The organism is Roseovarius salincola, from assembly GCF_026891095.1.
Lineage (GTDB): Bacteria > Pseudomonadota > Alphaproteobacteria > Rhodobacterales > Rhodobacteraceae > Roseovarius > Roseovarius salincola.
Genome location: NZ_JAPTNL010000002.1, coordinates 394997 through 451830 on the forward strand (window position 1 = coordinate 394997; position 56834 = coordinate 451830).

At 64.1% G+C, this 56834-nt stretch carries 53 protein-coding genes (2 of these 53 running past the window's edge); 33 read left to right on the forward strand and 20 right to left on the reverse strand.

What is annotated here, in order from left to right; genetic code table 11:
- The 6 genes from argB to N5A93_RS04505 form a co-directional block, all read right to left on the reverse strand.
- On the reverse strand, positions 1 to 481 hold the 5' portion of the coding sequence (gene argB / locus N5A93_RS04480; protein WP_268953858.1) for an acetylglutamate kinase. The gene continues 383 nt to the left of window position 1, outside the view; 481 of the gene's 864 nt are visible here — the first part of the coding sequence; the start codon lies at positions 479 to 481; the stop codon falls past the left edge of the window.
- An 83-nt stretch (positions 482 to 564) separates the two neighbouring features.
- Entirely contained in the window at positions 565 to 1215 is a 651-nt protein-coding gene (yihA, locus tag N5A93_RS04485) for a ribosome biogenesis GTP-binding protein YihA/YsxC (RefSeq protein WP_268953859.1), read from the reverse strand.
- Positions 1215 to 1961, reverse strand: a complete 747-nt coding sequence (locus N5A93_RS04490) for an MOSC domain-containing protein (RefSeq protein WP_268953860.1) — start codon at positions 1959 to 1961, stop codon at positions 1215 to 1217. The genes yihA and N5A93_RS04490 overlap by 1 nt, the downstream gene beginning before the upstream one ends.
- Positions 1958 to 3790, reverse strand: coding sequence for a membrane protein insertase YidC (yidC, locus tag N5A93_RS04495; protein WP_268953861.1), 1833 nt, complete (start codon positions 3788 to 3790; stop codon positions 1958 to 1960). Before yidC ends, N5A93_RS04490 begins: the two co-directional genes overlap by 4 nt.
- Before the next feature lie 120 nt (positions 3791 to 3910).
- Complete coding sequence (gene ttcA, locus N5A93_RS04500) at positions 3911 to 4780, reverse strand: tRNA 2-thiocytidine(32) synthetase TtcA (protein WP_268953862.1); 870 nt, start codon at positions 4778 to 4780, stop codon at positions 3911 to 3913.
- Between the two features lie 222 nt (positions 4781 to 5002).
- Positions 5003 to 5563 carry a TlpA family protein disulfide reductase gene (locus tag N5A93_RS04505; protein ID WP_268953863.1) on the reverse strand — a complete coding sequence of 187 codons (561 nt, stop codon included), beginning with the start codon at positions 5561 to 5563 and terminating at the stop codon, positions 5003 to 5005.
- Between the two features lie 22 nt (positions 5564 to 5585).
- On the opposite strand from N5A93_RS04505, the gene argH reads away from it, so the two are divergent.
- From argH to N5A93_RS04525, 4 genes are all read left to right on the forward strand, one after another.
- Positions 5586 to 6977 (forward strand): argininosuccinate lyase, encoded by a 1392-nt coding sequence (argH, locus tag N5A93_RS04510; RefSeq protein ID WP_268953864.1) that lies wholly within the window; start codon positions 5586 to 5588, stop codon positions 6975 to 6977.
- Positions 6974 to 7135: an argininosuccinate lyase gene (locus N5A93_RS04515; RefSeq protein WP_268953865.1), complete on the forward strand. Its 162-nt coding sequence runs from the start codon at positions 6974 to 6976 to the stop codon at positions 7133 to 7135. Before argH ends, N5A93_RS04515 begins: the two co-directional genes overlap by 4 nt.
- 125 nt (positions 7136 to 7260) lie before the next feature.
- Positions 7261 to 8526, forward strand: a complete 1266-nt coding sequence (lysA, locus tag N5A93_RS04520) for a diaminopimelate decarboxylase (protein ID WP_268953866.1) — start codon at positions 7261 to 7263, stop codon at positions 8524 to 8526.
- Between the two features lie 37 nt (positions 8527 to 8563).
- Positions 8564 to 11176, forward strand: coding sequence for a TIGR02302 family protein (locus N5A93_RS04525; RefSeq protein WP_268953867.1), 2613 nt, complete (start codon positions 8564 to 8566; stop codon positions 11174 to 11176).
- A 57-nt stretch (positions 11177 to 11233) separates the two neighbouring features.
- On the opposite strand, the gene N5A93_RS04530 is transcribed toward N5A93_RS04525, so the two are convergent.
- Positions 11234 to 12082 (reverse strand): zinc-ribbon domain-containing protein, encoded by an 849-nt coding sequence (locus tag N5A93_RS04530; RefSeq protein WP_268953868.1) that lies wholly within the window; start codon positions 12080 to 12082, stop codon positions 11234 to 11236.
- Between the two features lie 163 nt (positions 12083 to 12245).
- Between N5A93_RS04530 and N5A93_RS04535 the strand changes: the two genes are divergently transcribed.
- From N5A93_RS04535 to N5A93_RS04555, 5 genes are read left to right on the forward strand one after another with little or no spacing between them, the layout of a single operon-like run.
- On the forward strand, positions 12246 to 12923 hold the full coding sequence (locus N5A93_RS04535; RefSeq protein WP_268953869.1) for a cell division ATP-binding protein FtsE: 678 nt from the start codon (positions 12246 to 12248) through the stop codon (positions 12921 to 12923).
- A gap of 26 nt (positions 12924 to 12949) precedes the next feature.
- On the forward strand, positions 12950 to 13825 hold the full coding sequence (locus tag N5A93_RS04540) for a cell division protein FtsX (protein WP_268953870.1): 876 nt from the start codon (positions 12950 to 12952) through the stop codon (positions 13823 to 13825).
- A complete protein-coding gene (locus N5A93_RS04545; protein WP_268953871.1) occupies positions 13822 to 14556 on the forward strand; it encodes a lysophospholipid acyltransferase family protein in 735 nt (244 codons plus the stop codon). The genes N5A93_RS04540 and N5A93_RS04545 overlap by 4 nt, the downstream gene beginning before the upstream one ends.
- A complete protein-coding gene (locus tag N5A93_RS04550; RefSeq protein ID WP_372920973.1) occupies positions 14540 to 15154 on the forward strand; it encodes a pyridoxamine 5'-phosphate oxidase family protein in 615 nt (204 codons plus the stop codon). The genes N5A93_RS04545 and N5A93_RS04550 overlap by 17 nt, the downstream gene beginning before the upstream one ends.
- A gap of 54 nt (positions 15155 to 15208) precedes the next feature.
- Positions 15209 to 15682 (forward strand): GNAT family N-acetyltransferase, encoded by a 474-nt coding sequence (locus N5A93_RS04555; protein WP_268953872.1) that lies wholly within the window; start codon positions 15209 to 15211, stop codon positions 15680 to 15682.
- 53 nt (positions 15683 to 15735) lie between these two features.
- Here the strand turns inward: N5A93_RS04555 and lpdA are convergent, their stop codons facing one another.
- From lpdA to sucC, 6 genes are all read right to left on the reverse strand, one after another.
- Positions 15736 to 17124, reverse strand: coding sequence for a dihydrolipoyl dehydrogenase (gene lpdA / locus N5A93_RS04560; protein ID WP_268953873.1), 1389 nt, complete (start codon positions 17122 to 17124; stop codon positions 15736 to 15738).
- Positions 17125 to 17216: 92 nt separating this feature from the next.
- Entirely contained in the window at positions 17217 to 17612 is a 396-nt protein-coding gene (locus N5A93_RS04565; protein ID WP_268953874.1) for an MAPEG family protein, read from the reverse strand.
- Between the two features lie 84 nt (positions 17613 to 17696).
- Positions 17697 to 19247 (reverse strand): 2-oxoglutarate dehydrogenase complex dihydrolipoyllysine-residue succinyltransferase, encoded by a 1551-nt coding sequence (odhB, locus tag N5A93_RS04570; RefSeq protein ID WP_268953875.1) that lies wholly within the window; start codon positions 19245 to 19247, stop codon positions 17697 to 17699.
- A 3-nt stretch (positions 19248 to 19250) separates the two neighbouring features.
- A complete protein-coding gene (locus N5A93_RS04575) occupies positions 19251 to 22211 on the reverse strand; it encodes a 2-oxoglutarate dehydrogenase E1 component (RefSeq protein WP_268953876.1) in 2961 nt (986 codons plus the stop codon).
- Between the two features lie 256 nt (positions 22212 to 22467).
- Positions 22468 to 23352: a succinate--CoA ligase subunit alpha gene (gene sucD, locus N5A93_RS04580; protein ID WP_268953877.1), complete on the reverse strand. Its 885-nt coding sequence runs from the start codon at positions 23350 to 23352 to the stop codon at positions 22468 to 22470.
- A gap of 59 nt (positions 23353 to 23411) precedes the next feature.
- The gene (gene sucC, locus N5A93_RS04585) at positions 23412 to 24605 is read right to left on the reverse strand and encodes an ADP-forming succinate--CoA ligase subunit beta (protein WP_268953878.1); all 1194 of its coding nucleotides are present in this window, start codon (positions 24603 to 24605) and stop codon (positions 23412 to 23414) included.
- A gap of 42 nt (positions 24606 to 24647) precedes the next feature.
- On the opposite strand from sucC, the gene N5A93_RS04590 reads away from it, so the two are divergent.
- Positions 24648 to 24827 (forward strand): hypothetical protein, encoded by a 180-nt coding sequence (locus tag N5A93_RS04590; protein ID WP_268953879.1) that lies wholly within the window; start codon positions 24648 to 24650, stop codon positions 24825 to 24827.
- Between the two features lie 21 nt (positions 24828 to 24848).
- Here N5A93_RS04590 and mdh read toward each other — a convergent pair whose 3' ends face one another.
- The gene (mdh, locus tag N5A93_RS04595) at positions 24849 to 25811 is read right to left on the reverse strand and encodes a malate dehydrogenase (RefSeq protein WP_268953880.1); all 963 of its coding nucleotides are present in this window, start codon (positions 25809 to 25811) and stop codon (positions 24849 to 24851) included.
- Between the two features lie 162 nt (positions 25812 to 25973).
- On the opposite strand from mdh, the gene N5A93_RS04600 reads away from it, so the two are divergent.
- From N5A93_RS04600 to N5A93_RS04675, 16 genes are all read left to right on the forward strand, one after another.
- On the forward strand, positions 25974 to 26729 hold the full coding sequence (locus N5A93_RS04600; protein WP_268953881.1) for a sulfite exporter TauE/SafE family protein: 756 nt from the start codon (positions 25974 to 25976) through the stop codon (positions 26727 to 26729).
- A 124-nt stretch (positions 26730 to 26853) separates the two neighbouring features.
- Positions 26854 to 27717 (forward strand): HpcH/HpaI aldolase/citrate lyase family protein, encoded by an 864-nt coding sequence (locus N5A93_RS04605; protein WP_268953882.1) that lies wholly within the window; start codon positions 26854 to 26856, stop codon positions 27715 to 27717.
- 14 nt (positions 27718 to 27731) lie between these two features.
- Complete coding sequence (locus N5A93_RS04610) at positions 27732 to 28277, forward strand: NnrU family protein (protein ID WP_268953883.1); 546 nt, start codon at positions 27732 to 27734, stop codon at positions 28275 to 28277.
- Between the two features lie 4 nt (positions 28278 to 28281).
- Complete coding sequence (locus tag N5A93_RS04615) at positions 28282 to 28485, forward strand: DUF1737 domain-containing protein (protein WP_268953884.1); 204 nt, start codon at positions 28282 to 28284, stop codon at positions 28483 to 28485.
- A gap of 2 nt (positions 28486 to 28487) precedes the next feature.
- Positions 28488 to 29519, forward strand: a complete 1032-nt coding sequence (locus N5A93_RS04620; protein ID WP_268953885.1) for a MaoC family dehydratase — start codon at positions 28488 to 28490, stop codon at positions 29517 to 29519.
- 108 nt (positions 29520 to 29627) lie between these two features.
- Entirely contained in the window at positions 29628 to 30611 is a 984-nt protein-coding gene (locus N5A93_RS04625; protein WP_372920969.1) for an efflux RND transporter periplasmic adaptor subunit, read from the forward strand.
- Positions 30604 to 33804 carry an efflux RND transporter permease subunit gene (locus N5A93_RS04630; RefSeq protein WP_268953886.1) on the forward strand — a complete coding sequence of 1067 codons (3201 nt, stop codon included), beginning with the start codon at positions 30604 to 30606 and terminating at the stop codon, positions 33802 to 33804. Before N5A93_RS04625 ends, N5A93_RS04630 begins: the two co-directional genes overlap by 8 nt.
- Before the next feature lie 287 nt (positions 33805 to 34091).
- On the forward strand, positions 34092 to 34475 hold the full coding sequence (gene sdhC / locus N5A93_RS04635) for a succinate dehydrogenase, cytochrome b556 subunit (RefSeq protein ID WP_268953887.1): 384 nt from the start codon (positions 34092 to 34094) through the stop codon (positions 34473 to 34475).
- A 14-nt stretch (positions 34476 to 34489) separates the two neighbouring features.
- Positions 34490 to 34861 carry a succinate dehydrogenase, hydrophobic membrane anchor protein gene (gene sdhD, locus N5A93_RS04640; protein ID WP_268953888.1) on the forward strand — a complete coding sequence of 124 codons (372 nt, stop codon included), beginning with the start codon at positions 34490 to 34492 and terminating at the stop codon, positions 34859 to 34861.
- A gap of 19 nt (positions 34862 to 34880) precedes the next feature.
- Positions 34881 to 36686, forward strand: a complete 1806-nt coding sequence (gene sdhA / locus N5A93_RS04645; RefSeq protein ID WP_268953889.1) for a succinate dehydrogenase flavoprotein subunit — start codon at positions 34881 to 34883, stop codon at positions 36684 to 36686.
- A 96-nt stretch (positions 36687 to 36782) separates the two neighbouring features.
- On the forward strand, positions 36783 to 37562 hold the full coding sequence (locus N5A93_RS04650) for a succinate dehydrogenase iron-sulfur subunit (protein ID WP_085819095.1): 780 nt from the start codon (positions 36783 to 36785) through the stop codon (positions 37560 to 37562).
- A gap of 184 nt (positions 37563 to 37746) precedes the next feature.
- Entirely contained in the window at positions 37747 to 37899 is a 153-nt protein-coding gene (locus tag N5A93_RS04655; protein WP_268953890.1) for a hypothetical protein, read from the forward strand.
- Between the two features lie 64 nt (positions 37900 to 37963).
- Positions 37964 to 38152, forward strand: coding sequence for a hypothetical protein (locus N5A93_RS04660; RefSeq protein ID WP_268953891.1), 189 nt, complete (start codon positions 37964 to 37966; stop codon positions 38150 to 38152).
- Between the two features lie 71 nt (positions 38153 to 38223).
- Complete coding sequence (locus N5A93_RS04665; RefSeq protein WP_268953892.1) at positions 38224 to 39069, forward strand: urea carboxylase-associated family protein; 846 nt, start codon at positions 38224 to 38226, stop codon at positions 39067 to 39069.
- Positions 39070 to 39150: 81 nt separating this feature from the next.
- Positions 39151 to 39477 (forward strand): DUF3775 domain-containing protein, encoded by a 327-nt coding sequence (locus tag N5A93_RS04670; RefSeq protein ID WP_268953893.1) that lies wholly within the window; start codon positions 39151 to 39153, stop codon positions 39475 to 39477.
- 215 nt (positions 39478 to 39692) lie between these two features.
- The gene (locus N5A93_RS04675) at positions 39693 to 41012 is read left to right on the forward strand and encodes a glycine cleavage T C-terminal barrel domain-containing protein (RefSeq protein WP_268953894.1); all 1320 of its coding nucleotides are present in this window, start codon (positions 39693 to 39695) and stop codon (positions 41010 to 41012) included.
- A 55-nt stretch (positions 41013 to 41067) separates the two neighbouring features.
- Here N5A93_RS04675 and N5A93_RS04680 read toward each other — a convergent pair whose 3' ends face one another.
- The 4 genes from N5A93_RS04680 to N5A93_RS04695 are packed head-to-tail and all read right to left on the reverse strand — an operon-like array spanning position 41068 to position 44573.
- Positions 41068 to 42210, reverse strand: a complete 1143-nt coding sequence (locus tag N5A93_RS04680; RefSeq protein ID WP_268953895.1) for a saccharopine dehydrogenase family protein — start codon at positions 42208 to 42210, stop codon at positions 41068 to 41070.
- Between the two features lie 2 nt (positions 42211 to 42212).
- Positions 42213 to 43268, reverse strand: a complete 1056-nt coding sequence (locus N5A93_RS04685; RefSeq protein WP_268953896.1) for a saccharopine dehydrogenase — start codon at positions 43266 to 43268, stop codon at positions 42213 to 42215.
- 19 nt (positions 43269 to 43287) lie between these two features.
- Positions 43288 to 43905 (reverse strand): glutathione S-transferase family protein, encoded by a 618-nt coding sequence (locus tag N5A93_RS04690; RefSeq protein WP_268953973.1) that lies wholly within the window; start codon positions 43903 to 43905, stop codon positions 43288 to 43290.
- Between the two features lie 17 nt (positions 43906 to 43922).
- Positions 43923 to 44573, reverse strand: a complete 651-nt coding sequence (locus tag N5A93_RS04695) for a histidine phosphatase family protein (RefSeq protein WP_268953897.1) — start codon at positions 44571 to 44573, stop codon at positions 43923 to 43925.
- Positions 44574 to 44819: 246 nt separating this feature from the next.
- On the opposite strand from N5A93_RS04695, the gene fdhF reads away from it, so the two are divergent.
- Positions 44820 to 47600: a formate dehydrogenase subunit alpha gene (gene fdhF, locus N5A93_RS04700; protein WP_268953898.1), complete on the forward strand. Its 2781-nt coding sequence runs from the start codon at positions 44820 to 44822 to the stop codon at positions 47598 to 47600.
- Positions 47601 to 47761: 161 nt separating this feature from the next.
- On the opposite strand, the gene N5A93_RS04705 is transcribed toward fdhF, so the two are convergent.
- Both N5A93_RS04705 and N5A93_RS04710 read right to left on the reverse strand, forming a co-directional pair.
- Positions 47762 to 48463: a response regulator transcription factor gene (locus N5A93_RS04705; RefSeq protein ID WP_268953899.1), complete on the reverse strand. Its 702-nt coding sequence runs from the start codon at positions 48461 to 48463 to the stop codon at positions 47762 to 47764.
- On the reverse strand, positions 48460 to 50373 hold the full coding sequence (locus tag N5A93_RS04710) for a hybrid sensor histidine kinase/response regulator (protein ID WP_268953900.1): 1914 nt from the start codon (positions 50371 to 50373) through the stop codon (positions 48460 to 48462). Before N5A93_RS04710 ends, N5A93_RS04705 begins: the two co-directional genes overlap by 4 nt.
- A gap of 199 nt (positions 50374 to 50572) precedes the next feature.
- On the opposite strand from N5A93_RS04710, the gene N5A93_RS04715 reads away from it, so the two are divergent.
- The 6 genes from N5A93_RS04715 to N5A93_RS04740 all read left to right on the forward strand — a co-directional run.
- On the forward strand, positions 50573 to 52549 hold the full coding sequence (locus N5A93_RS04715) for an AMP-binding protein (RefSeq protein WP_268953901.1): 1977 nt from the start codon (positions 50573 to 50575) through the stop codon (positions 52547 to 52549).
- On the forward strand, positions 52546 to 53367 hold the full coding sequence (locus N5A93_RS04720; protein ID WP_268953902.1) for an ABC transporter ATP-binding protein: 822 nt from the start codon (positions 52546 to 52548) through the stop codon (positions 53365 to 53367). Before N5A93_RS04715 ends, N5A93_RS04720 begins: the two co-directional genes overlap by 4 nt.
- 47 nt (positions 53368 to 53414) lie before the next feature.
- A complete protein-coding gene (locus tag N5A93_RS04725) occupies positions 53415 to 54404 on the forward strand; it encodes a branched-chain amino acid ABC transporter permease (protein WP_268953903.1) in 990 nt (329 codons plus the stop codon).
- A gap of 5 nt (positions 54405 to 54409) precedes the next feature.
- Positions 54410 to 54664, forward strand: a complete 255-nt coding sequence (locus tag N5A93_RS04730; RefSeq protein WP_268953904.1) for a hypothetical protein — start codon at positions 54410 to 54412, stop codon at positions 54662 to 54664.
- Between the two features lies 1 nt (position 54665).
- Positions 54666 to 55742: a branched-chain amino acid ABC transporter permease gene (locus N5A93_RS04735; protein WP_268953905.1), complete on the forward strand. Its 1077-nt coding sequence runs from the start codon at positions 54666 to 54668 to the stop codon at positions 55740 to 55742.
- Positions 55743 to 55826: 84 nt separating this feature from the next.
- Positions 55827 to 56834, forward strand: the 5' portion of a protein-coding gene (locus tag N5A93_RS04740) for an ABC transporter substrate-binding protein (protein WP_268953906.1). The gene runs 276 nt beyond the window's last position; only the first 1008 of its 1284 coding nucleotides appear in the window; the start codon lies at positions 55827 to 55829; its stop codon lies beyond the right edge, outside the window.

A 56834-nucleotide genomic window follows, 5' to 3' on the forward strand; every position in this document is an offset into this window, starting at 1 on the left:
TGTGCAGGATCGAGGTGTCGATCTCGGAAGGATTGCCGACAAGCCCGAGCGCCGGATCGGCCGGATCGCAGGTGATCAGGCTCGCATCCTTCCCGGAAAGGCCGACGGCCTTGCCGCCCTGCGCGTTGATCGCCTGCACGATCCGCTTGTTTACAAGGCCCGAGAGGACCATTTCGACGACTTCGATGGTGGCCTCGTCGGTCACCCTTTTCCCGCCCACGAAATCCGATTTGATGTCGAGCTTGTCGAGCATCTGGTTGATCATCGGCCCGCCGCCATGAACGATCACCGGATTGACCCCGACCTGCTGCATCAGCACCACGTCGCGCGCGAAGGTATCCATCGCCTCGTCGCTGCCCATGGCGTTGCCGCCAAGCTTGATCACGACGACAGCGCCATCATAGCGTTGCAGATAAGGCAGCGCTTCGGAAAGGGTGCGGGCAGTGGCGATCCAGTCGCGGTTCATCTGACGTTTCTTCATCTTGCCGATCCTCAGGTCCAGCGGGTTATCCCCGTAAGCGCGCCCACCTTCAAGAGATTTTCCTGCCCGCGTTGGCGGATCGCCTATTCCAGCGTGGCGATCACCGCGCGCAGCGTGGCGATACCCTCGCCTTTCTCGCTGGAGGTCAGGATCAGTTCAGGGAAGGCGGCGGGGTGCGCGGCAAGCTTGCCGCGCACCTGATCGAGCACCTTGTCGCGCTCGGCGGTCTTGATCTTGTCGGCCTTGGTTAGCACGCATTGAAAGGTGACGGCGGCGCTGTCGAGGAGGCTCATGATCTCCTCGTCCACCGCCTTGATCCCGTGGCGCGCGTCGATCAGCACGAAGGCGCGGCGCAGGTTCTGGCGCCCCGAGAGATACCGCTTAAGCAGGGCCTGCCACGTCGCGACCTTGTCCAGCGGTGCGTTGGCATAGCCATAACCGGGCAGGTCGACGAGGTAGTGATCTTCGCCCAGGGTGAAATAGTTGATCTCTTGTGTGCGTCCCGGTGTGTTCGAGGCCCGCGCGATCGCCTTTCGCCCCGTCAGTGCATTGATAAGAGAGCTTTTTCCGACATTCGAGCGACCCGCGAAGCAGACCTCGATTCGGTCGCTTTCCGGAAGACCGGACATGGCGACGACCCCTTTCAGGAACTCGACCGGGCCGGCAAAGAGCTTGCGGCCACGCTCGGAGATGATCTCGTCTGGCGCGTCGGCAACAGGAAACGGAAGCGCCATCACAGCACCTCGACCGGATCGCCAAGCGCGATCTCGCCGGTTTTGACGACCTCGCCATAGACACCGAAATCCTGATGGCCAAAGCGGTTATTGAGCGTGCCGAGCGTGTCGGCATCGCGTTCGCCGGTGGCCGGATTGGCCGTGGTGGCGAGGCACCGGCGGATCGGTTCGCGTATGGCAAGCTCAACACCGCCGACGCGGATCGACCTCCTGACCCATTCGAATTCCTCCCAGGCGGCGAAGCCCGAGACATGAATATTGCAACGCCAGCGCAGGGCCGAGATATCCTGCTCCATGGTGTCATTCATGACATCGTTTGAGGCGGTGTTGATCAGGCTGATCGAGGGGTAATCCGTGTCGGTCATGCCCCGTCCCTCAACCCGCAGGATCCGCGTCGATTGCGCGCGGTTCTTTGGCATCAGCGGGCGCACCCAATCCAGGAACGCATACTGCTCGCGATCGGGATCGAAGGCGAGGTCGGGTAGCTCCGGATGGCTGAGCGTGACCATGCCTGTGGTCTCGTCGACGCGGGCGTCAATCGCCATCAGCGCACCGACCTTGGCCCCGCTCGAGAAATTGGCGCAAGGGGACCAAGCGCTGTTGTCCGCCTTGGACAGCTCGTGCGCGACGGCCCACCGGCGATCCCATGGCATGGTCCGGCCTTCGGTCATGGTGACCCGTTCAAGGGTCTCGCGCCCATGGCCCTTGATCGGGTGGCGCCAAAGGCCGGTGACCCGCCCCGTCATTTCTGATCCGGCTTCGGCTTGCGCTTCAGGCTGGACAGGATGTTTCCGAGGACATCGGGTTTGTAACCCTGGCTACGCATGATCAGGTATTGCTGCATGAAGGTGATCGTGTTGTTGGCGATCCAGTAGATCACCAGCCCGCTGGCAAAGCTGCCCAGCATGAACATGAACACCCAGGGCATCCAGGCAAAGATCATCTGCTGCGTCGGGTCGGTGGGTGCCGGATTCAGCTTCTGCTGAAGCCACATCGAGACCCCCAGAAGCAGTGGCAGGATACCGATGAAAATAAGCGCCATGATCGAACCGGGTTCAGGCGTGCCCCAGGGCAGGATACCCCAGAAGTTATATATCGAAGATGGGTCCGGCGCCGAAAGATCGCGAATCCAGCCGATCCATGGCGCGTGGCGCAGTTCGAGCGTGACGAAGATCACCTTGTAGAGCGAGAAGAAGATCGGGATTTGCAGAAGGATCGGCAAGCAGCCCGAGGCCGGGTTCACCTTTTCCTTCTTGTAAAGTTCCATCATCTCTTTCTGAAGCCTCTGGCGATCGTCGCCAGCGGATTCCTTGATCTTCTCCATCTGCGGCTGGAGCTCCTTCATCTTGGCCATCGAGACGTAGGATTTATACGCCAGCGGCATCAGCAGCGCCTTGATCAGCAGCGTCAGCGCGATGATCGCCCAGCCCATCGAGCCGACCAGCCCCATTCCGGCGAATGTGGCGTTCAGCCAATGCAGCACGGCGAAGATCGGCTTGGTCAGGAAGAAGAACCAGCCCCAGTCGATGGAGTCGAGAAAACGGTCGATCCCCTGCTCGTTCTGGTAATCGCGAATTGTGTCCCATTCCTTGGCCCCGGCGAAGAGGCGGGTGGAGACGGTGACGATCTCGCCCGGCGCAAGCGTTTTCGTGCTTTGCTTGGCCGTGGTCTGATAGATGTTGCGGCGGGTGTCTTCGAAGGTGGTGAATTGGGCGTTACCTTCGGCAGGTATCAGCGTCGTCATCCAGTAGTGATCGGTGAAGCCGGTCCAGCCGGTCTGGGCAACGGAAACGGGTGTATGCGTGGTGGCAGGCTCGAAATCGTCATAGTCGATCTCGGACAGTTCGCCATCGACCATGCTGATGCCGCCTTCGTGAAGGATGAAGAAGTTCTTCAAATCCACGGGTTCGCCATGACGGGCCAGAATACCGTAGGGCGCAAGCGTGGTATCGGCATTGCCGGTGTTCTCGACCGATTGGGTGATGTTGAACATGAACTTTTCGTCGACGCTGATTTCGCGTCTGAAAATAAGGCCTTCGCCATTGTCCCAGACCAGTGTGAGGGGCGAGTCGGGTGTCAGTTCATCGCCGGACTCAACCTCCCACATGGTGTTCGCGCCGGGGACGGTCTCGGGTGTGAGGCCCTGGCCGGGCGCCCAGCCGAACAGCGCATAATAAGGGTGGCTGCTGCCGACGGGGGAAAGCAGCGTGACGATGTCTGCGTCGGGTTCGAGCGTTTCACGGTAGTTGCGCAGGGCCAGGTCGTCGATGCGCCCGCCTTCAAGCGAGATCGCGCCTTTCAGGCTGGGGGTCGTGATCGGAATGCGCGGCGCGTCTGAGGCTTCGGACTCGGCAGCGGTGGCGGATGCCGCGGGTGCCTCGCCGGTTGCGGCGGGGGGCGCGGCGGTGGCCGGGGCGCTTGCCGTATCGGTCAACGGGCCTTCGCCCTGAACGGTTTCAGGGGCGGTCAAGTTGTCTTCCGAGGGCTCGGGCGGGGGGAACAGGACGAACCACACAAGGATGACGATGAAGCTCAGCGCGGTCGCGAGGATTAGGTTCTTGTTCTGATCATTCATCGAAGGGAGCCACCCGTATGTTTGCAGTCACCGCGGTTCAACAGAGTGAGCGGCCAAAGGTCAAGGGGATTCAGGGAAAACAGGGGCGCGAGTCGTCCCGGGATGAGCGATGAAGGCCATTCAGCGCAAGCGCGGCAAGGCGTCCGGATTGGCATCCTCGGGGGGGGCGCCGCGGGCCAGGCCCATGAAATCAAAGAGTTTCGGGTCGAGGAGATGGGAGGGGCGGGCGTTCATCAGGGCGCGGAACATGACCTGTCGGCGACCGGGAGAGTTGGCTTCCCAGCCGTCGAGAATCTGTTTGACCTGCTGGCGCTGCAAACCGTCCTGAGACCCGCAGAGGTCGCAGGGAATGATGGGGTAATTCATTGATTTCGCAAACTTTTCGCAATCGGCCTCGGCCACGAAGGCAAGAGGGCGACAAACGTGAAGATCGCCCTCTTCATTCAGCAACTTGGGCGGCATGGTTGCCAGCCGCCCGCCGTGAAAGAGGTTCATGAAAAACGTCTCGAGAATGTCGTCGCGATGATGGCCCAGAACCACCGCCGAACAGCCCTCTTCGCGGGCGATCCGATAGAGATTGCCGCGCCGAAGACGGGAACAAAGCGCGCAGTATGTCCGGCCCTGCGGCACCTTGTCGACCACGATGGAATAGGTGTCCTGATATTCGATCCGGTGCGGAACCCCCATTTTTTCAAGGAATTCAGGCAGCACGGTGGCCGGGAAGCCGGGTTGTCCCTGATCGAGATTGCAGGCCAGAATATCGACCGGCAGCAAGCCGCGCCATTGCAATTCATGCAGCACGGCGAGGAGCGTGTAGCTGTCCTTGCCGCCCGACATACAGACCAGCCAGCGGGCGCCTTTTTCGACCATCCCGAATTGCTCTATCGCCTCGCGGGCCTGGCGCACGATGCGTTTACGAAGCTTCTTGAACTCGGTGCCCGAAGGGGCACCGGAAAAAAGCGGATGGATATCTTTTACGTCGTCGAGCATGGGCAGGCTTTAGGGAATTCATGCCCCTGCGGCAAGGATTGCATGCGTACAAAACGTCCGTTTTGTACGCGGGTTTTGTACCGGAACCGGGCGACCGCGCCGAGAACTTGTACAAAACCCGTATCTTGGCCGTTTCCGGGGCTGTAAATGGCCGCGCGATGCCCACCCCCGCAGCGACCGCGACCGACGGGGCGCGGCGGGGCGGGGCAAGGGGCCGTCGAATCAGGACCCGCCCGAGATCAGCGCGGCGAGGATCGCCTTGGCACTATCCGAGTTCCAATGCGCGTCACCCTGAAGGCGGGCGATCTCCTGCCCCTCGGGGTCGAGGATCACGGTGATGGGCAGACCGAAGACGCCCATCTCGCGTGCGATGGCGCTCTTGGGGTCGCGGTGGAGGGGCAGGTTGTCGACGCCGATCTCTTCAAAGAACTTCTTCATTGCCGGGGGCGCGTTGCGTCCGGTGGCGAGGGTCACGACCTCGAAGGTGTCGCCGCCCAGTTCGGTCTGCAACTCGGAGAGCATGGGCATTTCCTTGCGGCAGGGTGCGCACCAGGTGGCCCAGAAGTTCAGCACGACATGCTTGCCCTGAAAGTCGGCCAGTGTGCCGGTGCCGCCATCGGCATGTTCGAAGGGGGTTTGGGATACCGCCTGTGGGCTGCTGTGAAAGGTCAGTTTCTTCATGTCGCCTTCGCGCAGGGCCTCGAGCGCGGAATTATCGGCGATGGCGGCGTTTGCACCGAGTGCGAGCGCCATATAAAGGATGACGAAACGAATGAAGTTCATTTTCCCTCCGAAGGGCTGAGACATGACTGACACGACCTCGAACCAGATGTGGGGCGGCCGCTTTGCCGCCGGGCCGGATGCGATCATGGAGGCGATCAACGCCTCGATCGGATTCGACAGGCGGCTGGCGGCACAGGATATCGCCGGCTCGCGTGCCCATGCCGCCATGCTGGCGGCAACGGGTATCATCAGTGATAGTGATGCCGAGGCGATGAGGGAAGGGCTGCTCACGGTCTTGTCAGAGATCGAGGAGGGGCGGTTCGAATTTTCCACCGCGCTGGAAGACATCCACATGAATGTGGAGGCGCGGCTGAAGGCGGTCATCGGCGAACCGGCGGGGCGCCTGCATACGGGGCGGTCGCGCAATGACCAGGTGGCGACGGATTTCCGCCTCTGGGTGCGCGACCAGCTGGACGCCACCGAAGCCGGGCTGAAGGCGCTGATCGGCGCGCTCCTGGGGCAGGCCGAGGCGGGGGCGGATTGGGTGATGCCGGGATTCACCCATTTGCAGACCGCGCAGCCCGTCACCTGGGGCCATCACATGATGGCCTATGTCGAGATGTTCGCCCGCGATCTGGGGCGGGTGCGCGATGCGCGGGTGCGGATGAACGAATGCCCACTGGGAGCGGCGGCGCTGGCTGGCACCAGTTTTCCCATCGACCGCGAGATGACGGCGAAGGAACTTGGGTTTGACCGGCCTTCGGCGAATTCGCTGGATGCGGTGAGCGACCGGGATTTCGCGCTGGAGTTTTTGGGGGCGGCCAGCATCTGTGCGATGCATCTGAGCCGCTTTGCCGAGGAGCTGGTGATCTGGTCGTCGGCACAGTTCCGGTTCGTGGCGCTGTCGGACCGGTTTTCCACCGGGTCGAGCATCATGCCGCAGAAGAAGAACCCCGACGCCGCCGAATTGATCCGCGCCAAGATCGGGCGGATTTTCGGCGCGAATGTCGCGCTTATGACGGTGATGAAGGGTCTGCCGCTGGCCTATTCCAAGGACATGCAGGAGGACAAGGAACAGGTGTTCGATGCCGCCGACAACCTGATGCTGGCGCTGGCGGCGATGGAGGGCATGGTGCGCGACATGGCCCCGCAGCGCGCCGCGCTGGAGGCGGCAGCGGGCAACGGCTTCAGCACGGCGACTGATCTGGCCGACTGGCTGGTGCGGGTTCTGGGCATGCCGTTCCGCGAGGCGCATCACGTCACCGGCAGCCTTGTGGCGATGGCCGAGGCGAAGGGCTGCGACCTGCCGGATCTGAGCCTTGAGGAGATGCAGTCGGTGCATGGCGAAATCGATGCGTCGGTCTATGATGTGCTGGGTGTGCATAATTCGGTGGCGTCGCGGATGAGCTATGGCGGCACGGCACCAGAACAGGTGCGCGCGCAGATCGCACGCTGGAAGGAGATGCTGAAATGAAATGGATGCTGAGTGTGCTGGCGCTGTCGATGCTGGCGGGATGCGGCGCCGACGGGCCGCCGATCCGCCCGATCAAGAACGAGAACGTCAGCAAGGACGACAGCCGCGCGGACTGGATCAGTGGCCGTGTCAGCGTGCATGCGGGTGCGGCCCTTTAGGGCGTTCCCGTACCCACGTTCGGGCGTGGGTGACACGAGTATTTTCGGAACGATGAAGCCGGGACGATCTGCGCGAAATGGCAGATGTCGGCTTTGTGGGGCGGCATGAAGGCGGGAGCGCAAGCATGGATCATTTTCTCTACCGTGACGGGGCGCTGCATGCCGAGGATGTGCCGGTGGCCGAGATCGCGGCCGCGGTGGGCACGCCGTTCTATTGCTATTCCACCGCGACGCTGAGCCGCCATTTCCGCCTGTTCGACGAGGCGCTGGCGGGCACCGATCATCTGGTGTGCTACGCCATGAAGGCGGCCAGCAACCAGGCGATCCTGAAGACGCTGGCGGCGCTGGGCGCCGGGATGGACGTGGTCTCGGGCGGGGAATATGCCCGCGCCCGCGCGGCCGGCGTGCCGGGCGAGCGGATCGTGTTCGCGGGCGTCGGCAAGACACGAGACGAGATGCGCCAGGCGCTGGAAGGCGGGATCCGGCAGTTCAATGTCGAGAGCGAGCCAGAGATGGCGGCGCTCAATGAGGTGGCACTGTCGCTCGGTCTGCGCGCGCCGATCACGGTGCGGGTGAACCCCGATGTCGACGCGAAGACCCACGCCAAGATCGCCACCGGCAAGAGCGAGAACAAGTTCGGCATTCCGATCGCGAGGGCACGCGAGGTTTACGCCGAGGCGGCCGCCATGCCGGGCCTGGAAGTGGTTGGGATCGACGTGCATATCGGCAGCCAGCTGACCGATCTGGAGCCGTTCCGGCAGGCCTATGAGAAGGTCGCGGAACTGACACAGGTGCTGCGCGATGACGGGCATGACATCAGGCGGCTCGATCTGGGCGGGGGGCTGGGCATTCCCTATACCCGCTCGAACGAGGCGCCGCCGCTGCCCACCGAATACGGCCAGCTGATCAAGGACACGTTGGGGCATCTGGGCTGTGAGCTTGAAATCGAGCCGGGGCGGCTGGTGGCCGGCAATGCCGGGATCCTGGTGAGCGAGGTGATTTACCTCAAGTCCGGCGAGGGGCGCGATTTCCTGATTCTGGACGCGGCGATGAATGATCTCATCCGCCCGGCCATGTATGATGCCTATCACGATATCGTGCCGGTCAGGGAACCCCGGCCGGGGACTGAGCAGGCGCCCTATGACGTGGTGGGGCCGGTCTGCGAATCGGGCGATACCTTTGCCAAGGAGCGGATGTTGCCGCCGCTGGCGGCGGGCGATCTGGTGGCGTTTCGCAGCGCGGGCGCCTATGGCGCGGTGATGGCGAGCGAGTATAATACGCGCCCTCTCGTGCCCGAAGTCCTGGTGCATAAGCAACAATTCGCCGTCATCCGGGCAAGGCCGAGCTTTGACGAGATCATAAATCGAGATACCATCCCCGAATGGCTGTGACGCGATGGGCGCGTCACGCCCCGGAGCAAAACGGAGCATGGCGAGGCAATCCTCACCCCTGACCCCGGTGCTGAACCGGCTGCGGCGGCCCCTGACCCTGACCTGGGCGGGTCTGATCGCGGAGCGGATCGTGCGCGCCTTCTGGCCGTTGTGGTCGCTGGTGGCCGCAGTGGCGGCGGTGCTTTTGCTGGGCCTGCATGACCTGATGCCGCTGGAAGCGGTGTGGGGCGCGATGGTGGTCACGCTGCTGGCGTTCTTGGTGTTCGCCGTTCAGGGCTTTCGGGCGTTTCGCTGGCCCACGCGCGAGGCCGCGCTGGCGCGGATCGATGACAGCCTGCCGGGGCATCCGCTGTCGGCGCTGGCCGATGCGCAGGCAGTGGGCATGGGCGATACCGGGTCCGAAGCGCTGTGGCGCGCGCATCAGCAGCGCATGGCCGAGCGCGCGGCGCGCGCGCGCGCCGTCGAGCCCGACTTGCGGCTGTCGTCGCGCGATCCTTTCGGGCTGCGCTACGTCGCGCTGCTGGGGCTGGTAGTGGCGCTGTTGTTCGGGTCGATCTGGCGGGTCGGCACGGTGGCCGGGATGGCGCCGGGTGGCGGTGCGGCATTGGCAACCGGACCGGCCTGGGAGGGCTGGATCGAACCGCCCGCCTATACCGGGCTGCCGAGTCTCTATCTCAACGATCAGAAAGGCGAGATCGCAGCACCGCTGGGCAGCCGTGTCACCTTGCGTCTTTATGGCGAGGTCGGCGCGTTGAGCGTGGCCGAGACCGTATCGGGGCGCAGTGGTGAACTGGACCCTGCTACGAGCTCCGAGCAGGGCTTTGATATCGCGCATGACGGGACATTGTCGATCGACGGTCCGGGCGGGCAAAGCTGGGAGATCACCGCCCTGCCGGACAACGCGCCAAGCGTGCAGGTTCTGCAAGACGGCGCCGAGACCACCTTTGACGGGCAGATGAGCCAGCCATTCAGGGCAAAGGATGATCACGGCGTGACCGGGGGCAGGGCCGTCTTTCGGCTGGACATGGATGAGCTGGAGCGCCGCCACGGGCTGACCACCGAGCCCGACCCGCGTGAAGCGATCGAACTGGATTTGCCGATGCCGATCACCGGCGACCGGGCGGAGTTCACCGAGACATTGATCGAGAACCTGTCGCAGCACCCCTGGGCGCATCTGCCGGTCACGCTGGAACTGGAGGTGCGCGATGCGCGCGACCAGGCGGGACAGAGCGCGCCAGAAAAGATGAAGCTGCCCGCGCGGCGGTTCTTTGATCCGCTGGCGGCGGCGGTGATCGAACAGCGCCGCGACCTGCTATGGGCGAAGGCGAATGGCAAACGGGTTGCGCAGGTGCTGAGGGCGGTCTCGTATCAGCCCGATCCGGGGCTGTTCCGGTCCGAAACCGCTTATCTGCGGCTGCGGGTGATCCTGCGGCGGCTGGAGACGCTGGTGCGTCATGACAGCCTCGACAGCGAGGCGCAGGACGGGATCGCCGAGGCGCTGTGGGATCTGGCGCTGGTTCTGGAAGAGGGCGATATCGGCGATGCGCTGGAGCGGATGCGCGCGGCGCAGGAGCGGCTGAGCGAAGCGATGAAGAACGGCGCCAGCGAGGAAGAGATCGCGCGCCTGATGCAGGAGCTGCGCGACGCCACCGATGATTTCATGCGCCAGAAGATGCAGCAGGCGCAGCGCGAGAACCAGCAGAACGGCGGCGAACCGCAAGAGATGCCCGACAATGCCATGCAGATGACCCAGCAGGATCTGCAGGACATGATGGACCGCATCCAGGAGCTGATGGAACAGGGCCGCATGGCCGAGGCGCAGGAAGCGCTGGAGCAGTTCCAGCAGATGATGGAGAACATGCGCGTCACCGAAGGTCAGAGTGGGCAGCAGGGCCAGAACCCCGGCGAGCAGGCCATGGAGGGGCTGGCCGAGACATTGCGCAATCAGCAGGGTCTGTCGGATGAAGCGTTCCGCGGCCTTCAGGAACAGTTCAATCCCGATGCGCAGGCGGGCGAAAGCCAGGGTAACGAGGGGCGCGATGGCGGTCAGGGCCAGGGCCAGGGCCACCAGCCGCAGGGCCAGCAGGGCGAGGGCCAGGGCAGCCAGCCGGGCCAGCAGGGCCAAGGCGATGGCCAGCGCCAGGCCGAGGATGGCGGGTCGGGGTCGCTGGCCGACCGCCAGCAGGCGCTGCGCGAGGAACTGGAGCGCCAGAGGGGCAACCTGCCCGGCGGCGGCGAGGCCGGAGACGCGGCGCGCGAGTCGCTGGAAAGGGCGGATCGCGCGATGGACGGCGCCGAACAGGCGCTGCGTGGCGATGATCTGCCCGAGGCGCTGGACCGACAGTCTGAAGCGATGGAAGCACTGCGTGACGGGATGCGCAGTCTTGGCGAGTCATTGGCCGAGAACCAGCAGCAGCAACAGGGCGGCCAGGGCCAGGCCCGTGGTGAGGCCGGTCAGCAGGAATCGGACCCGCTGGGGCGGCGCGCCGGTCAGGGCGGGCAGGTCGGCACGCAGGATTCGCTTTTGCAGGGCGAGGATGTCTATCGCCGCGCGCGCGAATTGCTGGATGAGATCCGCCGCCGTTCCGGCGAGGGCGAGCGCCCCGATGTGGAACTGGATTACCTCAAGCGCCTGCTTGATCGGTTCTGAGGCCGTACGACCGGTCGGACGACCGGACGCGACGCCGCGATCAACCCGCCAGGATTGTCATTGCAGGAAGGACAGGACCGTCTGTTGCAGAAGGATGCGCAGATCGTTCACCGTGTTCACATAGATCGCCATCGGCCCTTCGAGCGCGGGCGAGAGCCCGGCGATTTGCGGCGCGAAGATGTAAAGCAGGGTCAGGATCACAAACAGAAGCACCGCCCAGAGAAACCCGCGACGAAAGCCTCCGCCGCCCGCCTGCCGGGCCAGTTCAGCATCTGTGGTGGACATGTCTTGGTCGCGTTCGGGCGTGTGTTCGAGGGAAGAATTGATCTCGTCGATATCGGGCAGCAGGTTGCGGCGCGAATCCGGGTCGATGTCTTCCTTGGGTCCGGGATCGGTCGGGCTTGGCTCGGGTTCGCCACGCAGGCGGGCCATGCGCGCCCTGGCTTCCTGACCGCGAAGATCTTTGGAGGGTGATTGGGAGTCGAGCCCGAGATCGGGTTGGGTTTCGAGGTCACCGGCGCTTTCGGCGGCGCGGGCCTGGGCCTCGCGTTCGGCCTCTTCGCGCAGAAGGTCGCGCACCGCCGGGTCGATCTCGCGGCGGGGCGGGGTCGGGCCGTCCGCCTCGCCCGTGTCGGGTTGTTCGGGTTCAGGCAGATCGGGCTCGGGCTGCGCGACGGGTTCCGGTTCCGGCGCCGGTTCGGGCTCGGCCTCGTATTCGGCTTCGCTCTCCCATGTGGCGGTCTCGTCGCCGGGTTCGTCGGAAACAGTGGATTCAGGGATATGATCGGGATGGTGCTGGAACCACGTGTCGCCGCAGTTCGAACACTGCACATCGCGCCCCGCTGCGGGGATCACTTCTTCGGGCACCTCGTATTGTGCGCCGCAATTCGGGCAAGTCAGCCGCATATTCCACACCTGTCGCCGCGCCGGCGGTTTTCAGCCTGTCTGTTTTGCATTTACCATAGGGGCTAAAGCCCTGTAGCGAAAGGTCAAACGATTTGGCGCGTGCAAACATTGCACATGTGTGTCCTCTGAGGCATGTAGGGCGGGGTGTGCGGAGGGGACGGGTTTGATCGAGCTTGAGAACGTGGCCTACAGCTATGGCGGCGGTGATCTGTTGAGTGATATCTCGCTGGAACTTCAGCCGGGGTCGTTCCATTTTCTGACCGGTCCGTCCGGCGCGGGCAAGACGACATTTCTGAAGCTTTGCTACGGGGCGCTGACGCCGACTTCGGGCACGGCGCGGCTGTTCGGGACTGACCGGCGCGAGATGCAGCGCGACGATATCGCCATGGCGCGGCGCCGGATCGGGGTGGTGCATCAGGACTGCAAGTTTCTGGATCACATGAGCGTGGCCGACAATATCGCCCTTCCGCTGATGGTGTCGGGGCGCGACCTGTTGAGCGAGGCGGCCAATCTCAAGGAGCTTGTCACCTGGGTCGGGTTGAGCGAACGGGCCAGGGCGTACCCGCCCGAATTGTCGGGCGGCGAACGCCAGCGCGCGGCGCTGGCACGGGCTGTGATCATGTCGCCCGACGTGGTGCTGGCGGATGAGCCCACGGGCAATGTCGACTGGGAGATGTCGCAGCGTCTGCTCAGGCTGCTGATCGAGCTGAACCGCATGGGCAAGACGATCATGATCGCCACGCATGATCTGGCGCTGATCCGCTCGGCGAAGGTGCATGTGCAGGCGCGGGTGCTGCGGATCGCCAACCGGCGGTTGCAACTTGCGGGGGCGGATCTTTGAAGCTTGAGCTTGGCAGGGTAAGCGAGATGTTGGTCGGCGACACGCAGGCCGACCGGGTGGTGCCGCCCACGGGGTTCACGGCGACGCTGACCTTGTTCAGCGCGGCGGCGATGGCGTTTCTGGCGGTGTTCGCGCTGGCGCTGTCGCTGGCGACGGGGCGGCTGGCGGACCGTTGGGGCGATGAGCTGGCGCGCAGTGCGACGGTGCGGATTTCGGCGCCCGAGGGGCAGTTGGCGGCGCAGACACAGGCGGCGCTGAAGGTATTGCAGACCACGACCGGCGTGGCGCGCGCCCGTGCGCTCGACAGTGACGAGCAGCGCGCGCTGCTGGAGCCGTGGTTCGGCCCGGACCTGCCGGTGGACATGCTGCCCATCCCGCAGCTGATCGAGGTGATCGAGGAAGGCCCGGGTTTCGATGCGCAGGGGTTGCGCTTGCGGCTGGCGGCCGAGGTGCCGGGCGCGGTGCTGGACGATCATACCCGCTGGCGGCGGCCGCTGGTCAATGCCGCAAGCCGGTTGCGGCTGCTGGGTTGGGTGTCGCTGGTGCTGATCGGAGCGACGACGGCGGCGATCATCACGCTGGCCGCGAATGCGGCGCTGGCGGCGAATGCGCAGGTGATCGGCGTCTTGCGGCAGGTCGGTGCGCGTGATGCCTATATCGTGCGCGCCTTCGTGCGGCGCTTCACGTTGCGGGCCTTGGCGGGTGCGGGCGCGGGCATGGTGCTGGGTTGCCTGGCCATCCTGCTGTTGCCCGCCGCGCAGGATGAAGGCGGGTTCCTGACCGGGCTGGGTTTCCGGGGGTTGAGCTGGATCTGGCCGCTGGTGGTGCCGCCGCTGGCGGCATGCGTGGCCTTCTGGGCGACGGGCGCGGCGGCGCGCCGGATGCTGAAGGATCTGCCATGAGCCACGCGCTGCAATGGACGCGATCGCTGATTTTCGTGATCAACATCTATGTCATGATGGGTGTCATGGGGATCCTGTTCTTTCCCTGGGCCCTGGTCAGCCGCCGCGGTGCGCTGACTGCTTGCCAGAGCTGGTGCCGCTGGGTGCGCTGGAGCGCGCGCTGGATGGTGGGCCTGCGCACCGAAGTGCGCGGCACGCCGCCGCGCGATGAGGTGCTGATCGCCGCCAAGCACCAGTCGTTCCTGGATATCATCCTGATTTTCGGTGCGCTTCCGGCGGGCAAGTTCATCATGAAGCGCGAACTGATGTGGGCGCCGGTGATCGGGCAATATGCGCTGCGGATCGGCTGTGTGCCGGTCGACCGGGGCAAGCGCAGCCAGGCAATCCGGAAGATGGTGACCGATGTGGCCAAGGGCCGTCAGGAGCCGGGGCAGCTGATCATCTATCCCCAGGGCACGCGCATCGCGCCCGGCGTCAAGGCGCCTTACAAGGTCGGCACCGGCGTTCTTTACCAGGAGCTGGGGCAGGACTGCGTGCCGGTGGCGGCGAATGTCGGTCTGTTCTGGCCGCGCAAGGGTATCATGCGCAAGCCGGGGACGGCGGTGGTCGAATTCCTGCCGCGTCTTGAAAGCGGGCTGGAGCGCGAGGTCTTCATGGCGCGCTTGCAGGACGAGGTCGAGACGGGGTCCAACAGATTGATGCGGGAGGCCGGGTTTGATCCCGAAAATTGAATATATCGGCGATATCGCCACGCTGGAATCGCATTATGGCAAACCGGGCGCCGCCAGCCTGCGCAAGGTGGCGACGCAGCTGACGCCGCTTTACCGCAAGTGGATCGCGGCATCGCGCTATTGCATCATGTCCACCGTCGGCCCGGAGGGCACCGATGGCAGCCCGCGCGGCGAGGATGGGCCGGTGGTGAGTGAACTGGACAGCCGGACCTTGGCGATGCCCGATTGGCGCGGCAACAACAGATTGGATTCATTGCGTAATATCGTGAGCGACGGGCGTGTGTCGCTGTTGTTCATGGTGCCCGGATCGGACACGGTGGTGCGCATCAACGGGCAGGCGCGGGTCACGGCGGATGCGCAGCTGAGGGCCATGTTCAACCGTCAGGGCAAGCAGCCCGCAACGGTGATCGTGATCAAGATCGGCGAGATCTATTCCCAATGCGCGCGCGCCTCGATCCGTGCGGCGATCTGGGGGCGTGACGACAGCAGGGGCCTGCCGACGGTGGGTGAACTGCTGGCCGAGGCGAGCGGCGGCGAGGAGGGCGGCGCGCAATACGATGCCGAATGGCCCGAGCGCGCGATGAAGTCGCTTTGGTGACAGGCGCCGAACGCGGCGTGACTATCTTCACGCCGCATCGGATGCGACAGGAGAATGACCGCGATGACCGCACCGGTGATATTCAGGCCCGCCCGCCGCGCCGACCTTGAGGCGATTGTCGGACTGATCGCGGATGATGGGATCGGGCGTGGTCGCGAAAGCGTCGATCACGGGGTCGAACCGGCATATCTTTCAGCCTTCGACGCCATCGAGCGCGATCCCAACCAGTTGATGGCGGTCGCGGAGGCCGACGAGCAGGTCATCGGCTATATGCAGATCACCTTCATCCCCGGCCTGTCGCGCAAGGGCGCATGGCGCGGGCAGTTGGAAAGTGTGCGTATTGCGGCGCATCTGCGCGGGCGCGGCATCGGCGCGCGGTTTTTCGGCTGGGCGATCGAGCAATGCCGCGCGCGCGGTTGCGGGCTGGTGCAGTTGACGACCGACAGGCAAAGGGGCGACGCGCTGCGCTTTTACGAGCGGCTTGGGTTCAGCGCGAGCCATCATGGCATGAAGCTGCAACTGATCTAGCCCGAGGCGCCCGAACCTTGCTTCGGACGCCCCGTATTCGATCCGTGCCGGTCCTAGCTGTGGATCGGGCCGTCGCCGCAGGCGAGCGCGGCTTCGCGCACCGCTTCGGAATAGGTGGGATGCGCATGGCAGGTCATCGCCAGATCCTCGGCGGCGGCGCCGAATTCCATCGCGACGCAGATTTCGTGGATCAGGTCGCCCGCCATCGGGCCGATGATATGCGCGCCGAGGATGCGGTCGGTTTCCTTGTCGGCGAGGATCTTGACGAAGCCGTCGCCCGCGAAATTCGCCTTGGCGCGGCCATTGCCCATGAATGAGAACTTGCCGACCTTGTAAGCGCGGCCCTCTGCCTTGAGCTGTTCCTCGGTCTTGCCCACGGCGGCAACCTCGGGATGGGTGTAGATCACGCCGGGGATGACATCGAAATTCACATGGCCATGCTTGCCGGCGATGATTTCGGCGGCGGCCATGCCTTCGTCTTCGGCCTTATGGGCGAGCATCGGCCCGGCGACCGCGTCGCCGATGGCGTAGATACCCTCGATATTGGTATGCCAGCGGTCATCGATCACGATCTGGCCGCGATCCGAGAGCTTGAGCTTGAGCGCGTCGAGCCCCAGCCCGTCGGTGAAGGCCTGGCGCCCTGTGGCCACCAGCACGACATCGGCGTCGAGCGTGTGTTCGCTGTCGTCCTTGCGCAGCTTGTATTGCACCTTGGCCTTGGTCTTGAGCGTTTCGACCGATTGCACGGCGGCATTGAGGATGAAATCGAGCCCCTGTTTCTTGAGCAGGCGCTGGAACTGTTTTTGAACCTCGCCATCCATGCCGGGGGTGATGTGGTCGAGATATTCGACCACGGTCACTTCGGCGCCGAGGCGCGCATAGACCGAGCCCAGTTCCAGCCCGATCACGCCCGCACCGATCACGACCATTTTCTTTGGCACCTTGGGCAGTTCCAGCGCGCCGGTGGAGGTGACGACGATCTTCTCGTCGACCTCGACGCCGGGCAGCGAGGAGGATTGCGAGCCGGTGGCGATGATGATGTTCTTGGCCTCGTGCACGTCGTCGCCGACCTTGACCTTGCCCGCCCCGGGGATCGAGCCCCAGCCCTTGAGCCAGTCGATCTTGTTCTTCTTGAACAGGAATTCGATTCCCTTGGTGTTCTGGGCGATCACGTCGTCCTTGTAGGCGAGCATCTGTTTCCAGTCGACCGAGGGCGCCTTGCCCTTGAGGCCCATCTTGGGAAAATTCTCCTGTGCCTCATGGAGTTGATGGGAGGCGTGCAGGAGCGCCTTGGAGGGGATGCAGCCCACGTTGAGGCAGGTGCCGCCAAGGGTTTCGCGCCCCTCGACGCAGGCGGTCTTGAGGCCAAGCTGCGCGCAGCGGATGGCGGCGACATAGCCGCCGGGGCCGGAGCCGATGACGATGACATCGTAATTTGCCATGGGTCAGTGTCCTTTCGTGAATGGGGGAAGGGGGCGCTGCCCCCGTCGCCGTGCCGGCGACTCCCCCGGGATATTTGACAACAGAAGAAGCATCAGACAAGCGCCGCCAGCAGCATGAGCGTCGTTGCAACGAAGCCGATGGCCCAGATGAGAGAGCGCCAGGGCCGAAGGCCGAGGTAATAGGCGGGGATGTAAAGCACGCGCGCGCCCAGATAGGTGAAGGCGAGGGCGGTGGTGAAGCTGCTGGACTGGCCGGTGAGGGAGATCACCGCGCAGGCGATGGTGAAGAGGATCAACCCCTCGAAGTGATTGTTCAGGGCGCGGCCAAGACGGGCGGTGCCGTCGGACATCTGACGGGAGGGCTCGCGATCGCGCGCGGCCATGGTGTAGCCCGGCCCCAGTTCGAGATTCGCCGGCACCGCGTAGAGGCCGTATTGCACCACCTGGAGCAGGGCTGCGAGGGTGAGGGCGGTGAGTTCGGGGGTCATTGGCGGTGCGGTCCATTGCGCGGGGTGTATGTGGGGCGGGGTGAACCCCGCCCTACAGCGGGCCGGGGTTTACCCCGGCCCCGGTTACAGATCCATCAGCAGGCGGCGGGGGTCTTCGAGTGCGTCCTTGACACGCACGAGGAAGGTCACGGCGCCCTTGCCGTCGACGATGCGGTGGTCGTAGCTGAGTGCCAGATACATCATCGGGCGGGCGACGATCTCGCCGTTCACGACCATCGGGCGCTGCTGGATCTTGTGCATCCCGAGGATCCCCGATTGCGGGGGGTTGAGGATCGGCGAGGACATCAGCGAGCCATAGACCCCGCCATTCGAGATGGTGAAGGTGCCGCCCTGCATTTCGGCCATCGAGAGCTTGCCGTCGCGGGCGCGGGCGCCTTTCTCGGCGATGGCTTTCTCGATCGCGGCAAAGCCCATGGAATCGGCGTCGCGGATCACCGGCACGACAAGCCCGGTGGGGGTACCGGTGGCGATGCCCATATGGACGAAGTTCTTGTAGACGATGTCGGTGCCGTCGATTTCGGCGTTGACCTCGGGGACCTCCTTGAGGGCGTGGCAGCAGGCCTTGTTGAAGAAGGACATGAAGCCGAGCTTGACGCCGTGTTTCTTGAGGAACTCGTCCTTGTATTCGTTGCGCAGGTCCATGACCGCGCCCATGTCCACCTCGTTATAGGTGGTGAGCATGGCGGCGGTGTTCTGGCTGTCCTTGAGGCGGCGCGCGATGGTCTGGCGCAGACGGGTCATCTTGACCCGTTCCTCGCGGGTTGCGTCCTCGGCGCTGACGGGGGCGCGCGGCGATGATGGCGCGGGCTGTTCCGAGCTGGCGGCGGTGGCGGATGCGGCGGCGGCGGTGGCGCGGGTCACGTCCTCTTTCATGACCCGGCCATCGCGGCCCGAGCCCTGCACCTGATCGGGTGAGAGGCCTTTTTCGGCCATTGCCTTCCTGGCGGAGGGCGCGTTTTCGACATCCTTGCCCGAGGCCGCGCCCGAGGATGCAGCGGCGGCGGGGGCGTCATCGGATCTGGCGGCGGGCGCGGCGCCTTCGCCCGAGGTCATGACGGCAAGCTTGCCGCCCGCCTGAACCGTGTCGCCTTCGGCGGCGAGGATCTCGCCGATCGTGCCGGCGGCCGGGGCGGGCACCTCGACCGAGACCTTGTCGGTTTCCAGCTCGCAGAGCATTTCGTCCTGGGCGACGGTGTCGCCCACCTGCTTGAACCAGGTCGAGACCGTGGCCTCGGAGACGGATTCGCCAAGCGTGGGCACCATCACGTCGATGCTTTCGCCCGAGGGCGCGCTTTCGGCGGAGCCGGACCCGGCGGCGGCGCTGTCGCCGTCATCCTTGGCCCTGGCCTTGTCCTTGGGCGCGGGGGCGGTGCCTTCGCCTTCGGAGATGGTGGCGAGCAGGGCATCGACGCCCACGGTCTCGCCCTCGGCGGCGACGATCTCGCCCAGGGTGCCGGCGGCGGGTGCGGGAACCTCGACGGTGACCTTGTCGGTTTCCAGCTCGCAGAGCATTTCATCCTGCGCCACGGAGTCGCCGGGTTTCTTGAACCAGGTGGCGACGGTGGCCTCGGACACGGATTCGCCGAGCGTGGGGACGCGAACTTCTGTGGTCATGCGTTATTTCCCTTCGATGGTCAGCGCGGCATCGACCAGCGCCTCTTGTTGTGCCTTGTGTTGAGAAGCCAGGCCCGTGGCAGGCGAGGCGGCGGCCGCACGGCCGGCATAGGTGGGGCGGGTGTGCCTGGCGTCAATGCGTTGCAGCACCCATTCGATATTGGGTTCGATGAAGGGCCATGCGCCCTGGTTCTTGGGCTCTTCCTGACACCAGATCATATCGGCCTGCTTGAATCGCTCCAGTTCCTTGACCATCGACATGGCGGGGAAGGGGTAATACTGCTCGATCCGCATCAGGTAGATATCGTCGATGCCGCGCTTGTCGCGTTCTTCCAGCAGGTCAAAATAGACCTTGCCCGAACACATCACCACGCGGCGGATCTTGTCATCGGGTTTCAGCCTGGTGTCGGAATTGCCGTATTGCGCATCGTCCCAGAGCACACGGTGGAAGCTGGAACCGCTGGTGAAATCCTCGGCCCTGGAGATCGCCAATTTGTGACGCAGGAGCGATTTCGGGGTCATCATGATCAGCGGCTTGCGGTAGGTACGGTGCAGCTGCCGGCGCAGAATGTGGAAATAGTTGGCCGGGGTGGTGCAGTTGGCCACGATCCAGTTGTCGCCCCCGCACATGGTCAGGAAACGTTCGAGCCGCGCCGAGGAGTGTTCCGGCCCCTGGCCTTCGTAGCCATGCGGCAGCAGGCAGACGAGGCCCGACATGCGCAGCCACTTGGATTCACCCGAGCTGATGAACTGGTCGAACATGATCTGCGCGCCGTTGGCGAAATCGCCGAACTGCGCCTCCCAGAGGGTCAGGGCGTTGGGTTCGGCGAGGCTGTAGCCATATTCGAACCCCAGCACCGCGTATTCCGAAAGCATGGAGTCGATCACTTCGTAGCGGGCCTGACCCTCGCGGATGTGATTGAGTGGGTAATACCGTTCTTCTGTCTCTTGGTTGATCAGGGCTGAGTGACGCTGGCTGAACGTGCCGCGCGCGCTGTCCTGACCCGAGAGGCGCACCGGGTAGCCTTCAAGCTGAAGAGAGCCGAAGGCAAGCGCCTCGGCGGTGGCCCAGTCGAAGCCCTCGCCGGAGTCGAACATCTTCTTCTTGGACTCGAGCAGGCGGCCAACCGTCTTGTGCAGCGGAAAGCCATCGGGCGCGGTGGTGAGCGCCTTGCCGATCTCTTCGAAGGTTTCGGGCGCGATGGCGGTTTCGCCGCGCTGGTAATCCTCGTCCTTGCGGTCGAGATGGGACCATTTGCCATCCAGCCAGTCGGCCTTGTTGGGGCGGTACTCCTTGCCGGCCTCGAACTCGTCGGCGAGATAGGACTGGAAGGCGGCCTTCATGTCCTCGATCTCGCCTTCGGGGATCAGGCCGTCGGCGACAAGGCGTTCGGTGTAAAGGCTGAGCGTGGTCTTGTGTTTCTTGATCTCGTTGTACATCACCGGATTGGTGAACATGGGCTCGTCGCCCTCGTTATGGCCGAAGCGGCGATAACAGATGATGTCGATTACCACGTCCTTCTGGAACTTCTGACGGAATTCCGTGGCGACCTTGGCGGCGTGGACAACGGCCTCGGGGTCGTCGCCATTGACGTGGAAAATGGGCGCCTCGACCATCAGCGCGATGTCGGTCGGATAAGGCGACGAGCGCGAGAAATGCGGCGAGGTGGTAAAGCCGATCTGGTTGTTCACGACAATATGCATGGTGCCGCCGGTCTTGTGTCCCTTGAGGCCCGAGAGACCGAAGCATTCGGCCACGACGCCCTGACCGGCGAAGGCCGCGTCGCCATGCAGCAGAATGGGCAGGACGCTGGTGCGTTCGCTGTCGCTCAACTGATCCTGCTTGGCGCGCACCTTGCCCAGAACAACGGGGTTCACCGCCTCGAGATGCGAGGGGTTGGCTGTCAGCGACAGGTGGACCTTGTTGCCGTCGAATTCGCGGTCGGACGACGCGCCGAGATGGTATTTCACGTCGCCCGAGCCGTCCACGTCCTCGGGTTTGAAGCTGCCGCCCTGGAACTCGTTGAAGATCGCGCGGTAGGGTTTGCCCATCACGTTGGCCAGCACGCTGAGGCGGCCCCGGTGCGGCATGCCGATGACGATTTCCTTGACCCCGAGGCTGCCGCCGCGCTTGATGATCTGTTCCATCGCGGGGATCAGGCTTTCGCCGCCATCGAGGCCGAAGCGCTTGGTCCCCATGTATTTGACATGCAGGTACTTCTCGAACCCTTCGGCTTCGACCAGCTTGTTGAGGATCGCCTTGCGGCCCCGGCGCGTGAAGGAGATTTCCTTGTTGTAGCCTTCGATCCGCTCTTTCAGCCAGGCGGCCTGTTCGGGATCGGAAATATGCATGTATTGCAGGGCGAAGGTGCCGCAATAGGTGCGTTTGACGATCTCGAGGATCTCGCGGATCGAGGCGACCTGAAGGCCCAGGACGTTGTCGATGAAGATCGGGCGATCCATGTCGGATTCGGTGAAACCGTAGGATTTCGGGTCAAGCTCGGGGCGATAGCCATGATCGCGCAGGCCCAGGGGGTCGAGCTGCGCGATCAGGTGGCCGCGGATGCGGTAGGCGCGGATCAGCATCAGTGCGCGCACGGAATCGAGCACCGCGCGCTTGACTGATTCATCCGAGATTTCGACGCCCTTGTCGGCGGCCTTCTGGCGAATCTTCTCGCCTGCCTTGGCGGTTTCGATTTCGGGGGGCCATTCGCCGGTGAGGGCGCTGGTCAGGTCGTCGCTGGGCATGGGCGGCCAGTCGGCGCGTGCCCATGAGGGGCCTGCGGCCTCCTTGCGCACGTCGCTGTCGCCATCGCCAAGCTGCGAAAAGAACGCCTGCCAGGCCTCGTCAACGGCGTTGGGGTCGTTGGCGTAGCGCGCATAGAGCTGTTCGAGATATTCGGCATTGTGCCCCTGCATGAAGGAGGAGGCATGGAACTGGTCGTTGGGGCTTTGTTCTGTCATGTTCATTCTCCGCGCGGGGTGGCGTGCTCCGTCATTTGGACAATTCCGATGTCACCAGCGTCCGGGCCGTGTCCGGGGCGCGGCATGGCGAGCGCGGCGCGGGTAAAGGCCGTTCTTGGTTGATCCGTCATCGCGCGTCCTTTCCGAGCTGGCTGGTGAAGCAGCAGGAGGGAAACCCGGATTGTCGCTCAGGTGTCCGTCATGATGCTTCGCCGGGCGAAAGGGTGGGCGGTGATGCCGCCCACCCCGGTGATAGTCAGCCCTTGATCGCGGCCAGAACGGCCTCGCCCAGGGTCGCGGGGCTGTCGGCGACGGTGATCCCGGCGGATTTCATCGCCTCGATCTTGTCGTCGGCGCCGCCCTTGCCGCCGGCGACGATGGCGCCCGCATGGCCCATGCGGCGGCCCGGAGGTGCGGTGCGTCCGGCGATGAAGCCAGCGGTGGGTTTCCAGCGGCCCTTCTTGCGTTCGGAGGCGAGGAACTCGGCGGCGTCTTCCTCGGCGGAGCCGCCGATTTCGCCGATCATGATGATCGCCTCGGTCTCGTCATCGGCAAGGAACCATTCCAGCACGTCGATATGTTCGGTCCCCTTGATCGGGTCGCCGCCGATGCCGACGCAGGTGGACTGGCCAAGGCCCACATCGGTGGTCTGCTTGACCGCCTCGTAGGTGAGCGTGCCCGAGCGCGACACGACGCCGACCTTGCCACGCTTGTGGATATGGCCGGGCATGATGCCGATCTTGCAGGCGTCGGGCGTGATGACGCCGGGGCAGTTGGGGCCGATCAATGTTGAGTTCGAGGTTTCCAGCGCGCGCTTGACGCGCATCATGTCCAGAACCGGGATGCCTTCGGTGATGCACACGATCACGTCCATCTCGGCGTCGATCGCCTCGAGGATCGAGTCGGCGGCGAAGGGCGGCGGGACATAGATCACCGACGCGTTCGCGTCCGTCTGGTGCCTGGCCTCGTGGACCGAGTTGAAGACCGGCAGGTCAAGATGCGTCTGGCCGCCCTTGCCGGGGGTCACGCCGCCGACCATCCTGGTGCCATAGGCGATCGCCTGTTCGGTGTGGAAAGTGCCCTGCGAGCCGGTGAGGCCCTGACAGATCACCTTGGTGTTTTCGTCGATGAGGACTGCCATCTTGGCGTTCTCCTTTGGAAATTCCGGGAAAGGCGCGCAGCGGTTGCGCGCCCTGGGGGTCAGCCTTTGACCGCCTTCACGATCTTTTCGGCGCCGTCCTTGAGATCGTCGGCGGCGATCACGTCGAGGCCGGAATTCGAGATGATTTCCTTGCCCTTTTCGACATTCGTGCCTTCGAGACGCACCACCAGCGGCACCTTGAGCCCGACTTCCTTGACGGCGGCGATCACGCCCTCGGCGATCACGTCGCAGCGCATGATACCGCCGAAGATGTTGACGAGGATGCCTTTGACCTGCGGGTCCGAGGTGATGATCTTGAACGCCTCGGTCACTTTTTCCTTGGTGGCGCCACCGCCCACGTCAAGGAAATTGGCCGGTTCCGCGCCGTAGAGCTTGATGATGTCCATGGTGGCCATCGCAAGGCCCGCGCCGTTCACCATGCAGCCGATCTCGCCATCGAGGGCGATATAGTTCAGATCGTATTTGGAGGCTTCGAGTTCCTTGGGGTCTTCTTCGGTCGTGTCGCGCAGCTCGGCGATGTCCGAGTGGCGATAGATCGCATTGGAGTCAAAGCTCATCTTGGCGTCGAGGCATTTGAGATCGCCCTTGTCGGTCAGGATCAGCGGGTTGATCTCCAGCATCTCCATGTCCTTTTCCAGGAACAGCGAATAGAGGATGCCCATCAGCTTGACGCATTGCTTGATCTGCGCGCCCTCGAGCCCCAGCATGAAGGCGATCCGGCGGCCATGGAACGGCTGGTAGCCGGTGGCGGGATCGACCGAGAAGCTGAGGATCTTGTCGGGGGTGCTTTCGGCGACTTCCTCGATATCCATGCCGCCTTCGGTCGAGGCGACGAAAGAGATGCGCGATGTCTGGCGATCGACCAGAAGCGCGAGGTAGAATTCCTTTTCGATGCCGGAGCCGTCTTCGATATAGATCCGGTTCACCTGCTTGCCGGCCGGGCCGGTCTGCTTGGTGACGAGGGTGCGGCCCAGCATGCGCTTGGTTTCCTCGGCGGCTTCCTCGACCGACTTGGCGAGGCGGACACCGCCGGCTTCGCCCGCGCCGGGTTCCTTGAAACTGCCCTTGCCGCGGCCGCCCGCGTGGATCTGGGCCTTGACCACCCAGAGGGGGCCGTCGAGTTCGCCCGCGGCGGTCTTGGCCTCTTCCGCGCGCAGCACGACGCGGCCATCCGAGACCGGGGCGCCGTAAGAGCGAAGGAGGGCCTTCGCCTGATACTCATGGATGTTCATGAAAATGTCCCGTTTTGCTACGATCAGGACAGATATACCCACATGCTTGACGCCGGTTTAAACCGTTTTCTTCCGTTGGTGGCTATTTCGGGCAATTTTCAGGGTTTTGTGATCACACAATTTATTGCTGTGATCACAAAGCAAAATATCTTGGATTCCGCATGTTTGAAAAGAATCAATGCAGGTCATGAAAACGGCGCCCCCGCAGGGGCGCCGCGATGATGGCATCATTGCTGCCCGGGATCAGGCGAGCGCGCTGTCGATTTCCTTGCAGGCCTTCACCAGGCCTTTGACCGCGTCGACGGATTTGTCGAACATGGCCTGTTCGTCCTTGGTCATCTTGATGTCGAGGATGCGCTCGACGCCGCCCGCGCCGATCACGGTGGGCACGCCGACATAAAAGCCGTTCAGCCCGAAGGCGCCATCGACATAGGCCGCGCAGGGCAGCACGCGTTTCTGATCCTTGAGATAGGCTTCGGCCATTTCGATGGCCGAGGTGGCAGGTGCGTAGAAGGCCGACCCGGTCTTGAGCAGGCCGACGATCTCGGCACCGCCGTCGCGGGTGCGCTGAACGATGGCATCGAGCTTGTCCTGCGTGGTCCAGCCCATCGTGACAAGGTCGGGCAGCGGCACGCCGGCCACTGTCGAATAGCGGATCAGCGGAACCATCGTGTCGCCATGGCCGCCCAGAACGAAGGCGGTGACATCCTTCATCGAAACGTCGAATTCGAGGCTGAGGAAGTGGCGGAAGCGGGCGCTGTCCAGCACGCCGGCCATGCCGCAGACCTTTTCATGGGGCAGGCCCGAGAATTCGCGCAGCGCCCAGACCATCGCGTCAAGCGGGTTGGTGATGCAGATCACAAATGCGTCCGGGGCGTTGTCGCGGATGCCTTCGCCCACGGATTTCATGACCTTGAGGTTGATGCCCAGAAGGTCGTCGCGGCTCATGCCCGGCTTGCGGGGCACGCCGGCGGTGACGATGCACACGTCGGCGCCTGCGATGTCGGCATAATCCTGGGTGCCCTTCAGGCGGGCGTCGAACCCTTCGGAGGGGCCGGATTCAGCGATGTCGAGCGCCTTGCCTTCGGGGGTGCCTTCGGCGATATCGAACAGGACGACATCGCCCAGTTCCTTCAGCGCGGCAAGGTGGGCTAGGGTGCCACCGATCTGTCCTGCGCCGATGAGGGCGATCTTGGGTCTGGCCATTGGATTCTGTCTCCGGTCGGTTGGAATTTCCGCGCTTGGGGTAGTCCCAATTTGCGGCTTGCGCAAGACCGGCGCGCTTTGCGGGCATTAAGGGCTGTTTCTGGCCGGGGGCGCTGAAACGCGCTAACAGGGCGGGGAAACAGGGGTTTATGGGCAAATACCATGCTGTCAATCGAGTTGGGCGTTTTTGCGGTTGCGGTGCCTGCGGTGCTGATGGCCGGGATTTCCAAGGGCGGATTCGGCTCGGGCGCGGCATTTGCGGGCGCGTCGATTCTGGCTCTGGTGGTGCCGCCGGGGCAGGCGCTGGGCATCATGCTGCCGCTGTTGATGCTGATCGATGTCTCGACGCTCAGGCCCTATTGGCGGCGCTGGAACTGGCGCGATGCACGCCGGCTGGTGCTGGGCGGGGTGCCGGGGGTGGCTCTGGGCGCGGCGCTTTACAGGGTGGCGGATGCCGATCTGTTGCGACTGCTGATCGGGGCGGTCTGTTTCCTGTTCGTGGGCTGGCAGATCGCGCTGCGCGCGGGGCTGATGCGCGTGGCGGCAAGGCCGTTGCCGGGATGGGCGGGGGTGCTGGCCGGTGTGGTGGCCGGGTTCACGAGCTTCGTCAGCCATGCGGGCGGCCCGCCCGCCGCCGCATATCTGTTGTCGCAGCGATTGGACAAGACGACCTTTCAGGCGACGACGGTGCTGACCTTCTGGGTCTACAATATCGTGAAATTCGTGCCCTACGCGTTTCTGGGCATATTCACCGCAGAAACCTTGCTGATCGACCTCGTGCTGGCGCCGGTTGCGGTGTTTGGCGCGTGGCTGGGGGTGCGCGCGCACCGGATGGTGTCGGAGCGGTTGTTCTTTGCGGTCACCTATGTGTTGTTGACATTGACCGGCGGCAAGCTGATCTGGGACGCGCTGACCTAGGTGATCGGGGGCCGTGAAGGTGGCGTTTTCTGCATTGCGGCGACAAAGCACTTGAATTTTTCGCGCGAAAAGTGGCATTCCGGCGCAAGTTTATTTCGGCAGTGACTCGGGAGACAGGCTTCAGATGGATACCGCGACGCGACCCTACCGCTCGGTTCTTTACATTCCCGGTTCCAAGGAACGGGCGCTTGAAAAGGCGCGCGAGCTGCCGGCCGATGCGATCATCTTCGATCTGGAGGACGCGGTCGCGCCCGAGGCCAAGGCCGAAGCCCGCGAGACGCTGGCGCGTGCGCTTGGCGAGGGTGGCTATGGCAAGCGGTCGCGGATCGTGCGGATCAATGCGCTGACCACCGAATGGGGTCTTGAGGATGTGCGCGTGCTGGGCGAGGCGGGGGCGGATGCGATCCTGTTGCCCAAGGTCAACACGCCGTCGGACGTGGACAACCTGGCCGATATGCTGGGACCGCAGGTGCCGATCTGGGTGATGATGGAAACGCCCGCCAGCGTGTTCAACGCCCGCGAGATCGCCGCCCATGCGCAGGTCACGGGGCTGGTGACGGGGACCAACGACCTGACCAAGGATCTTGGCTGCCGCTACCGCGCCGACCGCCTGCCGCTGATGAGCGCCTTGCAGATGGTCGTGATGGCGGCGCGCGCGGCGCGCGGTGTCGTGGCGATCGACGGGGTCTATAACCGGTTCCGCGATGGTGACGGGCTGAAGGCCGAATGCGAGCAGGGGCGCGACCTTGGCTTTGATGGCAAGACATTGATCCACCCCGCGCAGATCGAGGTGACCAACACCGCCTTTGCGCCGACGCAGTCGGAAATCGAGACCGCCGAGCGCCAGATCGCCGCCTATGAGGAAAGCAAGGCCTCGGGGCAGGGTGTGGCCGTGGTGGACGGGCAAATCGTCGAGAACCTGCATGTGGTCGCCGCCAAGCGCCTGCTGGGCAAGGCCGCGGCGATCAGGGAAATGGCAGCGGAGTAGCGGAGTAGCATGGCATGACATATCTTTTTCTGGGTTTGGCCCTCTGGGTGGCGGGGCATATGTTCAAGCGCTTCGCCCCCGGCGCGCGCGAAGGCATGGGGAACGCCGGTAAGGGGCTGGCGGCGCTGGTTATCCTGGCGGGCCTGGTGCTGATGGTGATCGGCTATCGCGCGGCGGATGGCGCGTTTCTCTGGGGGCGGCATCCGGCGACGGTGGGCATCAACAATCTGTTGATGCTGCTGTCGGTCTATCTGTTCGCCGTCTCGGGGATGCAGACCGGGCTGGCCCGCAAGATGCGCCACCCGATGCTGGCGGGCGTCAAGGTCTGGGCGCTGGCGCATCTGCTGGTCAATGGCGACGTGCCCTCGTTCGTGCTGTTCGGCGGTTTGCTGGCCTGGGCGGTGGTCGAGATGATCGTCATCAACAAATCCCAGCCTGAATGGACCCGGCCCGCGCCTGCGCCCAAGAGCAAGGAAATCGCGGCGCTTGGCGGGACGGTGGTGCTTTTCGCGGTGATCTCGGCGATCCACTACTGGCTGGGCTATCCGGTTTTCGGGTGACGCGATGAAACTCTATCGCTTCCTGTCGGGCGACGACACGTCGGCATTCTGCCACAAGGTCAGCGCGGCGCTGGACAAGGGCTGGGCGCTCCATGGCTCTCCGACCTATGCATATGATCATGCCAATGGGGTGATGCGCTGCGGTCAGGCCGTGGTGAAAGAGGTCGAGGGCGCGTACAGCCCTGATCTGAAACTGGGAGAACAATAAGCATGGCCAAGACCAATCCGGGCCGGTTTTTCGAAGATTACCGCGTCGGCGATGTGATCGGGCACGCGGTGCCGCGCACCGTGTCCGGCGGCGAGCGCGCCCTTTACCACGCGCTTTATCCGGCGCGTCATGCGCTCTATTCGTCGGACGAGTTTGCGCGCGGATGCGGCCTGCCCGCGAGCCCGATGGATGACCTGGCGGCGTTCCATATGGTGTTCGGCAAGACGGTGCCGGACGTGTCCCTGAACGCGCTGGCCAACCTGGGTTATGCCGAGGGGCGCTGGCTCAAGCCGGTCTGGCCGGGGGATACGCTGCGCGCCACTTCCGAGGTGATCGGGCTCAAGCAGAATTCCAACGGGAAATCGGGCGTGGTCTGGGTGCGCACGCGCGGCGAGAACCAGCGCGGCGAAGTGGTGATGGATTACGTCCGCTGGGTGATGGTGCGCAAGCATGACATGGACGCCCCCGCGCCCGAAACGGTGATTCCCGATCTCAAGCCCGCGCTGGAGGCGGGCGACCTTGTGGTGCCCGAGGGGCTGGATTTCTCGGATTACGATTTCACTCTGGCGGGCGAGCCGCATCGCTGGGGCGATTACGAGCCGGGCGAACTGATCGACCATGTCGATGGCGTGACCGTCGAGGAGGCCGAGCACATGATGGCGACGCGCCTCTGGCAGAACACGGCCAAGGTGCATTACGATGTCACCGCGCGCGAAGATGGCCGCCGCCTGATCTATGGCGGGCATGTGATCTCGATGGCGCGCGCACTCAGCTTCAACGGGCTGGCGAATGCGCAGATGATCGTCGGGCTGAATGGCGGGGCGCATGCGAACCCCTGTTATGGTGGCGATACGATCCGGGCCTGGTCCGAAGTGCTGGACAAGGCCGAAACCCCGGCGCCCGGCGTTGGCGCGATCCGGTTGCGGCTGGTGGCGACCAAGGGCGGAGAGCCGTTCACACGCAAGGGCGAAGATGGTAAATACCTGTCTCATGTGATGCTGGATCTGGATTACTGGGCGTTGATCCCCGTATGAGTCCGGGCGGCGCGGATCGCATCCGGGGCGGTTTCGGCCATTCACATATTGTTTTTAGAATGTGAATGACTATGTTCGCGCAATTGTCCCAGCTGTCGGAGCACGCCCATGCCCATGAAATGGCCCACCTTGAGGGTAATCGCATCGATCCTCCTCATGGCCTCGCCGGTCTTGGCAGCCGACCTTGTCGTGGAACCCGTGACCGTCACCGACTGGAAGGCGGTTTATGGGCGGGTCGAGACCCGTGACAGGGTTCCGGCGCGTGCCCGGCTGGGCGGCACGCTGGAAGAATTGCTGGTAGCCGAGGGCGACCGCGTCGAGAGCGGCGACCAGCTGGGCCGCGTGGTGGACGCCAAGCAGAATTTCCAGCTGCGCGCCATCGACGCGCAGATCCAGGCGGCGCAATCGCGGCTTGAGAACGCCGAGACCGAGCTGGCGCGCGGCGAGGAGTTGCTGGCGCGCGGCGTGACCACGGTGCAGCGGCTCGATTCATTGCGCACGCAGGTCGAGGTCATCGCCAACGAGATCGCGGCGGCGAAGGCCGACAGGCATGTCATCGAACAGCAGGTGGCCGAAGGCAAGGTCCATGCGCCGCTTGGAGGCGTGGTTCTGGATGTGCCGGTGACGACGGGCGCGGTGGTGACGCCGGGCCAGACCATCGCCACCCTTGGCGGCGGCGGCGTGTTCTTGCGCCTCGCGGTGCCCGAGCGGCATGCAACCGCGCTGGTCGAGGGCGACGCGATCCAGATCGAGGGGCCGGAGGGCGCGCGCGAGGGGCGGCTGGCCAAGGTCTATCCGCTGATCGAGAACGGGCGCGTGATCGCCGATGTCGAGGTCGAAGGGCTGAGCGCGCGTTTCGTGGATGCGCGGGTGCTGGTGCGCCTGCCGGTGGGCCAGCATGAGGCGCTGTTGGTGCCGCAGGGTGCGCTGATCACGCGCGCGGGGCTTGATTTTCTGAATGTGGCGCATGAGGGCGGCACGGTGCTGCGCAGCGTCGTGCCGGGGCCGGTGCACGAGGTGGATGGCGCCGGGATGATCGAGATCCTGACCGGCCTGAGGCCCGGCGACGTGGTGGTGACCGGGGATGAGTGAGCAGGGCGAAGGCGGCCGGGGCCTCGGGCTGGCCGGGGGGCTGACGAAGGCGTTCATCACTTCGCCGCTGACCCCGCTTCTGATCTTGGCGGCGCTGGCCGTGGGGCTGATCGCGCTGGTCAGTCTGCCGCGCGAGGAAGAGCCGCAGATTTCCGTGCCGCTGGTGGATATCCATATCAGCGCCTCGGGGCTGACCGCCGAGGATGCGGTGCAGTTGGTGAGTGAGCCGATGGAAAACATCGTGCAGGCCATCGACGACGTGGAGCATGTCTATTCCCAGACGCGCGATGACGGGGCGATGGTGACAGCGCGGTTCGAGGCGGGCACGTCGGCGGATACCGCCATCCTGCGGGTGCATGAAAAAGTGCGCGCCAACCTGGACCGGATCCCGGTGGGGATCCCCGAGCCGTTGATCGTCGGGCGCGGAATCAACGATGTGGCCATCGTGACGCTGACCCTTTCGGGCAAGGCGGGGCACGAGGTTTCCTCCTATGACCTCACGCGGATCGCGCGGGCGCTGCGCGGAGAACTGACCAAGATCGAGGATATCGGCCTGACCTACCTGACCGGCGAGGCACAGGAGGCGATCCGCATCGCGCCCGATCCCGAAAGGCTGGCGATGCATGGCGTGACCCTGCAACAGCTCGCCGGCAAGGTCCAAAGCGCCAACCGGGCCTTCAGCACGGGGCTGGTACGCGATGACGGGTCCCAGATCGACCTGATCGCGGGCGAGACCCTGACCGGCCCGGCCGAGATCGCCGGTCTGCTGCTGACCACGCGCGACGAGCGGCCCGTCTATGTGGGGGACGTGGCCGATATCGCCTTCGTGCCGGACATGTCCGAGCATTATGTCGCCAATGTCACCCGAGACGAGGCGGGCGAACTGCACCGCGCACCGGCCGTCACGCTGGCGCTGGCCAAGCGGGCGGGCGCGAATGCGGTGGTGGTGGCCGAAGAGATCCTGCACCGGGTTCACATGCTGGAGGGCGAGCTGATCCCCGAGAGCGTGGCGCTGTCGGTGACGCGCGACTACGGCGAAACCGCCAATGAGAAGGCCAACGAGCTGCTGTTCCACCTGGCGCTGGCGACGGTGTCGATCATCGCGCTGGTGTGGCTGTCGATCGGCTGGCGCGAAAGCATCGTGGTGGCGGTGGTCATCCCGATGACCATCCTGCTGACGCTGTTCGCCGCCTGGATCATGGGATACACGCTCAACCGCGTGTCGCTGTTCGCGCTGATCTTTTCCATCGGCATCCTGGTCGATGACGCCATTGTCGTGATCGAGAATATCGCGCGGCACTGGCAACTGGACCGCAACAAAAGCCGCATCCAGGCCGCGATCGACGCGGTGGCCGAGGTGGGCAATCCAACCATCGTCGCCACACTGACCGTGGTTGCGGCGCTGCTGCCGATGCTGTTCGTGTCCGGCCTCATGGGTCCATACATGAGCCCGATCCCGGCCAATGCCTCGGCGGCGATGATCTTCTCGTTCTTCGTGGCCGTGATGGTGACGCCGTGGTTGATGGTGAAGGTGGCGGGCCGGGGCGGCAGTGGCCACCATGAAGAGGGCGAGGGCCGTCTGGGGCGGATTTATCGCCGGGTGGCGGTGCCGATCCTTGCGACCAAGGCGCGCAGCGGTCTGTTCCTGGCGGTGACTGTGGTGGTGTCCTTCGGCTCGCTTGGGCTGCTTTATACCAAGGACGTGACGGTCAAGCTCCTGCCGTTTGACAACAAGTCGGAACTGTCGGTGGTCGTTGACCTGCCCGAGGGCGCATCGGTCGAGGCGACGGATGCGGTGGTGCAGCAGGTGGCGCAGAAGGCGATGGACCTGCCCGAGGTGATCGAGGCGCAGACCCATGCCGGTGCCGCGGCCCCCTTCAATTTCAATGGCCTTGTGCGGCATTACTATCTGCGCACCATGCCCGAACAGGGCGACGTGCAGATCATGCTGGCGCCCAAGGGCGCGCGCGAGCGCACCAGCCACGACATCGCGCTGGACCTGCGCGAGAGGCTGACGGGGCTGGATCTGCCCGAAGGCACGGTCTTGAAAACCGTCGAACCGCCACCCGGCCCGCCGGTTCTGGCGACGCTGCTGGCCGAAATCTACGGCCCTGACGCCGAAACCCGGCGCGACGTGGCCCGCAAGCTGCGCGGCGCCTTCGGGGAGGTGCCTTTCATCGTCGATGTGGATGACAGTTTCGGCGAACAGCCGCGCCGCCAGCGGGTGACGATTTCCAGCGACGATCTGGAATTCTTCGGCGTGCAGGAAAGCGATGTGTTCGACACGCTGGAGATCCTAAATGGTCAGACCGTCGTGGGCTATTCGCATCGCGGCGAGGGGCGCGACCCGATCCCCCTGACGGTGGCGCGGGCCAAGGGCGACCGGGTGGTCGACCAGCGCTTTCTGTCCACGCCGATCCCGGCGAACGTGCTGCCCGGCGCGCGTGGCGTGGTCGAACTGGGCGACGTGGTCGAGCTTCAGGACGAGGCGGCCTCGTTCCCGATTTTCCGGCGCAACGGGCGCAACCTCGAGATGGTGACGGCGGAACTGGCCGGGGATTTCGAGGCGCCGCTTTACGGGATGCTGGAGGTCGCCGACAAGATCGACGCGATGGACTGGCCCGAGGGCCAGAAGCCCCGCATCGCCATGAATGGCCAACCTGACGACGAAAGCGGCGTGACGCTGTTGTGGGACGGTGAATGGGAGGTCACTTTCGTTACCTTCCGCGACATGGGCGCGGCCTTCGCGGTGGCGATCCTGGGCATCTATATTCTTGTGGTCGCGCAGTTCGGTTCGTTCCGCGTGCCGCTGGTGATCCTGACGCCGGTGCCGCTGACCTTCATCGGCATCATGGTGGGTCATTGGCTGTGGGGCGCGCCCTTTTCGGCGCCGTCGATGATCGGGTTCATCGCGCTGGCGGGGATCATCGTGCGCAACTCGATCCTGCTGGTGGATTTCATCCGACACACCGACCCCGAGGGCAAGACCATGCAGGAGATCCTGATCGAGGCCGGGGCGATCCGGTTCAGGCCGATCCTGCTGACGGCGCTGGCGGCGATGATCGGGGCTGCGGTAATCCTGGCCGATCCGATCTTTCAGGGGCTGGCATTGTCGTTGTTCTTCGGGCTGATCTCGTCCACGTTGCTGACGGTGCTGGTGATTCCCGCGATCTACCGGGTGTTCAAGACCTGAGAGGTTTTTTTGTGATCACGAATAAAGACCATTGAGAGGCATGGCGCGACGGCGCGGCCGAGTCTCTTTCGTGGCGGTGATCGCTGCAAAATGCGCCGAAGACGCAAGGTTTTGTGATCACGCGGTAATTTATGTGATCACAAACAGACCTTTCTACATGGAAATGCCGAAAGTTTCCGGTGATTGGGGCTGTGCAAAAACATCTGGGGCGCTAAAAGATTCCCGTGAACCCACGCGGCCCGCAGGGGCGGGCCATGCGCAGGCAGACGAAAACGAAGGGACCGACCATGGCCGACGTGAACCGGGGCGACCGCCCGCTTTCACCGCATCTGCAAGTCTATCGCCCGCAACTCACCTCGATCACGTCGATCCTGACGCGGCTGACCGGCAACGCGCTGATCGTCGCCGTCTTTCTGATCATCTGGTGGCTGCTGGCCGCGGCGACGGGGCCGGAATATTTCGCGCTGGCGGATTCGGTTCTGACCTCGTGGTTCGGTGACCTGGTGCTGACGCTGTCGCTCTGGGCGATCTGGTATCACTACCTGGCAGGGTTGCGTCATCTTTACTACGACGCGGGCAAGGGGCTGGACATTCCCACCTCCGAGATCCTCGGCTGGGTTTGCATCGGCGGCTCGGTCGTTCTGACCGTCATCACATTGATCATCATCTGAAAGGGAGGCCAGCCATGCGTTATCTGACTGCACGCAAGCGCGCCGAGGGCCTTGGCGCCGCCCATAGCGGAACCGAGCATCACTGGTACATGACCGTCAGCGCCGTCGGCCTGGCGCTGATCATTCCGGCGTTCCTGTTCATACTGGGCCGCAGCATCGGCGGCACCCACGAAGAGGTCACGGCGGTGTTCGCGCATCCGGCGATGGCGATCCTGACGCTTTTGGTGCTTTATGTCGGGCTTCAGCATTTCCGCAAGGGCGCGCAGACCATGATCGAGGATTATGCGCGCGGCATGACCCGCAAGATCCTGATCATCGGCGTGACCGTGCTATCCTACGGACTGATGGCCACGGGCATGTTCGCCGTCGTCAAACTGGCTCTTTAAACCCCGGAGTTTTCAAGCAATGGCTGCTTACGAATACGAGACACATGATTACGACGTGGTTGTCGTCGGGGCTGGCGGCGCGGGGCTGCGCGCCACGCTGGGCATGGCCGAACAGGGTTTGCGCACGGCCTGTGTGACCAAGGTGTTCCCGACCCGCTCGCATACGGTCGCGGCTCAGGGCGGGATCGCCGCGTCGCTCAGCAACATGGGGCCGGACCACTGGCAGTGGCACATGTATGACACCGTGAAAGGCAGCGACTGGCTGGGCGACACGGACGCGATGGAATACCTGGCCCGCGAGGCGCCCAAGGCGGTTTACGAGCTGGAACATTACGGGGTGCCGTTCTCGCGCACTGAAGAGGGCAAGATATATCAGCGCCCCTTTGGCGGCCATACCACCGAATTCGGCGAAGGTCCGCCGGTGCAGCGCACCTGCGCCGCCGCCGACCGCACCGGCCACGCGATCCTGCACACGCTTTACGGACAGAGCCTCAAGCAGAAGGCCGAGTTCTACATCGAATATTTCGCCATCGACCTGATCATGAGCGATGACGGCGCCTGCACCGGCGTGGTCTGCTGGAAACTGGATGACGGCACGATCCACGTGTTCAATGCCAAGATGGTCGTGCTGGCGACGGGCGGCTACGGGCGCGCCTATTTCAGCGCCACCAGCGCCCATACCTGCACCGGTGACGGTGGCGGCATGGTGGCGCGCGCGGGGCTGCCGCTTCAGGACATGGAATTCGTGCAGTTCCACCCGACCGGCATCTACGGCTCGGGCTGCCTGATCACCGAGGGCGCACGCGGCGAGGGCGGTTATCTGACCAACTCGGAAGGCGAGCGGTTCATGGAGCGCTATGCGCCCAACTACAAGGACCTGGCGCCGCGCGACTATGTCAGCCGCTCGATGACGATGGAAATCCGCGAGGGCCGGGGCGTGGGCACCCATGGCGACCATATCCACCTTAACCTTAGCCACCTGCCCAAGGAGGCGTTGCAACTGCGACTGCCCGGCATTTCGGAAAGCGCGCGCATCTTCGCGGGCGTCGACGTGACCAAGGAGCCGATCCCGGTGCTGCCGACGGTGCATTACAACATGGGCGGCATCCCGACGAATTATTGGGGCGAGGTGCTGAACCCCACGGCCAAAGACCCCAACAATATCCTACCCGGCCTGATGGCCGTGGGCGAGGCGGGTTGCGCCAGTGTTCATGGGGCGAACCGGCTTGGCTCCAATTCGCTGATCGACCTTGTGGTGTTCGGGCGCGCCGCCGCCATTCGCGCGGGTAATGTCGTGGATGCCGAAAGCGCGGTGCCCGCGACCAACACGGCGCATGTGGACAAGGCGCTTGATCGCTTCGATGGGTTGCGCCATGCCGACGGCGCGGTGTCGACCGCCGATCTGCGGCTCGAGATGCAGAAGACCATGCAGGAAGACGCCGCCGTGTTCCGCACATCCAAGACTCTGGCCGACGGCCTCAAGAAGATGGGCGAGATCGCCGGCAAGCTGGATGACCTGCAGGTCACCGACCGTTCATTGGTGTGGAACTCGGACCTGATGGAGACGCTGGAGCTGACCAACCTCATGCCGAACGCGCTGGCTACCATCGCCGGGGCCGAGGCGCGCCAGGAAAGCCGCGGCGCCCATGCGCACGAGGATTTCCCGGATCGCGACGACAAGACCTGGCGGGTGCATACGATCGCACGGGTCGATGGCAACAAGACCAGCCTGGAATACCGCCCGGTGATCGAGGCGCCGCTTTCGACCGAGAAAGAGGGCGGGATCAGCCTCAAGAAGATCGCACCGAAGGAACGGACATTCTGATGTCTTGCCGCATGCGCATCAAGGCGCAGGGAACGAAAGAGGCCAGTGGGCAGTGGCCCCAAGGCAGGGCGCGCGCCGCCTGAACAGGAGAAAAGAATGGTTCAACTCAGACTCCCCAAGAATTCGCGCATGATCCGGGGCAAGACCTGGCCCAAGCCGGAGGGTGCGAGCAACCTGCGCAAGTTCCAGATCTATCGCTGGAACCCGGATGAGGGCGACAACCCCAGCGTCGACACCTATTTCGTCGATATGGACGATTGCGGGCCGATGGTTCTGGATGCGCTGATCTACATCAAGAACAAGATCGACCCGACGCTGACCTTCAGGCGGTCCTGCCGCGAGGGGATCTGCGGGTCTTGCGCGATGAATATCGACGGGATCAACACGCTGGCCTGTATCTACGGCATGGACGAGATCAAGGGCGACGTGAAGATCTATCCGCTGCCGCATATGCCGGTGGTCAAGGACCTGATCCCCGACCTGACGCATTTCTACGCGCAGCATGCCAGTATCATGCCGTGGCTGGAGACCAAGACGAACCGCCCCGCCAAGGAATGGCGGCAGTCGATCGAGGACCGCGAGAAGCTGGACGGGCTTTACGAATGCGTGATGTGCGCCAGTTGCTCGACCGCCTGCCCCAGCTATTGGTGGAACGGCGACAAGTATCTTGGACCGGCGGCCCTGTTGCATGCCTATCGCTGGATCATCGACAGCCGCGACGAGGCCACGGGCGAGCGGCTCGACGATCTGGAGGATCCGTTCAAGCTCTATCGCTGCCACACGATCATGAACTGCACCAAGACCTGCCCCAAGGGCCTCAATCCGGCCAAGGCCATCGCCGAGATCAAGAAGCTGATGGTCGAACGCGCGGTCTGACGCGGACTTGGGACATCGCGGATCGGTATCTCGGCGCCTCGCGTGGTGCCGCCCGATCCGGGTTGAAGCGGCGTTGCTGCATTGCAGCAAAAGCATTGCTCGCATGCAACATTGTGGGATGTCACGGGCGGGGATCGTCCCTATTATTCATGTCAGGGAGGCACTTTGGAATCTGGAGTGACCTATGACACAGCAATCCCAAACCGCGAAGACCACTGCCGAGGAGGCCTTGACGCTGCTTGAGCAGGCATGGGCCTATTACGATGACGAAGTGTTGCCGGTGACGGCAGGCCCTGCCGACGACGAAGGGCTGTTCCAGTATCATCGGGCGGCCTGAGACCAGGTTTCAAGCCGCGCCGCTTTGCTTTACGACGGGGTCCGGAAGTGGCCGGGGCCTTTGAATGTTCGTCTTTCTGCTGATTCTGCTGGTCGGTGTCGTCATCTATTTTCTGTGGCGTCACCAGACCACGACCCTGACCCGGAACTGCCGCTGGCGGCAGGACCGCAGCCGGGGTGTCTGGCGCTGTGCCTATTGCGGCGCCGAGACGGGCGGTGACACGGCGCCGCGTGATTGCCTGCGCTTCAAATGAGGCGCCGCGGGCACTTGAAAACATTCGTCCGATCGGAGCATGTAGCCGCATATGCACGAAGAGGACATGCCATGACCGCAGCCCCCGAAGATGCCCAAGCGCGGCGCGCCGTAGCGCCGGTGATCTGCTATCCAAACGAGACTCTGCCCAGGCCGGACATGGCGCTATACGCCGCCGCGCGTCAAGGGGCGCGCAAGATCGACGAGGTGACGGTCGCGCCGCGCGATGCGGCGGCTTTCCGCGTCAGCGCGGGGCAGTTCTTCAGGATCACGTCGGTCGGGGGGCCGCAGGTGGGCGACCTCAACCTGTGGAACGCGGATGACCTGTCCGAGCGGTTCTATTCGGGCAAGACGCGCGCGCTGCATGGCACGCATCTCACCACCGGCGAACGGATGTGGTCCGGCTTTCCCTATCTGCGTCCGATGGCGACGATCACCACCGATACGCTGGACTGGTACGGAATCGACGGATTCGGCGGATCGGTGCATGACGTGATCGGCACGCGCTGCGATCCCTACACCGGCAACCTGCTGAGCGGCGTTCAGTATCACCATTGCTGCCATTCCAACCTGACACGCGCGCTGGCCGATGCGACCGGGCTGAGCCTGCAGGAGGCGGAACCGCATGTGCATGACGTTCTCAATGTTTTCATGTGCACCGGGTTCACTCGCGATACCGGGCAGTATTTCATGAAGGCGAGCCCCGTGCGCCCCGGCGATCACCTTGAATTCATGGCGGAAATCGACCTTCTGGGCGCGCTCAGCGCCTGTCCGGGTGGCGATTGTTCCGCAGAGCACACAAGCGACGCGGCGGCCTGTCATCCGCTGCTGATCGAGATCTTCGCGCCCGAAGATGATGCGCTGAAGGGGTGGTCGTCGCCGCCGGTGAACGGTTATGATCGCAGCCACGGGCGCTGATGCGCAATCTTGCGTAAGATCAAAGACGGGGCCAGGGGCTTGACCCAATCTGGCGCGGGTCATGCGAACAGGAGACGGACCATGCTGGATATAAGCACATACAAGATCGCGCAGGTGGTGCTGATGGCGCGCGAGCTGGATCGCGCCGAGCCTGAGCTGCGCGGTTTCATCGACCGGCTGAGCGAGGAGGAACAGGCCAGCCTTGTGGCGTTGATGTGGATCGGGCGCGAGAGTTTCACCGCTGACGATCTGGAAGAAGCCAAGCAGACGGCGATGACATCGGCCTCGACGCCGACGGCGGATTACCTGCTGGGAACGCCGCATCTGTCGGACCACCTGGAGAACGGGTTGGACGAGCTGGGGATTTCCATCGTCGATGATGAAGATGACCTGATGCGCCGGGGCTGACCGGGCGAGTGGCGTCAACCTACTGATTTTATGATTGAAACCGGCGTCTGCAGGGTGTCGGTGCCATGTCTGTATCGCGTCGGTGCATCTGTCGGCGCACAGGCGCACTCAAGCCAATGTGATGGCGGCGCCGGGACGTGCCCTCGACTCGGGGCGGGGTGGTCTGTCACAATGTCATCTGCACGATTTTGACCGTCAGGCGGGAGGGCAGGGCCATGAGCGAGAGCGACAGGTTTCACCCCAACGTGCCGGGTGTGGCGCAGTCAGACAGGCTGGTGCCGATCAACCTCAGGCAATCCGGCTCGACGCCGGTGCAGATGCTGATCTCGACCCGTGTGCGCAAATCGCCGTTCTGGCACATGTCGATCGAGGCGGGCTGCTGGCGCGCAGAAGTCTATAACCGCATGTATCATCCGCGCGGCTATGTGCGCCCCGAGGATGGCGGCGCGATGGCCGAATATGACGCGCTGGTCAATCGCGTCACGCTGTGGAATGTCGCGGTCGAGCGCCAGATCCGGGTGCGCGGCCCCGATGCCGAGGCCTTCGTGAACCGGGTGATCACACGCGATGCCAGCAAGATCGCGCCGATGCACGGCAAATATACGATCCTTTGCAACGAGCGGGGCGGGATCCTCAACGATCCGGTGCTTTTGAGGCTGGCAGAGGACGAGTTCTGGTTCTCGATCTCGGACAGCGATCTTGGCATGTGGTTGCAGGGCGTGAATGTGGGCCTTGGCCATGATGTCGAGATCGAGGAGATCGATGTCGCGCCGGTGCAGGTGCAGGGGCCGTTATCCGAGGATCTGATGGTCGACATGTTCGGCGAGGCGATCCGCGAGCTGCGCTATTACGAGCTGATGGAAAGCGAGCTGGCGGGCTGTTCGGTGGTGATCAGCCAGACCGGGTTTTCCGGCGAGAAAGGTTACGAGATCTATCTGCGCGATGCCACGCTCAATGCCGAGGCGATGTGGTATGCCGTGCTGGGCCAAGGCGCGCGGTTCGGCTTGCGGGTGATTGCGCCCGCGCATCATCGCCGGATCGCGGCGGGAATCCTGTCATGGGGGCAGGACATGGACGCCGAAACCTCGCCGTTCCAGGTCAATCTGGCCTACCAGGTGCCGCGCGAAAAGGAGGCGGATTATATCGGGCGCGCCGCGCTCGAGGCGCAGCGCGACAGGATCGAGGCGGGCGATTATCCGTTCGACCTCAAGCTGGCGGGGCTGAAGATGGGCGGCGCCCCGATCACCGACTACGCGCCCGATTTCTGGCTGATCGCGCGCCCCGACGGCACGCGGGTGGGCTATGTCACATCGCCCTGGTGGTCGCCGGAACTGGAATGCAACATCGCGCTTGGCTATGTGCCCTGGGACATGACGGAGATCGGCACGAAATGCCTGGTGGAACTGCCGGAGCGCTATACGGCGCAATCCGGGCAGCCGGTGGCAGGCGAGGTCGTGAAGGTGCCGTTCCGCCCTTCGGCCCATCCAAGCGCGCGCGAACAGGCGCGCGCCGCAGGGCGCAACGTGGCCGAATGATCGCGGCGCGCAGTGCGTTTCGCAGCCGCGCGCCGGATTGATCGCTTTGCCCCCGTCAGGCGGTGTGATCGACCACCTGAAGATGCTGCGCCAGCTTGTCGACTTCGCCCAGGAAGCGGTCGATCAGGCGCGGGTCATGCGGCGCGGGATGCACACCGGCGGGAATCTCGCGGTTCATCACCGCCTCGACCGCCAGCGACACCGGGATCGAGACAAGCCGCGCCATCGCGGTGCCGCGCGCATCGCCCCAGGCATCCATCACGTAGGTCTTGTGCCAGACCACCTTGCCGTCGCGCTCGGCCTTGAGCGAGACACAGAGGACAACACGGTCCGCTTCGCCCTCGTCATAGGCGTGGTCCTGCCAGAACTGATCGGACATTTCCTTGAGCCGCGCATCGCCTGCGGGGCCTTCGAGGGTCTCGATCTCGCGGAAGATGTCGGCCCAGGCATCGGACCAGCCATTGAGCCGGAGCGTGCCGCGCACGAATTCCTTGATCCGCCAGGCCGGATCAAAGCGGTAATCGGCGATGAAGGGCACCGAGTCGCGGTTGGGGTAGACCTCGAAGGTTTCGGGCGTCGGCAGGGGCGCGGTATAGCTGGAAAGCGCATCCCAGGGCCGGGTGACGTTGAATTCCGAGTAATCGCGGATCGAGCGCGAGGGCGAGCGCAGCGCCTTGAGCACGCCCAAGGGCGACCAGCTGAACTTGTAGCGAAACGGGTTGGGGTGCTTGGGCACGCCGCCGCAATAGGATGTGAAGCTGAGGTCATTGGCCGGGTGATAGGCGTCCGAATCGCGGTACTCGGCGACAAGGTGATGCGCCATCAGGTGGTCGATCCCCGGATCGAGCCCGACTTCGTTGACGCAGGTCACGCCGGCCTCGCGGGCCTTGTCGTCAAGCGCGCGCATCTCGGGGGCGATATAGGAGGAGGAGACGAAATCCGCACCCTTCTCGATGCACAGTTCGGCCAGCGGCACATGCCAGTCGCCGGGCAGCATCGACACCACCAGATCGCCCTTGGCCAGCGTCGCGCCAAGCGCGTCGATATCGAAGGCGTGGATATTGCCCGTCAGGTCGCCGACCGCCTGCTTCGCCTTGTCGGTCGTCCGGTTCCAGACGGTCACGTCATGGCCTGCCTCGATCAGGCGGCGCAGGCCGGGGATGGCCGAAAGGCCGGTTCCGCACCAGTGAATGGTCATGGTCATACCTCCTTCATGTGGTCGTTGAATGTGGCCCGCGCGCGCGCCCAGACGCCCTGGTCGGGCTGCCCCAATGTGAGCAGCGAGGGCAGAAGCTGTGCTGCGTAATCCTGTGAGGATTCCAGCGGCAGGAGCGAGGGCAGGTTGTCGATCGCCATCACGTCGAGCGGGGGGTCGTCATGGACGCGTGTCACCGGGCGATCCCATGTGGTCGCGGAATCATAGACCGGGACCGGGTTGTAATCGCTGTCGGGGTCGCAGGCCACGTCGCCGATGACGCCAAGGCGGCGTTCGCCGTCAAGCGCCGAGGCGGGCACGAAAACCGGCGTGCCGGGGCGCGCGAAGATGCAATTGAGAAAGATGTCATGCGCCAGGATTTCCGGAAAGGGGCCGCCGCCCGCGGTTTCGGCCATGTCCCATCTGGTGGTCGTCACCTCCATCGCCTCGCACAGATCCGCCGCACCCGTGCCGACCCGGCCAAGCGCGCCGATCACGATGGCGCCGGGGCGGGGTTGGCCGGTGGCGTCAAGGCGCCCTGCCAGATCCTCGAGCAGCGCGTGTTTATTGGGATAAGAAGCCACGGGGGGGCAGGTTTCGCCCGCCTGTTGCGCGGCCCAGGCCATCAGGCTGACAGCCGCCCCCGCATAGCCCGCCCAGTAGCCGAAGGCCGCGACCCGGCGCCCCTGTTCATCGACCAGGTATTCCAGGTCATAAAGCGTGCCGCCACCGGCCCTGAACCGCTCCAGCAGGCGGCGGCCCGAATGCTGGCCCTTGAAGGCATGGCCGAACATGATGTGACGATGGGGCAGCGGCGTGCCGTCATCGGGCAGTTCCTTGAGCCCGAAGATGATGGCATCGCGCGGGGCGTCGGGCCAGGCATTCTCGGGGGCGATTCCGCAGCCCGCCTGGCGGTAGCCGTCGATCGGGATGATGCGGCTATGGCTTTCCTCGACGGTGACGCGGATGCCCTTCGCGATCAGCTTTGCCGCGCCATCCGGGGTCAGGCCGGTGCGGTCCTCGTTGGGGCGTTGTTCGGCGCGAAGCCACAGATGGGTCATCGGGGGTCCTTTCGGAATCTCAGCTCAGGAAGCCCTTGTCGCGGATCGCGGCGCCGGCGGGGCGGTCGTTCATCATGGCGAAAAAGGCGGACAGCTTCGGGAACGCGTTGATATCGACGCTGTCCCCCTCAAGCCAGGTGCAGACAGAATAGAGATAGGGGTCGGCCATGCTCATCCGCTCACCCAGCACGAAGGGCGAGAGCGCCCAGTTATCCTCGATGAAGCGGCAGGTGGCGGCCATGGTCTCGGGCACCTTGGCGGTCATGTCCTCGAAGGAGTCCTGCCGTGTGGCCCAACGGCTGCCGCGACGCTTATGGGCATGGTTCACATGCGCGGTCCCGGCAAGATAGAACATCGCGCTGCGCATCTGTGCGGCCTGCCATGCATCATCGGGCACCAGCGCGCGGTCGGGCACAAGGCTGGCCAGGTACTCAAGGATGGCGCCGGTTTCGGTCAGGATGCCGTGATCGGTGACCAGCGCAGGCACGCGGCCCTTGGGGTTGATCGCAAGATATTCGGCGCTGCTCTGCTCGGTGGCCTTGAAATCGATTGGCGCCGGCGTGTAGCCGAGCCCGATATCCTCAAGCGCATAGGCGACGGCAGTGGAGATGGTGTTGGGCGCGTAATAGAATGTCATCATGGTCCTGTTTCCTTTCAGACGAAGGTGCGGGCGTGTACCCGGTCGGGCGTATCAAGATGGGGCGTGGCGTTGAATGCGCCGACCATCAGCATGTCGTGGACATATTCCAGCCGGTGCACAGAACTGTTCATGATCTGCAGCATCATCCGCGCCATGCCGCCGTTTTCAAGGCCGAGCGCGTGGCGCATGACCATGCCGATCACCCCGCCCGACGTCACCAGCAGGGTGCGCCCCGGCGTCTCGCAGACCTCGTCCACGAGGCCGGTGATCCGCGCCGCGAAATCCGAGAAAGGCTCGGGAATGCCTTCGAGCGTGTCGCGTGTCCAATGGTCGATGACCTGCGGCAGGTGAATGGCGAATTCGGTTGGATCGCGCGGTGCCGGGATGCCATGCTGATCCTCAAGCGCCTGGGCCAGCGCGAAGTAGCTCAGCTCGTTCAGGCGGGCATCCTGGGCGGTGATCTCATAGCCCATAGCGCGCGCGGTGTCGGCCTGCCGGCGCAGCGTGCCGGTCAGCACCCGGTCGAAATGCGGATTGGTCGCGCGCATGTGCACCCCCAGCCAGGCCGCCTGTTCGCGGCCCAGGTCCGAAAGGTTGTCATAACTCGTTTCATCGGTGGCATGGCTGTTGGCTTGCCCGTGCCGCACAAGGATGATTTCGGCCAATTCGGTCCGCCCTGCTGTTCGCTTACCGGCGGCACGTTAGCGCCCCGCGAGGCAGAGTGAAAGATGGGGCGCGCGAAATATTTCCGCCCGCGCCCCGGGGTGCGCGGCCGTGGCCGATACGGCCATGGCGTTGCCGATCGGAAACGATGCGCGATCAGACGCCGCAAAACCGCAGGGAGGTGTCGGGATTGCAGGACTCCAAAATCGCCACACATGATTTACCATGTCTCAGCAAGGAGACGCGCCATGTCCGACAAGATCACTTTCACCCTCAACGGCAAAGAGGTCGAGGCCGAGACGGGCCAGACCATCTGGGAGGCCGCGCATGGCCGGGGCCTGAAGATCCCGCATCTGTGCCACAAGCCCGCGCCGGGATATCGCCCCGACGGCAATTGCCGCGCCTGCATGGTCGAGGTCGAGGGCGAGCGCGTCCTGGTGGCCTCGTGCATCCGCGAAGTCGCCGAAGGCATGGTCGTCAATACCGAGAGCGCGCGCGCCGAAGCCTCGCGCAAGATGGTGATGGAGCTGCTGCTGGCCGATCAGCCCGCGCAGCGCGAGGCGCATGACCGCTCGAGCCACCTGTGGGACATGGCGGCGCTGACCGGTGTTTCGTCCAGCCGCTTTGCGCCGATGGAAAAGGACCGCGTGCCGCTGCTGGATGACAGCCATGTGGCGATGCGGGTCAATCTCGATGCCTGCATCCAGTGCAACCTCTGTGTGCGGGCCTGCCGCGAGGTGCAGGTGAATGACGTGATCGGCATGGCCGGGCGCGCGCATGACAGCTTTCCGGTGTTCGACTTCGACGATCCGATGGGTGAGAGCACCTGCGTCGCCTGCGGCGAATGCGTGCAGGCCTGCCCGACCGGCGCATTGATGCCGGCGACCGTTCTGGACGACGCCCAGCAGGGCGACAGCGCCGATTACGACAGCGAGGTCGACAGCGTCTGCCCGTTCTGCGGCGTGGGCTGCCAGGTCAGCCTCAAGGTCAAGGACGGGCGCGTGAAATATGCCGAAGGCATCAACGGCCCCGCCAACGAGGGGCGGCTTTGCGTCAAGGGGCGCTTTGGCTTTGACTATATCCACCACGATCACCGCCTGACCAGGCCGCTGATCCGGCGCGAGGATGCGCCTCCAAAGGGGCTGAACGTGGATCCCGGCAACTGGCAGCAGTTTTTCCGCGAGGCGGATTGGGACGAGGCGCTCGATATCGCGGCGGGGGGGCTCAAGCGTCTCAAGGATGATCATGGCGGCGCGTCGGTTGCCGGTTTCGGCAGTGCCAAATGCACCAACGAAGAGGCTTATCTGTTCCAGAAACTCATCCGTCAGGGTTTTGGTCACAACAATGTCGATCATTGCACCCGGCTGTGTCACGCCTCGTCGGTGGCGGCGCTGATCGAGAATGTCGGCTCGGGCGCCGTGACCGCCACCTTCAACGAGATCGAGAACGCCGATGTGGCGATCGTGATCGGTGCCAACCCGATCGAGAACCACCCGGTCGCGGCGACCTATTTCAAGCAGTTCACCAAGCGCGGCGGCAAGCTGATCGTGATGGACCCGCGCGGCGTGGGTCTGCGCCGCTTCGCGACGCATATGTTGCAGTTCAAGCCGGGGGCGGATGTCTCGATGCTGAACGCAATCATGCATGTGATCGTCGAGGAAGAGCTTTACGACCAGCAGTATATCGAGGCGTTCACCCAGAACTGGGAGGCCGAGAAGGCGCATCTGGCGCAGTTCCCGCCTGAACGGATGCAGGAGCTGTGCGGCATCCCGGCCGAAACGCTGCGCGCCGTCGCCCGCGATTTCGCGCGCGCCAAGGCGGGGATGATCTTCTGGGGGATGGGGATCAGCCAGCATATCCACGGCACCGACAATTCGCGCTGCCTGATCTCGCTGGCGCTGATGTGCGGCCATGTGGGGCGCCCCGGCACCGGGCTGCACCCGCTGCGCGGGCAGAACAACGTGCAGGGCGCCTCGGATGCGGGGCTTGTGCCGATGTTCCTGCCCGATTACCAGAACGTGACCGATGACGGCGTGCGCGCCGCCTTTACCGAGGTCTGGGGGTCGGGCGATTTCTCCGGTCAGAAGGGCCTGACCGTGACCGAGATCATGGATGCGGTCCACGAGGACAGGATCCGCGGCATGTATATCCTGGGCGAGAATCCGGCGATGTCGGACCCGGATGTGGAACATGCCCGCGACGCGCTCGCCAGGCTGGAGCACCTTGTGGTGCAGGACATCTTTATCACCGAAACGGCGAATTATGCCGATGTGATCCTGCCGGCCTCGGCATTCTACGAAAAGAACGGCACCGTCACCAATACCAACCGGCAGGTCCAGATGGGCCGCCGCGCCGTTTCGCCGCCGGGTGAGGCGCGAGAGGATTGGGCGATCACCGTGGCGCTGGCCAACCGGCTGGGGCTGCAATGGAATTACGACAGCCCCGCCGATGTCTTCGCCGAGATGAAGGTCAACATGCGCTCGCTCGACAATATCACCTGGGCGCGCCTGATGCGCGAGAACGCGGTGACCTATCCGTGTCACGACCCCGAAGGCCCCGGCGAGGCGGTGGTGTTCGGCGACGGTTTCCCGCGCCCCGAAGGGCGCGCGCGCTTCACCCCCGCGAGCGTGATTCCGCCCGATGATCTGCCCGATGCCGACTATCCGATGGTTCTCACCACGGGACGACAGCTCGAGCATTGGCATACCGGCTCGATGACCCGGCGCGCCAGCGTGCTCGATGCGGTCGAGCCCGAGGCGAACTGTTCGCTCCACCCCTCGACGCTGCGCCGCCTCGGGGTCGAACCCGGCGGCATGGTGCGCCTGACCACGAAGCGCGGCGCGATCGAGGTGATGGCCCGCGCCGATCGCGCGATCGCGCCCGACATGGTGTTCCTGCCCTTCGCCTATGTGGAGGCGGCGGCCAATATCCTGACCAACCCGGCGCTCGACCCCTATGGCAAGATCCCCGAATTCAAGTTCTCGGCCGTGCGGGTCGAAGCGGTGGATGCGCAGGTCGCCGCCGAATAACCCCTGCCGCGCCGCCAGCGCCCGGTGGCGCGGGTCGGATGCCTCCGGCGGGGATATTTGAAGAACAGAAGAAGAGGAGGGTCCGTCCGCTCTTCTTCTGTTTCGAAATATCCCGGGGGAGTCGCAGCTTGCTGCGGCGGGGGCAGCGCCCCCGGACCCGCTCAGCCCCAGGTGACATCGCCGAGAAATATGTAACCGGCGCCATAGATCGTCTTGATCAGGCGCGGGTTCCTTGGGTCTTCGCGCAGCTTGGTGCGCAGCCGCGAGATGCGCACATCCATCGCGCGGTCGAAGCTGTCGCCCGCGGCGCCGCCCAGGGCCTCCTGCATGGCCTGGCGAGAGATCAGCCGTTTGGGGCGTTCCAGAAACAGCCGCAGCACCTCGCCCTCGGCATGGGAAAAGGGGGTTTCCGCGCCGCTCTCGTCTTTCAGGATGTAGCGGTCGAAATGCGCCACCCAACCGTTGAAACGCGCGGTTTCACTGCTCTGGGGGGCGGCGCTGTCGCGACGCAGGCGGGCGCGCACGCGGGCCACCACCTCGGCGGGGTCGAAGGGTTTGATGATGTAGTCGTCCGCGCCCAGCTCCAGCCCGGTGACCTTGTCCTGAACCTGGGCGCGCCCCGAAATGATGATCACCGTCGCCCCCTGCTCCAGCGCCAGCCGGTGCACCAGCGTCAGCCCGTCGCGGTCGGGCAGCGACAGGTCGACAAGGCAGATATCGGGGCGGGCGCTGCGCAGGGCGGCTTCGAATTCGGTGGCGCGCGCGAAGGCCATGGTGCGAAAGCCCGCATCTTCCAGCGCGTCCGAGAGCATGGTGCGGATGGCGGGTTCGTCGTCAAGTATGGTGACAAGGGGGGCGCTCATGGGCCGGAATCCTGTTGCAGAAACGCGGCCAGCTGGGCGGCGGTGAAGGGTTTGCGCAGCACCGGCGCGCGTTCGCGGGCGGCGACATGCAGCGGGTCGTCGGGGGGCAGCGATGTCATGAGATAGGCCGGGCAGTGCCCCTTGGGCAAGTCCCCCACGAGGTCGAGTCCGGTTCTGTCGCCTTCAAGCGAGATATCCGAGAGCAGCGCCGATATCTGCGGCAGGTCCGCCAGCAGCGCCAGCGCCTCGTCGACCGAGGCGGCCTCGATCACGGCATGGCCCGCGTCGCGCAGCATGTCGCGTACGGTGCCGCGCAGATCGGGGCTGTCCTCGACCAGCAGGATCATCCCAGGCGCGCCGGTTTCGCGCGCCGGGCGCATGGGCAGGCGCAGGCTCACGCGCCCGCCGGCATCGCCGTTCGCGAGCTGCACGCGCCCGCCCGCCAGCTTGGTCATGTCATAGACCATGGTCAGCCCCAGCCCCGATCCTTCGCCGCCCTTGGTGGTGAAGAACGGATCGAGCGCATGCGAAAGCGCCTGTTCGGAAAAGCCGGGGCCTGTATCGCTGACGGTGAAATCGAGCCATGTGTCCTGCACCCGCGTCGCCGTCAGCTCGATCCGCCCCGCGCCGCCGCAGGCGTCGCGCGCGTTCAACACGAGGTTCAGAAGCGAATCCTGCAACATGCCGGGATCGAGCAGGAAGGGATGCGCGCCGGTCAGGTTGCGCATGGACAGGCTGACGCCTTCGGGCAGGGTCGAGCGCACCAGCGTTTCCAGCTCGTCGAGGAATGCGCCGAGATCGGTGGGAACGGGGCGGTGTTCGCGCCGCCCGGTCATGTCGGCGATCCGGTTCAGAAGGCTGCCGCCGCGCCGCGCCGCCGCGATGGTGGCGGTGATCAGTTCATCCGCGCCCGGTCCGGGGGCGGGTTGCATGCGTTGCAGTTTCGACTGCATGCCGAGGATGATCGTCAGCAGGTTCGAGAAATCATGCGCCAGCCCGCTGGTCAGCTGTGCGGCGATTTCGCGGCGGCGGGTCTGTTGCAGGGCGGCGCGGGTCTGGGCCTCTTCGGTGATGTCCATCGACAGGATATAGACCCCGCCCAGATTGTCATCGGGGGTGAAGGCCGCGCGGATGCGCCGCGAGCTGGGTTCGTGATCGAACTCGAACACGGAAGGCTCGCCGCGAAACGCGAGATCGAGGCGCGGCGCGATCGCTGTGTAGGCCTGCGGGCCGAGCACCTCTTCGATGGGCAGACCGACGATATCAGAGGATGCGCCCGGCAGCACCGTGCTGAGGCGGCGGTTGGAATAGGTATAGCGCCGGTCCGGCCCGACATGGGCGATATGGGCCGGCATCATTTCGGTGGTCAGCCGGGCGCGCGCCTCCGAGGCGGTCAGCTGGCGCTTGGTTTCCTCGAGCGCGGTGATGGTCGCGGACAGCTCGCGGTTGGCGGCCGAGAGGTCCTCGGAATAGGTCAGAAGCTGATCCGACAGTTCCTCGGAGCGCGAGCGCAGCAGAACCTCCTGGCGCTTGGTGCGGGTGATGTCGGTATAGACCGTGACCCAGCCGCCTTCGGGCAGGGGGGTGCCCTCGACGCTGATGGTGCGGCCATTGGCGCGGGTGCGCTCCATGTAGTGCGGCTCGAAGGCGCGGGCCTGCTCGACACGGGTGCGCACGAATCCTTCGACATCGCCGACATTGCCATAATCGCCGCGTTCGGCCAGAAAGCGGATCGTGTCCTCGAAACGGGCGCCGGGCGTGACCAGCCAGCCGGGCAGATCGAACATCTCGCGCAGGCGCTGGTTGCAGACCACGAGCCGCAGATCGCTGTCATAGATCGACAGGGCCTGCTGAATGAGATTGAGGCCCGCCATGGTCATCGCGTCGGTATCGTTGTGTTTCGAACTCATCGCTCCGCCCCTTTGCCAATGGCTAGCACCGGATCGCGCGGGGGCAAAGGCCGTTCGGCAGGCTGTTACAATTCGTAAGAATTGCGAAATGATCACGAAAAAGTTGACCGCGAGCGTCAGTTCCGCACCTTGGAGGGCAGGAGGAATCGCCGTGCCGGGGTGAACTTGTTCGCAGCGCGGACATTGGGGAGGATGTAATTTGGCACAGTCGTCACAGGCGACGGAGGGGCTTGGCTCCATTCCGGCGCTTTTGCAACGCAACGCCGGGCAGTTCGCCGAAAGGCCCGCCTATCGCGAGAAAGAGTTCGGCATCTGGCAATGCTGGACCTGGGCCGAGGCCGAGAAGGAAATCGAGGCGCTGGCGCTGGGGCTGCTGAACCTGGGTGTCAACGAGGGCGATTTCATCGCGGTCATCGGGCGCAACCGGCCGCATTTCTACTGGTCGATGGTGGCCGCGCAATCCGTGGGGGCGATTCCGGTGCCGCTCTATCAGGATGCCGCCGCCGATGAGATGGCCTATGTGCTGGAACATTGCGGCGCGCGCTTCGCCGTGGTCGAGGACCAGGAGCAGGTGGACAAGGTGATCGACGTGCAGGATCAGCTGCACCAGTTCGAGCACATGATCTACGTCGATCCGCGCGGCCTGCGCAAATACGATCACCACAAGCTGCATACCTTCACCGGGGTTCAGGACCAGGGGCGCGCCGCCTATTGGGAGTTCATCGAGGACCTCAAGGCGCGGCGCGAGAAGCTGGATTACGACAGCATCTGCGTCATGCTTTACACCTCGGGCACCACCGGCAAGCCCAAGGGCGTGGTGCTGTCCAACCGCAATATCATCGAGGCGTCGCGCTCGTCGTCGGAGTTCGACAACCTGTCGCGCGACGAAGAGGTGCTGGCCTATCTGCCCATGGCATGGGTGGGCGATTTCATCTTTTCGATCGGCCAGGCCTATTGGTGCGGCTTCTGTGTGAACTGCCCGGAATCGGTGGAGACCATGCAGATCGACCTGCGCGAGATCGGGCCGACCTATTATTTCGCGCCGCCGCGCGTGTTTGAAACCCAGCTGACCAACGTGATGATCCGCATGGAGGATGCAGGGCGGTTCAAGAAATGGCTGTTCGACAGCTTCATGGCGCATGCGCGCAAGGTCGGCCCCGCCATTCTGGACGGCAAGCAGGTGGGCGCATGGGACCGGGTGAAATACGCGCTGGGCAACCTGCTCATCTACGGGCCGCTCAAGGATACGCTGGGCTTTGGCCGCGTGCGCGTGGGCTATACGGCGGGCGAGGCGATCGGGCCGGAGATCTTTGAATTCTACCGCAGCCTCGGCATCAACCTCAAACAGCTTTACGGGCAGACCGAGGCCAGCGTGTTCATCACGCTGCAACCCGATGGCGAGGTGCGCAACGATACCGTGGGCGTCGCCGCGCCGGGGGTCGAGATCCGCATCGACGAGTCGGGCGAGGTGTTCTATCGCGGCGCCGGCACGTTCGAATATTACTACAAGAACCCCGAAAGCACCAAAAGCACCAAGGATTCCGAAGGCTGGGTCGCCACGGGCGATGCGGGCTTCTTCGAGGAAGGCTCGGGGCATCTGCGGATCATCGACCGCGCCAAGGATGTCGGCAAGATGGCCGATGGCAAGCTGTTCGCGCCCAAATATGTCGAGAACAAGCTGAAGTTCTATCCCAACATCCTCGAGGCGGTGGTGTTCGGCAATCAGCGCGACGCCTGCACGGCGTTCATCAATATCGACCTCAATGCCGTGGGCAACTGGGCCGAGCGCAACAATATCGGCTATGCCTCCTATCAGGAACTGGCCGGGCATCCCAAGGTGCTCGAGATGATCCAGTCCCATGTCGAGGAGGTGAACCGCAGCCTTGCGGACGATCCGATGCTGTCGCATTGCCAGGTGTATCGCTTCCTTGTGCTGCACAAGGAGCTGGACGCCGATGATGGCGAGATGACCCGCACGCGCAAGGTGCGCCGCGGTGTGATCGCCGAGAAATTCGAGGACCTTGTCGGCGCTCTCTATGATGGCTCGACAGAGATCTACACCACCACCGAAGTGACCTACGAGGACGGGCGCAAGGGCGCGATCAGCGCGACGCTTGAAATCCGCAATGCCAAGGTGGTGCCGGTCGAGGGCGAAAAGAAGGTGGCGGCGGAATGAAGGACATGGACGCAGACAGCTACACCACCGAGGACGGCCGCAGGATCGGCGGGGTGGTGATGGAGATGCGCAACATCACGCTGCGCTTTGGCGGCGTGGTGGCGATCAAGGATATCTCGTTCGACATCCGCGAAGGCGAGATCCGCGCGATCATCGGCCCCAACGGCGCGGGCAAGTCCAGCATGCTCAATGTCATCTCGGGTTTCTACAATCCGCAGGAGGGCGAGGTCTATTACAAGGGCGAGAGACGCCCGCCGATGAAGCCCTACCAGGTGGCGCAGCAGGGCATCGCCCGGACCTTTCAGAACATCGCCCTGTTCGAGGGAATGACCGTTCTGGACAACGTCATGACAGGACGTATCCGGCAGATGAGCTCGGGCCTTCTGGCGCAGGCGATCTGGAAGGGCAAGGCCGAGCGCGAAGAGGTCGCGAACCGCGAGCAGGTGGAAAAGATCATCGACTTCCTCGAGATCCAGCATATCCGCAAGACCCCGGTCGGGCGCCTGCCCTATGGTCTCAAGAAGCGTGTGGAACTGGCGCGCGCGCTGGCGGCCGAACCCTCGATCCTGCTGCTCGACGAGCCGATGGCGGGCATGAATGTCGAGGAAAAGGAAGACATGAGCCGCTTCATCCTGGATGTGAACGACGAGTTCGGATCGACCATCGCGCTGATCGAACATGACATGGGCGTGGTGATGGACCTGAGCGACCGTGTCGTGGTGATGGATTACGGCAAGAAGATCGGTGACGGCACACCCGACGAGGTGCGCAACAATCAGGCCGTGATCGACGCCTATCTGGGGGTGGCCCATGACTGATTTCAGCCAGATACGCGAATTGAGCGGCATTCAAGGAGGATCACGCCATGCCTGAGCAGTTTATCTGGGGAATGGAAGTGTTCCTGAACGGGCTCATGGCCGGGGTGCTCTATGCGCTCGTGGCGCTCGGCTTCGTGCTGATCTTCAAGGCGTCCGGCATCTTCAATTTCGCGCAAGGGGTGCTGGCGCTTTTCGCGGCCTTGACGCTGGTGGGGATCATGGAGGGCCGTGTTCCCTTTGCGCATCTGATCAACGCCACATTCGGCACCGAAATCCACCATTTCGGATGGCATGTTCCGGCGCTTCTGGCGATCCTGCTGACCATGGTGGTGATGGTGGTGCTGGCCTGGGCGGTCAATCAGTTCATCTTTCGCCATCTTGTCGGGCAGGAACCGATCATCCTGTTCATGGCCACCATCGGCCTTGCCTATTTCCTCGAAGGGTTCGGGGACATGATGTGGGGCAGCGACATCAAGAAGCTGGATGTGGGCCTGCCGCAGGGGGTCAACAGCGTCATAGACGAGGTGACTTACAACATCTTCGGCTATGGTTTCTTCATCGACAATCTCGATCTGTGGGCCACGCTGGTCGCGGCGCTGCTGGTGGTCGCGCTGGTGATCTTTGCGCAGTTCTCCAAGCATGGCCGGGCGATGCGCGCGGTGGCGGACGACCACCAGGCGGCGCTGTCGGTGGGCATCTCGCTCAAGTTCATCTGGGTGATGGTGTGGTCGCTGGCCGGGTTCGTGGCGCTGGTGGCGGGCATCATGTGGGGTACCAAATCGGGTGTGCAGTTCTCGCTCTCGCTGATTGCGCTCAAGGCGTTGCCGGTGCTGATGCTGGGCGGATTCACCTCGATCCCCGGCGCCATCGTCGGCGGGCTGATCATCGGTGTCGGCGAAAAGCTGTTCGAGTTCACCATCGGCGCACCCTATCTGGGCGGGGCCACGGAAATCTGGTTCGCCTATGTGCTGGCGCTCGTCTTCCTCGTGTTCCGGCCGCAGGGCCTGTTCGGCGAGAAGATCATCGAGAGGGTGTGAGTGTCATGCAAAAGCTGATTGCCATCGTCAACGTGATCGCCTGGGCCGGGTTCTGGTCGTTCGGCTATCTCGCGTTGTCGGCGCAGGTCGAGAATACCGGCCAGATGGTCATTGCCGCCGTCCTTGCGGCCATGGGCGGCGGGGTGGGCATGCTCGCCTATCTCTGGCTGGTGCGCCACACCGAGGCGACCGGCTATGCCAAGCCCGCCAATCGCGCGGACAAGCGCGACGACGACGAAATTCATGGGGAGGTGCTCTGAAATGTTTTACCGTGAAGCAGGGGATTTCAAGACCTCCTATACAGAGGACAGCCAGACTTTCCCGATCAAGTTCGATCGCTACCGCTATTACGCGGTGCTGCTGGTCGCCTTCGCCGTGGTGCCCTTCGTCATCAATGACTATTGGGTGAACGCGGTTTTCCTGCCGTTCCTGATCTATTCGATTGCCGCCATCGGTCTCAATATCCTTGTGGGCTATTGCGGGCAGGTGTCTCTTGGCACCGGCGGTTTCATGGCCGTTGGGGCCTATGCCTGTTACAAGCTGATGGTCGCTTTTCCCGAGGTCAGCATCTTTATCCACATCATCCTTTCGGGTGGAATCACGGCGGCGGTCTGTCTGCTCTTCGGCCTGCCATCGCTGCGGATCAAGGGGTTCTACCTGGCCGTGGCCACCTTGGCGGCGCAGTTCTTCCTCGTCTGGACCTTCAACCGGGTGGGCTGGTTCTACAACTACTCTGCCTCGGGCCAGATCAACGCGCCCGAGCGCACCGTCTTCGGCGTGCCGATCACCGGGGCGGAGACCGCGCCGTGGGCGGCATATCTGTTCTGCCTCGTCTTCGTCGTGGCCTCGGCGATCATCGCGCGCAATCTGACGCGTGGCATGGCGGGGCGCAAATGGATGGCCATCCGCGATATGGACATCGCCGCCGAGATCATCGGTGTGAACCCGCTCAAGGCCAAGCTGTCGGCCTTTGCTGTATCGGGCTTTTTCGTCGGCATCTCGGGGGCGCTGTTCTTTGCGGTCTATCTGGGCGCGGTCGAGGTCGGCGAGGCCTTTGGCATCAACAAGTCGTTCCTCGTGCTGTTCATGGTGATCATCGGCGGGCTGGGTTCGATCTTCGGCAGCTTTGCGGGGGCGGCGTTCCTCGTGTTGTTGCCGGTGCTGCTCAAGAACGTGCTGGTGGGCGGGCTTGGCTGGCCCACGGATCTGGCGGCGCATCTGGAATTCATGATCGTCGGGGGATTGATCATCATGTTCCTGGTGCTTGAACCCCACGGGCTGGCGCAGCTTTGGCGCGTGGCCAAGGAAAAACTGAGACTTTGGCCCTTCCCATACTAGGGGCGGGCCTGAGGAGGAGACACCGGGGGCTTTGGCCCCTGGCGAAAAGGGACATCGGAACAAGACCAAAGGGAGGATTAACCGATGAAAACGAAACTGATGACAGCGCTTGTCGCTGCGGTGATGGCGGCAGGGCCGGCCATGGCCGACCTCAAGATCGTCGATACCAGCTATCGCACCGGGCCTTACGGGGCCAATGGCATTCCGTTCTCGGACGGCTATCAGGACTATTTCACGCTGCTCAACGAGCGTGACGGCGGTATCGGCGGCGAGATGATCAACCTCGTGGAATGCGAGACCGGCTACAACACCGAAAAAGGCGTCGAATGCTACGAGGCCACCAAGGGCGACGGTTCGCTGGTCTATCAGCCGCTGTCCACCGGCATTACCTATCAGCTCATTCCCAAAGTGTCTTCGGACAAGATCCCGCTGCACACCATGGGCTATGGGCGCACCTCGGCCAAGAACGGCAAGGTCTTTGAATGGGTGTTCAACTATCCCGCCAACTACTGGGACGGCGCCAGCCATGCGATCACCCATATTCTCGAACAGAACGGCGGCGACATCAGCGACAAGTCGATCGCGCTGGTCTATCACAACTCGGCCTATGGCAAGGAACCGATCCGCACGCTCGAAGGGCTGGCCGAAAAGCACGGCTATGACCTGACGCTGCTGCCGGTCGATCACCCCGGCCAGGAGCAGAAATCGCAGTGGCTTCAGATCCGCCGCGAAAGCCCCGACTACGTGATCATGTGGGGCTGGGGCGTCATGAACCAGGTCGCGATTCAGGAAGCCGTGAACATCCGTTTCCCGATGGAGAATTTCATCGGCATCTGGTGGTCGGGTTCGGAGAACGACGTGAAGGCCGCGGGCGACCGTGCCAATGGCTACAAGGCGCTGACCTTCCACAATATCGGCTTGAACTACCCGGTCTATGACGACATCCAGACGCATGTCGTCGAAACCGGCAAGGCCGCCGGCGCGGGCGATCAGATCGGTTCGGTTCTCTATAACCGCGGGATGTATGCCGCGATGCTGGCCGCCGAGGCGATCAAGACCGCCCAGGAGATCCACGGCACCGCCGCGATCACC

What these genes read in the sequence shown, in the direction of transcription:
- yihA (WP_268953859.1), bottom strand. Translation starts at nt 1,215, where the DNA reads ATGGCGCTTCCGTTTCCTGTTGCCGACGCGCCAGACGAGATCATCTCC.
- N5A93_RS04490 (WP_268953860.1), bottom strand. Translation starts at nt 1,961, where the DNA reads ATGACGGGGCGGGTCACCGGCCTTTGGCGCCACCCGATCAAGGGCCAT.
- yidC (WP_268953861.1), bottom strand. Translation starts at nt 3,790, where the DNA reads ATGAATGATCAGAACAAGAACCTAATCCTCGCGACCGCGCTGAGCTTC.
- ttcA (WP_268953862.1), bottom strand. Translation starts at nt 4,780, where the DNA reads ATGCTCGACGACGTAAAAGATATCCATCCGCTTTTTTCCGGTGCCCCT.
- N5A93_RS04505 (WP_268953863.1), bottom strand. Translation starts at nt 5,563, where the DNA reads ATGAACTTCATTCGTTTCGTCATCCTTTATATGGCGCTCGCACTCGGT.
- argH (WP_268953864.1), top strand. Translation starts at nt 5,586, where the DNA reads ATGACTGACACGACCTCGAACCAGATGTGGGGCGGCCGCTTTGCCGCC.
- N5A93_RS04515 (WP_268953865.1), top strand. Translation starts at nt 6,974, where the DNA reads ATGAAATGGATGCTGAGTGTGCTGGCGCTGTCGATGCTGGCGGGATGC.
- lysA (WP_268953866.1), top strand. Translation starts at nt 7,261, where the DNA reads ATGGATCATTTTCTCTACCGTGACGGGGCGCTGCATGCCGAGGATGTG.
- N5A93_RS04525 (WP_268953867.1), top strand. Translation starts at nt 8,564, where the DNA reads ATGGCGAGGCAATCCTCACCCCTGACCCCGGTGCTGAACCGGCTGCGG.
- N5A93_RS04530 (WP_268953868.1), bottom strand. Translation starts at nt 12,082, where the DNA reads ATGCGGCTGACTTGCCCGAATTGCGGCGCACAATACGAGGTGCCCGAA.
- N5A93_RS04540 (WP_268953870.1), top strand. Translation starts at nt 12,950, where the DNA reads ATGTTGGTCGGCGACACGCAGGCCGACCGGGTGGTGCCGCCCACGGGG.
- N5A93_RS04545 (WP_268953871.1), top strand. Translation starts at nt 13,822, where the DNA reads ATGAGCCACGCGCTGCAATGGACGCGATCGCTGATTTTCGTGATCAAC.
- N5A93_RS04555 (WP_268953872.1), top strand. Translation starts at nt 15,209, where the DNA reads ATGACCGCGATGACCGCACCGGTGATATTCAGGCCCGCCCGCCGCGCC.
- lpdA (WP_268953873.1), bottom strand. Translation starts at nt 17,124, where the DNA reads ATGGCAAATTACGATGTCATCGTCATCGGCTCCGGCCCCGGCGGCTAT.
- N5A93_RS04565 (WP_268953874.1), bottom strand. Translation starts at nt 17,612, where the DNA reads ATGACCCCCGAACTCACCGCCCTCACCCTCGCAGCCCTGCTCCAGGTG.
- odhB (WP_268953875.1), bottom strand. Translation starts at nt 19,247, where the DNA reads ATGACCACAGAAGTTCGCGTCCCCACGCTCGGCGAATCCGTGTCCGAG.
- N5A93_RS04575 (WP_268953876.1), bottom strand. Translation starts at nt 22,211, where the DNA reads ATGACAGAACAAAGCCCCAACGACCAGTTCCATGCCTCCTCCTTCATG.
- sucD (WP_268953877.1), bottom strand. Translation starts at nt 23,352, where the DNA reads ATGGCAGTCCTCATCGACGAAAACACCAAGGTGATCTGTCAGGGCCTC.
- sucC (WP_268953878.1), bottom strand. Translation starts at nt 24,605, where the DNA reads ATGAACATCCATGAGTATCAGGCGAAGGCCCTCCTTCGCTCTTACGGC.
- N5A93_RS04590 (WP_268953879.1), top strand. Translation starts at nt 24,648, where the DNA reads ATGCTTGACGCCGGTTTAAACCGTTTTCTTCCGTTGGTGGCTATTTCG.
- mdh (WP_268953880.1), bottom strand. Translation starts at nt 25,811, where the DNA reads ATGGCCAGACCCAAGATCGCCCTCATCGGCGCAGGACAGATCGGTGGC.
- N5A93_RS04600 (WP_268953881.1), top strand. Translation starts at nt 25,974, where the DNA reads ATGCTGTCAATCGAGTTGGGCGTTTTTGCGGTTGCGGTGCCTGCGGTG.
- N5A93_RS04605 (WP_268953882.1), top strand. Translation starts at nt 26,854, where the DNA reads ATGGATACCGCGACGCGACCCTACCGCTCGGTTCTTTACATTCCCGGT.
- N5A93_RS04610 (WP_268953883.1), top strand. Translation starts at nt 27,732, where the DNA reads ATGACATATCTTTTTCTGGGTTTGGCCCTCTGGGTGGCGGGGCATATG.
- N5A93_RS04615 (WP_268953884.1), top strand. Translation starts at nt 28,282, where the DNA reads ATGAAACTCTATCGCTTCCTGTCGGGCGACGACACGTCGGCATTCTGC.
- N5A93_RS04620 (WP_268953885.1), top strand. Translation starts at nt 28,488, where the DNA reads ATGGCCAAGACCAATCCGGGCCGGTTTTTCGAAGATTACCGCGTCGGC.
- N5A93_RS04625 (WP_372920969.1), top strand. Translation starts at nt 29,628, where the DNA reads ATGCCCATGAAATGGCCCACCTTGAGGGTAATCGCATCGATCCTCCTC.
- N5A93_RS04630 (WP_268953886.1), top strand. Translation starts at nt 30,604, where the DNA reads ATGAGTGAGCAGGGCGAAGGCGGCCGGGGCCTCGGGCTGGCCGGGGGG.
- sdhC (WP_268953887.1), top strand. Translation starts at nt 34,092, where the DNA reads ATGGCCGACGTGAACCGGGGCGACCGCCCGCTTTCACCGCATCTGCAA.
- sdhD (WP_268953888.1), top strand. Translation starts at nt 34,490, where the DNA reads ATGCGTTATCTGACTGCACGCAAGCGCGCCGAGGGCCTTGGCGCCGCC.
- sdhA (WP_268953889.1), top strand. Translation starts at nt 34,881, where the DNA reads ATGGCTGCTTACGAATACGAGACACATGATTACGACGTGGTTGTCGTC.
- N5A93_RS04650 (WP_085819095.1), top strand. Translation starts at nt 36,783, where the DNA reads ATGGTTCAACTCAGACTCCCCAAGAATTCGCGCATGATCCGGGGCAAG.
- N5A93_RS04655 (WP_268953890.1), top strand. Translation starts at nt 37,747, where the DNA reads ATGACACAGCAATCCCAAACCGCGAAGACCACTGCCGAGGAGGCCTTG.
- N5A93_RS04660 (WP_268953891.1), top strand. Translation starts at nt 37,964, where the DNA reads ATGTTCGTCTTTCTGCTGATTCTGCTGGTCGGTGTCGTCATCTATTTT.
- N5A93_RS04665 (WP_268953892.1), top strand. Translation starts at nt 38,224, where the DNA reads ATGACCGCAGCCCCCGAAGATGCCCAAGCGCGGCGCGCCGTAGCGCCG.
- N5A93_RS04670 (WP_268953893.1), top strand. Translation starts at nt 39,151, where the DNA reads ATGCTGGATATAAGCACATACAAGATCGCGCAGGTGGTGCTGATGGCG.
- N5A93_RS04675 (WP_268953894.1), top strand. Translation starts at nt 39,693, where the DNA reads ATGAGCGAGAGCGACAGGTTTCACCCCAACGTGCCGGGTGTGGCGCAG.
- N5A93_RS04680 (WP_268953895.1), bottom strand. Translation starts at nt 42,210, where the DNA reads ATGACCATTCACTGGTGCGGAACCGGCCTTTCGGCCATCCCCGGCCTG.
- N5A93_RS04685 (WP_268953896.1), bottom strand. Translation starts at nt 43,268, where the DNA reads ATGACCCATCTGTGGCTTCGCGCCGAACAACGCCCCAACGAGGACCGC.
- N5A93_RS04690 (WP_268953973.1), bottom strand. Translation starts at nt 43,905, where the DNA reads ATGACATTCTATTACGCGCCCAACACCATCTCCACTGCCGTCGCCTAT.
- fdhF (WP_268953898.1), top strand. Translation starts at nt 44,820, where the DNA reads ATGTCCGACAAGATCACTTTCACCCTCAACGGCAAAGAGGTCGAGGCC.
- N5A93_RS04705 (WP_268953899.1), bottom strand. Translation starts at nt 48,463, where the DNA reads ATGAGCGCCCCCCTTGTCACCATACTTGACGACGAACCCGCCATCCGC.
- N5A93_RS04710 (WP_268953900.1), bottom strand. Translation starts at nt 50,373, where the DNA reads ATGAGTTCGAAACACAACGATACCGACGCGATGACCATGGCGGGCCTC.
- N5A93_RS04720 (WP_268953902.1), top strand. Translation starts at nt 52,546, where the DNA reads ATGAAGGACATGGACGCAGACAGCTACACCACCGAGGACGGCCGCAGG.
- N5A93_RS04725 (WP_268953903.1), top strand. Translation starts at nt 53,415, where the DNA reads ATGCCTGAGCAGTTTATCTGGGGAATGGAAGTGTTCCTGAACGGGCTC.
- N5A93_RS04730 (WP_268953904.1), top strand. Translation starts at nt 54,410, where the DNA reads ATGCAAAAGCTGATTGCCATCGTCAACGTGATCGCCTGGGCCGGGTTC.
- N5A93_RS04735 (WP_268953905.1), top strand. Translation starts at nt 54,666, where the DNA reads ATGTTTTACCGTGAAGCAGGGGATTTCAAGACCTCCTATACAGAGGAC.